This window comes from Wenzhouxiangella sp. YN9, assembly GCF_056324165.1.
In genome coordinates this window covers 111,508-166,790 of record NZ_JBJNIP010000100.1, presented here as the reverse complement: position 1 = coordinate 166,790, position 55,283 = coordinate 111,508, and the positions used below count along the sequence as shown (strand labels likewise).

The window sequence follows — 55,283 nt, the reverse complement described above, 5'->3', positions numbered from 1 at the left end:
CAGGGTCAGCGGCATCCCGGGCTCGTGCACCAGGTTGCTGGGGCCGGGGTTGGTGATGGTCAGCTCGTAGCTGGTGGATTCGCCGGCGGTAACGGAGACGCTGCCGGCGACCTTGGCAAGATTCAGGTCGGCCTCGGGAATCAGGTCGATGCGGTCGTCGTCTTCGTTGTTGCCGCCCGGGTCATCTGCGTCCGGGTCATCAAAGCGCTCCGGCGGGCTGATCCGGGCAGTGTTGACCAACTGGCCGGAAGCGCTGGCCGCAACCGTGCCGCGGGCGCGGTACTGCAGCGTGCCGCCGACGCCGATGTCCACCCGGTCGTCGATATCGCCGCCGCCGCCGGCGGTACAGGACGAGCCCGTGCCGCGCAGAAAGGAAGCCAGTGCGTGGCTACCGAACCCGGCAGCGTAGACGTTGCGCGAGTCGTTGCTGACGGCCAGGGCACGCACCTGCCCGATGCCGGCCACCCCGTCGACCTGGTTGCGCCGTACCTCGACGGCCGTCAGGCGGCCGAAACCGGGGCTGGTTGCATTGAGGTCGCGATCGAGCACCAGCAGTGATCCGGAACCTTCAGACGCGACATAAACCCGCTTGCCGTCGGGGCTGACTTCCAGCGCGCGCGGGCTGGAAAGAAACGCCACCCCGGCGTCACCGTTGTTCAGGATCTCCAGCGGTTGAACCTGGCCGAAAGCCGAGCTGGAAGGGTCAGTTACGCGCCGCAGTACGGCAATCGTGTTGCTGTTCTGCCCGGCCACGTAGACATGCTCGCCGCTACCTTCAGCGCTGGCTCCGGGAATGGCCAGCGCCATTGGCTGTGTTCCGATGCCTGATTGCTGACGCTGCAGGAAGGTCAGTGCGCCGGCCGTTTCGCTGGCAGCCTGATTGTCGCGGTTGAACACTACCAGGGAGTTGTCGGTTGTGCTCACGCCCAGAAGCTGGCTGCCGTCGGGGCTGAGCGCCAGATCGCGAATGCCGTTGAGCCCGCGGACGCCATCGACGCCGTTGAGCAGGTGCTGGCGCCAGGTCAGCTCGAGCGTGGTCGGGTCGCGATCGAAAACCGCTATGGCGGCAGCAAAGGCACCCGCGACATAGAGGTGCCGGCCGCTGCTGTCGAGCGCCATGCCCTGGGCGCCGGCCAGGCCATTCACGCCAGCGTTGCCGTCGCGATGGACGGCCTGGAAGCTCAGCCGGCCGTAGTTCGGGCTGGCGTCGTCGTTATTGCGCTGGAATACCGCCAGCGAGTCATGATCCCCGCTGGTCACGAACACGCTGCGACCGTCGCGGCTGAGTAGAATGCGGCGCGGTTCGATCAGACCGTCGATGCCGTTCTCACCCTGGCTGTAGGAGGCTAAGTGCTGCAGGTGAGCGCCCAGCGTATCGTCGGTCATGCCGCCGCGCGGGTCGCGGTTGAAGACATGAATCGAGTCATCCGCGAAGCTCAGGGCATAGACATGATCACCGTCGACGCTGACGGCGACATCGTGCACTCCGCGCATGCCGGTAAGGCCCGCCTGGCCATCGCGATCCTGTTCGATGAATGCAAACAGGGGATCAGGTGCCAGCCGTGAATAGCGAGCCAGGCTGCCGGCCGGCGAGCCGTCGAGCACGACCAGTACATGGCGGCCATCGGGCGTGACCAGCAGGTTTGATGCATAAGCCAGCACGGCGTGGCCCGCATCAGCGCTGCTGAGGGACTCCTCCAGGCTGAGGCCGCCAGAGGCCGGATCGCGACGCAGACGGGTCAGAGCACCAGCGCTGTGATTGCTCAGCAGCAGGTGTTCGCCGTCGCCGGTGATATCAATTCGGGCGCTGGCATCGAGCAAGCCGCTGCCGCCTAGGTCGGTGTTGGTGTAGCTGAAGTCCAGGCGCAGGCCAGTGGCGTCAAGATCGCTGTAGTCGATCATTACAAGGCGCTGAGATTGTGCCGCCACGGCATATAGCTGGGGGGCATCCGGTGCGAGCTTCAGGTCAACCAGACCCGTGCTATCGGACGTGTTCAAGGTGTTGATGGGTATCAGCTGCCCGGCAGGGAAGGCGCCACCGGCCGTTGCGATGGTATAGGCCGTGATGCCTTGCCCGCTGCTTGAGCCTGCGAACAGATACGGGCCGGCCGGATCGATCACCATTGGGCCTGGCGCGGGCGGCAGATCAACGCTGAAATCGCTGTTGTGGGCCGGCAGCCCGGTGGCGGGATCGCGAGCGAATATCGCGATCTGCTCGTCGCCGCTCAAGTAGAGGTGGTCGTCGGTCATGGTCATGCGCCGCGGTGTCGAGGGCACGCCTTCGGTGACCTGATCGACGAAAGTCAAGCGGCCGAAGCTGGCCTGGTCGGCGCGGTTGTTATTGCGCTGAAAGGTGGCGATCGCGGCCGGGTCTTCGCCGGCCGCTGCCGACAGCACATAGACGTGGTGACCGTCGGGCGAGAGCAGCACATCGATGGGGGCTGCCATGCCGCTGACGGCGCTGCCGGTATCGCTGGAATCGTTTTTGCCCTGCATTTCGGTCTCCAGCAGGGCAATGCGGCCGAACGTCAGACCGGGTGTCGCGTCGCGGTCGAAGACGAAAAGCGCTCCGCTGCCGGCGGCCAGATAGATGTGGCGGCCGTCGGCGCTGCTGACCGCGGCTCGACCGGCTGTCTCGGCCGTGCCAAGGGTTCGCTGCAGGCTCAGATCGCCGGGAATGGGTGTGGTGGCCTGGCAGGTCCACGAGACATCGGTGATCTGCGGCGGGAAGGTGTCGCTGACGGCGGCGCCGAATACATTGTCCGGGCCGTCGTTACCTACCGTGATCAGATACTCGATTTCTGTTCCGGGCGCGATGGCGCTGCGGTTGGAGGTCTTGTTCAGCCACAGGTCGGCCTGGCCGCGCAGGCCGGAGCTGATTGCAGTCGAGTCACTGCCCGCACCGGAGGTAACATCCGCCTGATTGTTGATCTGGCCCTCGGCGATATCGGTGGTGGCGACTTCGACCATCAGTCGAACTGAGCCACCGGGGCCGAGAATGACGTTTTCGGTAACTGAGGAGACGTCTCGTATCGGCGCTGCGGGGCTGGTGTCGAGACATTCGCTGCCGCCCGATGGATCGGTGACCTCGCAGTACCAGCTCGCCGTGCCGTTTTCAAACCCGGGGTCGTCGAGCAGATCCTGAATCAGCCCGTCGTCGACGTGGCTGGGGCCGGCATTGCTGACATCGATCTGATAGGTCATCTGGAACGGTGGGCCGTCGTCACTTTCATTGACCGGCTCCAGGCTGACCAGCTTCTTCGTGATGGCCAGGCCGGCGACCGGAACCAGCTCGGTGTCGTCGTCGGTCGAGGAGTCATTGGCCGGGTTCGGATCCTCGAATCCGGCCGGCGCCGTGATCGAGGCGGTGTTGCTGAGTGTGCCCTCAGCCTTGGGATCAAGTGTGCCGCTGATGGTGTAGACCACGCTGGAGCCGCCCGGCAGGTCGACGTACTCGTCGAGGCTGTCGGCAAATAGCGGGAGCGTCGGCTGGCCTGCGCCGCACTGGCTGGAGTTGTGCTGACAGCAGGCGCCGTCGAATGCCTGGCACTGGAATGAAACGCTTCCCGGCTCGAAGCCGGCGCTGGTGCCGGCCCCGAATATCGGCAGGTGGTCCGTTACCCGGACTTTGTTGGCACCGATGAGCCCCTGATTCTCGACCACTACCGTATAGCTGTGCTCCTCGCCGGGTACGGCCGTTGTCGTGCCGTCGTCGGTGGCTACGGACAGGTCGCCGCCAATGATGACCTCGACGGTTGCGGAGTCCTCGTTGTCGCCGCTCGGGCCTTCTTCGGTTACCGGGCCGGGCGAGGCAAGCGCGACGCTGGCGGTGTTGTTGATAGAGCTTGAGGCGGTGCCTGCGGTGGCAACGTAGATGACAACGGTGCTGGAATTACCGGCAGCAATGGACAGCGGCACGTTATCGAGACTGCCCTGGCCGGTGACAACTTCGCTCGGACAGTTGTCCGGGTCGATCGGTGTGCTTGCGCCGTTATCGCTTCGGCAGTATTTCCAGCAGGGCTGGCTGCCGTCATTTTCCGGGCAGACGCTGGCTTGACCCTTGAGGCTGGTCGAGAGGAGGTCGGTGACCAGTGCGCCGTCATTGCTGCTCTGGTCGTGTCCGAGATCGCCGGGGCCGTCGTTGTGGACGATCAGCGTATATGTGAACTCGCTGTTGGGGCTGGTTTGTGCAACCGATGCGGTCTTTTCGATGCGGATGCCGGCGCGCCGGTCAATGTCGAGCGGCAGCTCGGAGTCATTGTTGTCTGTGTCGGTATCGGTTTCATCCGCCGCGGCCGTGATGGTGGCGCCCAGCACCAGCTCGTCGCTGAGCGCACGGCTGTCGTGGTCGATTTCCAGCGCGACATTCACGCTGTCGGAGCTGGCGATATCGACAGAAAAGTCGAAGCTCAAAGTGAAACTGCCATCGCCATTCTGTGCGGCGCTGAAATCGGTCAGCACTGCCGTTGACGGGGTGCAGTTGGCCGTCGGGTCGCAGCTCAGATCGAGGCTTTCGATCCGGTCCGGATCGGTCAGCGTCAAGCGGATGCTGGCGTCCGCGGCGCGGGCGTCACTCGGGCCGGCGTTGGCCAGCATCAGGTGATGCGTGGCTGTGGTGCCGGGGGTATAGGTGCTGGCCGGAGATTGGAAGCCGGCGCTCAGATCAACCCGGGCATCACGGTCCTGGCTGCTGCTGTCAGACTCGCTGTGGTCGCCGGCATTGGGGTCGTTGTCGTCCGGATCGTTCAACCGGTCGGGCACGGTCAGTACGGCCTCGTTGACCAGTGGGTCGGTGAGCGCATCGGCCGGATAGCTGGCATCGAGGGTCCAAGTGAAGGTCTCGCCGGCCGGAATCGTGAACGTCTCGCTGATGTCTCCGCTGCCCGATCCATTGGGGCAGGGGGTTCCCCCGGAGTCTTCGCATCCCCAGGCGCCGATGACCATGTCGGCCGGCGCGGTATCCTCCAGCAATACGCCGTCTGCATCGGACGGGCCGGCATTGGTGACCGCAATCGTGTAGGCGCCGGTGACGCTTGTTCCCGGCACGTAGCTGGCGGCTGCTGCGGTCTTGGTGGTCGACAGATCGGCTACCAGGTGCAGGTCGCTTGCAACCTCCAACGCCGGTGTGACCGGGGTGCTGTTGCTATCGATCACGTTGGCGGCGACCGTCAGTGGGTCAGCAATCAGGTTCGAGCCGAAATCGACCTCGAAGCTGAAGGTGAGCTCGCCACCGCCGGCAGCAATCGTGCTTGTGCTGTCGTTGAGGTTGCCGCTGCCGCTGCCGGCGCTGCAGGTCGAGCCTCCGCTGGCAGCGCAGTTCCATGTCACATTTGCGTCAGCGGGGAAGCCGGTGCTCAGTGCAGGTGCGGTGTCATCCGTGTCGCCGCTGTTTGTGACTACCAGCTGGTAGCTGATATTCGAGCTGCCGGGCGTGTACTCGTCTGGACCGCTGAAACTGGCGGTGAGGTTGATTTGGGCGCTGGCCTGCCCGGCCAGCAGAACGGTGAATAATCCGGCCAGCCACAGCCCGCTTCTGGTCGGCCGGCTCCCTCTGCTCTGCGTTGTCTGCACGGTTGCTCCCTGCTTGTTTCATGACGCCACGGACCCACCGCGGCTCCGTGGTGCGAGTCAAGTTCAATCGACGGAAGCGGCAATAGACATTCGGCAACGAGTGGTGGTGCAGGCGGGCAATCATCCGCTGTTCCCGGCACCCGTTATCGAGCGCGGCGGGGCAGCAAATTCTGCTGCGTTGCCTGCATGAGCCGCTCGCCTGGAGAGGACGGCAATTCTGAAACGTGCTTTTCCCCACCTTGTCTCGACCCTCACCGAGATTGCTGATCCGGACTGGTTTTATGCTGCGTAACCCTCATCACATTGTGATGCGGTTCACACTATACAGCAGCAATGTGAATCATGTCAATCCCCGGATCTTGGGCTGGGATGTGCGTGCAGGGGTTAGTTTCTCTCGGGCAAGCCGGGTCGGTAGTCAACCCGTAACTGCGAGGGTTTTCGCATAGTCAGGCGTTCGAGCAGGTGGCAGAGGCAGTCCTGGCGGATGACGCGCTCATCGGTGGTGAGCATGGCTGGCATCAGCGGTCGGTTGGTCCGGATTTCGCCTTGGTCGAGGCTGAACCAGGCAGCCGCGGCGTCGGCGTTGTCGTGGGCTTTCACCAGCAGCGCGCGATCCAGGGCCGCGTTCACCCGGCCCAGCCGGGTACCTGGGGGAAGCTCGCGAAAATTGAGCTGCTCCAGGTCGGAGCGCAGTTCGATATCCGAGCCGTCGGGGGAAAAGCTGAAGGAGTGCGCCGGCGGCAGATGCACGGTGGCCACCATCCGGAACAGCTCGATATCTTCCGGAGCGGGCGGACGAGTGTCGGCGCGTTCAGCGTTGAGAATAGTCGCCAGATAAGACAGCGCGTGATCCGCCCCGTCGGGTTTCCATGGCGGGCCGCATTCCAGCGTGACAGCAGGACAGAATTCACCGAAAGCCATGGACTGTACGCCGGCTGGCTGGGTGAAGTGAAGCACGGTGTGTGAAAACAGCGAGGCCAGACGCAGATGTGCCGGCTCGGTGCGGTTGATGGCGGCGTAATGCGGATTTTCGCCGCTGTTGTTGTGAATATCGATGCTGGCCAGCGGCTTTTGTGCGCGCACATAGCGGGTAATGCGCGCGAACAGCTCATGCAGCGGCCCGCGTGCTGTATCGCTGCCTGGCCAGCAGCGGTTGAAATCGGGCTGGTCGGCCAGGTGGCGGCGGTTGCGGGCGGCGGCGCGCACGTTGGCGATCATCAGAATCAGACTGCGCGGCAGCGGGTCGCGGGCGTAGCGGCCCTTGAGCAGGCGCCGCACAGCGTCCCAGCCGGAAATTTCGTTGCCGTGCTGGAGCACGCACACAAACAGCGGCTGTGGACGGCGTCCGGGCAGGTGGATGAGGGTCGGGCCGTCGAGCACTTCGTGCAGTTGTTCGGCCGGGCGCTCGAGCAGGTTCGGGGGCAGGTGATCGATAATGACGGGTTCCATGACACCCGATAAACTAACCGTTTGGTGCCGCGCTGGAAAGACCTGTTACCGTATTCGGCGTCATCACGATTTTCACTGACCAAGCGCGCGATGCTGGACTCGGGCCGCGCCAACGACCCGGTTCGAGCGCTCTCGGCGACCTTGAAAACCTGCGCATCTGCCCCTACTCCGGACAGCGCTGGAGCTTGATAATCAACCACGAGAGAATGGACGAATGCTTGCAGCCAGGAACCTGACCCGCCGATTCGGTCATCTTGTCGCCGTCGATAATCTCAGCTTCGAGGTGGCGCCCGGAACCGTGCTTGGTTTTCTCGGCCCCAACGGGGCGGGCAAATCCACCACAATGAAGATGCTCACCGGCTTCCTTTTGCCGTCTTCGGGCACGGCCGAAATTTTTGGCCACGATACTCGTACCGATTCGGTTGCGGCGCGTCGCAGGCTGGGCTATTTGCCGGAAGGAGCACCGCTTTATGGCGAGCTGACCGTCGCCCAACTGCTTCGTTTCATTGCCGATGCGCGCGGTTATTCCGGCAGCGAACGCGATCGGCGCATTGCCGATGCGGCCGCCCGACTGGAGCTTGGTGGCGTGATGCGTCAAAGTATTGAAACGCTTTCCAAGGGCTTCAAGCGGCGGGTGGGCCTGGCGCAGGCCATCCTCCACGATCCGCCGGTGCTCATTCTCGACGAGCCGACCGACGGCCTCGATCCCAATCAGAAGCAGCAAGTGCGCCAGCTGATCCGTGATATGGCGCCGGACAAGATCATCATCATTTCCACGCATTTGCTCGAGGAAGTCGACGCGTTGTGCTCGCGGGCCATGATTATTGCCCGCGGCAAGCTGCTGGCCGACGACACGCCGGCCGGCTTGCTCGAGCGTTCGCGTTATCACAATGCTGTGACCCTGCATGTCGACGATCCCGAACGGGCCGCTTCGCGCCTGAGCGAGCTCGATGAGGCGCGCAAGGTCGAGGTCCGCCATGCCCGAGTGACCGTGTTTCCTTCCGATCAGGGCAATCTCTTGCAGGCCGTCACCCGGGTCATTGAACAGGAACATTGGCCGGTGCAGCAGCTGCAGTATGAGCCCGGTCGGCTCGATGAAGTCTTTCGAACCATTACGCGCGAGGAGGCAGCATGAGTCCGGCCAGTATCCGAACCGTCATGCGCCGTGAGCTGAGCGGTTATTTCTCCACCCCGGTTGCTTACGTGTTCATTGTCATCTTTCTGGTGATGTCGGCCGCGTTCACCTTTTATCTGGGCGGTTTCTATGAACGTGAGATTGCTGATCTGGAGCCTTTTTTCCGCTTTCATCCCTGGCTGTATCTGTTTCTGGTGCCGGCGGTGGGCATGCGCCTGTGGGCCGAGGAGCGCAAGTCCGGTACCGTCGAACTGCTGCTGACCCTGCCGATCACCATCGGTGAGGCAGTGGTGGGCAAATTCATTGCCGCCTGGCTCTTTGTCGGCCTGGCTCTGGCGCTGACCTTTCCAATCTGGATTACGGTCAATTTGCTGGGCAGCCCCGACAACGGCGTCATCCTGGCCGCCTACATCGGCAGCTGGTTGATGGCCGGGGGCATGTTGGCCATCAGCGAGGCTCTCTCGGCGGTGACGCGCAATCAGGTGGTGGCCTTCATTATCTCGGTCGTAGTCTGTTTCGGCTTTCTGCTTTCGGGTCTGCCGATGGTGCTGGATCTGTTTCGCGGCTGGCTGCCGCAGGTGTTGATCGACGGCGTGGCCAACCTGAGTTTTCTGGTGCACTTCAATTCGATTTCACGCGGCGTGATTGACTTGCGCGATCTCGTCTACTTTGCTCTGGTCATTGGCTTCTGGCTGCTGGCCAACTGCATTGTGCTTGAACTGAAGAAGGCGGACTGAGCCCATGAAAAATGTCTACAGCGCAACCAGCCTGGTGTTGTTCGCCATTCTGTTTCTGGCCCTGACCATCCTCAGCGGCGCGGCCTTGCGCGGCATGCGCGTTGATCTGACCGAGCAGGGGCTGTACACGCTCAGCTCGGGCACGGTGAGCATTCTTCAAGATCTGCAGGAGCCGATCACGCTGGAGTTCTACTTCAGCGAGGAGGCGAGCGCCGAGCTGCCGATGGTGCGCAACTTTGCCCGCCGGATTCAGGAACTACTCGACGAAATGGAAGAGCGGGCCGATGGCAGGCTCAAGGTCCGGCGGATCAATCCGGAGCCGTTCAGCGAGGCTGAAGATCAGGCCGCCAGCTACGGCCTGCAGGCGGTGCCCGTGGGCCGTGCCGGCGACAGTCTGTATCTCGGCGTTGTCGGCACCAATACCATCGATGGCCTGGAAGTGCTGCCGTTTGTCTCGCCGTCGCGCGAGGAGTTCATGGAATACGAGCTGGCGCGCATGGTGTATCTGCTGAGCCGGCCGGACAAACCGCGCGTCGCGCTGCTCAGCGGCATTGACATGAGCGGTGGCATGGACATGCAGACCGGTCAGCAACGCGAGCCCTGGGCGATACAGGAGCAGATCAACGAGATGTTTTCGGTCGAGACGGTTGCAGCCGACGATGAATCGCTGCCGCAGGACGTCGACGTGCTCGTCGTGATTCATCCCCGAGACCTTGCCGATCCGCTGCTGGCCGACATCGAGCGTTTCCTGGCCGCAGGCGGGCGTCTGCTGGCTTTCGTCGACCCACACGCCGAGTCGGCCAAGCCACCTGATCCGAATGATCCGATGGCAGCCATGAGCATGGATCGCACCTCGAACCTGGCGGCATTGTTCGACGCCTGGGGCCTTGATTTCAGCGCCGAGCGTTTCGTGGCCGATGTCGGCCTGGCCCTGCAGGTCAACGTCGCGCAGGGACAGCGGCCGGTGCGTCACGTCGGCATTCTGGGCGTTCCAGCCGACAACATGAATCCCGATGACGTCATTACCGGCGAGCTTGATGCGGTCAACCTGGCCAGCGTTGGCAGCCTGGCCGTGGCCGACGACAGCCCGCTTGGCTTTGAGCCACTGATGCACTCCAGCGAGCAGGCCGGCCTGCTTGACGTTCAGCGCCTGCAGATGCTGGCCGACCCGTCGAGTTTGATTGACCAGATGGGCGCCACCGGCGAGCGTTATACCCTGGCGGCCCGGCTCAGCGGTGAGGTGCCGCGCACTCTGCAGGCGAATGCTGCTGGCGATACTGGTGACGAGAATAGTACCTATCTACTCAACGCGATTGTAGTCGCCGATGTCGACATGCTGGCCGACCGTTACTGGGTCCAGCGCCAGCGTTTTTTCGGCACCACCATGCTCGAGCCCTTTGCCGACAATGGTGACTTCGTGGTCAATGCCATCGACAACCTCATGGGCAATGCTGATCTGATCAGCGTGCGCTCACGGGCAACCTCGAGCCGGCCCTTCACCCTGGTCGAGTCGCTGCGGCGCGAGGCTGAACAGAACCTGCGCGCCACCGAACAGCGCCTCGAGGCGGAACTGGCCGAGGCCGAGCAGCGCCTGACCGAGCTGCAGCAGGCGCGCGGCGACAGCAACCTCGAAATCCTTACCGACGAGCAGCAGGCCGAGCTCGATCGTTTCATGGAACAGCGCCTTGAGATTCGTCGCCAGCTGCGGCGGGTGCGGCGCCAGCTTGACGAAGACATCGAAGCGCTGGGTGCGCGCATCAAGGTGATCAATATTGCGCTGATGCCGGCTCTGGTCACGCTGTTTGCCCTGCTGCTGGCCTGGCGGCGGCGGCGCTGGCGTGCCGGCGGGGAGGCGATGTCACCATGAACCGAACGGCCTTTATCTTTCTGATCGCGGCAGTCATTGTTGCCGTGGGTCTGGCGCTGACGCTTGTCGATCGCCCCGATGAGCCCACATCGGGTGCGGGCAGCGCCGCCTTGTTGTTGCCGGCGCTTTCCGATCGGGTCAATGCCGTCGCCGCGCTGGAGATCGTCGGGCCGGAGGGCGAAACGGTCGCCAGCCTGCAGCGCTCGCGCGAGCGCTGGCGGCTGCGTCAGAAGCACGACTACGAAGCCGATTTCGCGCGCATTCATCAGCTGCTGCGCGATCTGGCCCAGGCCTTCCGGCTGGAGAAGAAGACCGGCAACCCCGACTGGTACGGGCGTCTGGGGGTGGTCTCGCCGGGCAAGGCCGGTGCCGATGGTGTACTGGTGAAGTTCCCCGACCTCGATCTGCCGGCTGTCATCATCGGTCACCAGGATCCCGCCGGCCTGGGGCGCTATGTACGCCTTGAGGGAGAAACCCACGCCTGGCTGATCGACCGCGATATCGACCTGCCGCTCGAGCGCATGGAATGGCTCGAGCGCGCCATCATGGACATTCCTGCGGCCGATATCCGATCGGTGACCATCCGGTCTGCCGATGGCGATGAGGTCGAACTGCGCTCCGGCAATGAGCCGGGCAGTGACTGGGTAATGCTCGATGTGCCCGCAGGCCGCGAGGTCAAGCCGAGCTGGGAGTTGGCACAGACGGCAAGTGTACTGGCGCGTTTGAACATGAAAGACGTGCGGCCGGCCGACTCGGTGCCGGTGCCCGAGGATGCAGTGACCACGATTTTTCGCACGCGCGACGGCCTGCAGTTCGTCGCCCGCAGTTTCAGCGACGATCGGGGCCACTGGGTGCACTTCAGCGTCGGTGAGGCCGATGCCGGCGACAACGACACGCAAACCGACGGGCCGGATCTCGACATCGTTGCCGTCGATGGTCGCTTGTCGCCCTGGCAGTTTGCGATCACCGAGGAGCGCTTCGAGCGGCTGCGCCCGACTGGCGGAGATCTGCTGCTGCCCCCCGACGAGGAATCGACGGCGTCGGAGTAGCGCCGTTCACTGCGCTGCCGGCGGTGCCAGCAGCTCGGGATCGATAGCGGCAAAGATATCGGCCAGCTCCTGCAGAAAACCGGCCAGGGCAGAAGACCTGCGCCACGCCATCGCAATGGTTCGTTTCGGAGCGGGTTCGAGAAAAGGGCGGGTGACCAGGTTTGGCGTGCCGGCCAGCGGCGGATTGACCGACAGCGCGGGCATCAGCGTGATGCCGGTGTTGGCGGCCACCATGTGGCGCAGGGTTTCCATGCTGGTGGCGTTGAAATCGAGCTTTTCGGCCGCCCCGGCGAGGTGACAGACCTCCAGCGCCTGGTCGCGCAGGCAGTGTCCCTCCTCGAGCAGCAGCAGCTCCTGGCCGGCCAGATCGGCCATGCACACCTGCCGTTTGCTGGCCAGCGGGTGCTGTTCGGGCATGGCGAGCACGAAGGGTTCCTCGAACAAGGTGTGGCTGACCAGCCAGTCTTCGTTCAAGGGCAGGGCCAACAGTCCGGCATCGAGCTTGCCCTCGGCGAGCATGCGAATCACGTCCTCGGTCTTTTCTTCGTACAGGCGCAGCGAGAGACGGGGAAAGGCCCGGCGAATTTCGGGAATCACGTGCGGCAGAAAGTAGGGCGCCAGGGTTGGAAAGATACCGATGCGCACCATGCCGCTGTGCGGATCGCGCGAGCGGCGCGCGATCGCGCGAATGGCATCCAGCTCGCCGAGCACGCTGCGTGCGCGGCTGATGATCTCTTCGCCCACCGGCGTGAGCATCACCTGGCGGGGGTGGCGTTCGACCAGCTGAACTTCGAGCTTGTCCTCGAGCTTGCGGATCTGGGTGCTCAGCGTGGGCTGGCTGACGTGGCAGCGTTCGGCCGCGCGTGAAAAGTGGCGGACATCGGCCAGGGCGACGAGATATCGAAGAGAGCGGAGGTTCATTGCGCCACTATATCAATTGCCTATCAATATGATTGAAACAATCAATTTGAAAAGAATCGCGCCAGCCCCGATCCTATTAATCGGCGGCGCGGAGTTGCCCGCCGTGAACCATTCAAAGCCCTGAACCCAAAGGAGTTTCAATCACATGCTGACAATTGGTGACAAGTTTCCCAACTATAACCTGAAGGCCACCGTGGACACCGAGCTCGAGTCCGCCTTCACCGACATTGACAACAACACCTATGCCGGCAAGTGGCAGCTGGTGTTCTTCTATCCGAAGGACTTCACCTTTGTCTGCCCGACCGAGATCAAGGCCTTCAGCGATCTGTCCGGCGAATTTGCCGATCGCGATTGCCAGGTCCTGGCTGCCAGCACCGACACCGAGTTCGTGCATCTGGCCTGGCGTCAGAGCCATGAAGATCTCAAGGATCTCAAGATTCCGATGCTGGCCGATGTCAAGCGTGAGCTGAGCTCGGCGCTGGGTATCCTGCACAAGGAAGAAGGCGTGGCCAACCGCGCGACCTTCCTGGTCGACCCGCAGGGCATCATCCGCCACGTTTCGGTCACTGACATGAGCGTGGGCCGCAACCCGAAGGAAACGCTGCGCATTCTCGATGCGCTGCAGACCGACGAGCTGTGCCCCTGCAACTGGCAGCCCGGCGACGACGTGCTGGAAGCCGCCTGAGCCGACGCAGCCGCGTTGATCAGGCCGGCCCGGACGGCGGCCACCCCGGCTGCTCTTTCCGGCGCCTGTAGTGAAAACGGACACCCGCGCGCTGCGCGGGTGGTCCGCAACTATCCCAACACCATTCAATCCACAAAGCGGGTGAATCCATGAGCATCGATCGCATCAAACAGCAGATTCCCGACTATGCGAAGGATCTGCGTATCAATATCGGCAACGTTCTCGACCCCGAGCGGGCCGCCGACGGCATGTCGGCCGAGCAGGTTTACGGCACTGCGCTGGCCACGGCCATCGCCAGCCGCAATCTCGAGCTGATGAACGCCATCGAGCAAGAGGTTGCCCCGAAGCTCGGTGAAGAGTGGCTGAATGCATCCAGAGCGGCGGCCGCCATCATGGGCATGAACAACATCTACTATCGTTTCGTGCATCTCGCCTCGAACAAGGATTACGGCAGCATGCCGGCGGGGCTGCGCATGAGCGTGATCGGTCGCCCCGGGATCGACAAGGTGGATTTCGAGCTGATGTCGCTGGCGGTCTCTGCCGTCAACGGCTGCGGGCTGTGCATCGACAGCCACGAGAAAGTGCTCAAGCAGGCCGGTGTGAGCAATGACGTTGTGCAGCACGCCGTTCGGATTGCTTCGGTGGTGCATGCGGTGGCAACCGTGTTCGACGCCGAGGGGCTCGACGGGCGCTCCCAAGCGGCTGCATGACATGAGTTGTTGACGGTGCGCCCGCGGTTTGCGCCGCCGGCGCCGGTGATGGCCTCGCGACACCGCGAGGCCCTTGCGACCGAGGCCGTAACTCCACGTATACTGGCGCCATGGAACAGCATTCACATCGCGTCGCGCGGTCGAGAACGCGCATCACCCGCCAGGTGTTTCCGCACGACACCAATCCCATCGGTACGCTCTACGGCGGCACCGCGCTGCAGTGGATGGACGAGGTTGCCTTTCTGGCTGCCACGCGCTTTGCCCGCTGCCAGGTGGTGACCGTTTCCATGGATCGCGTGGATTTCAAGGTGGCCATTCCCCAGGGCGCCATTGTCGAGCTTGTCGGCGAGGTCGTGCGCGTTGGTAACACCTCGATGGGCGTGCGCGTCCAGATTCTGGTCGAGGAAGTCGAGTCCGGGGCACAGAAACTCGCCATCGAGGGGGATCTGGCCATGGTCGCTGTCGACCAGCAGATGAAGCCGATGCCCGTCATTCGTGAATGAGCCTGCGCGCAGGCCCGGGTGCCGCTGAGTGAGTCGTGGTCCACTGCCGGAGCTCAGGCGGTAAAATACCCCCCTTGATCGCCATCTTCAGGGAAAATCTGTTCGGATGAAACACAAGACACGGGTATTGACCGGCATCACCACGACCGGTACGCCGCATCTGGGCAACTACGTCGGCGCCATCAAGCCGGCGATTGCCGCCAGCCGCGACACCGCGATCGACGCCTTCTATTTTCTGGCCGATTATCACGCTCTGGTCAAGTGCGAAGAGCCCGAGCGCGTGCAGCAGTCGACGCTGGAAATCGCGGCCACCTGGCTGGCGCTGGGCCTGGATACTTCACGTTCGCTTTTCTACCGCCAGTCCGACATTACCGAGATTCCCGAGCTGACCTGGCTTCTCACCTGCGTGACCGCCAAGGGGCTGATGAACCGTGCGCACGCCTACAAGGCAGCCGTTGATGAAAACACGGAAGCCGGAGAGGACCCGGACTGGGGCATCACCATGGGTCTGTTCTCCTATCCGGTGCTGATGGCCGCCGACATCCTGATGTTCAACGCTCATCGTGTGCCGGTCGGTCGCGACCAGATGCAGCACCTGGAGATGGCGCGCGACATTGCCGGTCGCTTCAATCACCGCCATGGCGAGCATTTCACGCTGCCCGAGGCCGTGATCGACGAGCATGTCGCCACGCTGCCGGGCACTGACGGACGCAAGATGTCGAAGAGCTACGACAACACCATCCCGCTGTGGCTGCCGGAAAAACAGCTCAGGAAAGCGATCATGCGGATCAAGACCAACTCCCAGGAGCCGGGTGAACCCAAGGATCCCGACAGCGCTGCGGTCTACTCGGTTTATGCCGCCTTTGCCAGCGAGTCACAGCGCGCCGAGATGCGCCAGGCGTTTGCCGACGGCATTGCCTGGGGTGAGGTCAAGCAGCAGCTGTTCGAGTTGATCAACGCCGAGCTCGAAGGCCCGCGCGAGCGCTATCTTGCGCTGATCAGCGACCCGGCCAGGGTCGACAAGGAGCTTCAGCACGGCGCCGAGCGGGCGCGCGAGCTCAGCCGGCCGTTCATTGCCGAGCTGCGCGACGCCGTGGGCATCAGAGCGCTGGGATGAACAAGCCGGCGGTAACGTGGCAGCCGCCGCTGCTGCCGATCAGTGACGGGCGGCATTTTCCGGTACGGCAGGTCTGGTGCGTGGGGCGCAACTATGCCGAACATGCGCGTGAAATGGGCGTTGACCCGGATCACTCCTCGCCGGTGTTCTTCTCCAAGCCGGCGCAGGCACTGGTGCATGCCGGAAGTGTTGCCTGGCCATCGCACACCACCAAGCTGCATCATGAAGTCGAACTGGTTGTTTTCCTTGCCTCTGGCGGCCGGAATCTCTCTTTGGCACAGGCTGAATCCGCAGTTTTCGGTCACGCTGTTGGCGTCGATCTGACGCGTCGCGACGTCCAGGCCCGTGCCAAGAAGGCGGGGCAGCCCTGGGGAATGAGCAAAGGGTTCGACCAGGCGGGTCCGGTCGGTCTGATTGTGCCGGTGCACGCCTGGCAAGCAGAGCCCGAAACGGCAATCAAGCTTTGGGTTGACGACGAGGTTCGCCAATCAGCGCAGCTTGAGACGATGATTTTCACGGTGGCGGAGCTGCTCGCAGAACTATCACAGACCGTGACGCTTGCCGCCGGTGATGTCGTGTTTACCGGCACGCCAGCGGGGGTCTCTGCGCTCAAACCCGGTGAGCGAGTGCACGCGCATATCGAGGGCTTGCCGGCGCTTGACTTCGGAATTTCCACCGCCTGATGGCCTTTTGGCAGGCCGGCAGTCGGCCCTGTCGCGTTTGAATGAATGACTGGAGAACACGATGTTGATCGATGCCCTGATCCTTTTGCCCGTGACCGTGTTTCTGCTTTGGCTGTATGTCTATTCGGGGCCGCGGGGGCTCAGCGGACGGCGCTGGTGGGCCGACCGTCTGCCGGCGTTTGTGTCTTTCGCAGGATCCGCCGTAGTGCTGGTCTGGTTGCATCTGACGCTGGAATACGAAGACCTCAACCGCAACATCATGGCAGTGGTGGGCGCTTATCTGGTGCTGTTGACCGGCCTGGGCTGCGGCTGGCTGCTGCGCTGGCGGCGCTCGCGCGCTTGACCGACCGCCTCGCCATTCAACCTCGGCCGCGGGTCTGGGTTTTGTTGTGGCGAGCGTTTTTTTCCATAAAGCGGATGATCAGGCCAGCCACGTCCTTGCCGGTGGCTTTCTCGATGCCTTCCAGTCCGGGCGAGGAGTTGACCTCCATCACCAGCGGGCCATGATCGGACCGCAGCAGATCGACGCCCGCCACGTTGAGACCCATGATCTTGGCCGCACGCACTGCCGTTGAGCGTTCCTCCGGGGTGATCTTGATCAGGCTGGCTGAGCCGCCGCGGTGCAGATTGGAGCGGAATTCACCGGGCTGTGCCTGGCGCTTGATGGCGGCCACGACGCGGTTGCCGACGACGAAACAGCGGATGTCGGCGCCGCCGGCCTCCTTGATGTACTCCTGCACCATGATCGAGACGTTCAGGCCCATGAACGCTTCCAGCACCGACTCGGCGGCCTTGCGGGTTTCGCACAGCACCACGCCGATGCCCTGGGTACCTTCGAGCATCTTGACCACCAGCGGCGCACCACCGACCATGCGGATGAGATCGTCAATATCCTTGGTGGCGTAGGCAAAGCCGGTGACTGGCAGGCCGATCCCCTTGCGCGCCAGCAGCTGCAGCGAGCGCAGCTTGTCGCGGGAACGCGTTACCGCCACCGATTCGTTGAGCGGGAAGGTGCCCATCATCTCGAACTGGCGCAGTACGGCCGTGCCATAGAACGTGATTGACGAGCCGATTCGCGGGATGACGGCGTCGAAGGGTTCGATCTGCTCGCCACGATAGTGGATGGTCGGGCGATGCGAGGCGATGTTCATATAGCAGCGCAGCGTGTCCACGACCTCGATCTCGTGACCGTTGGCCTGGGCCGCTTCGACGAGGCGCCGGGTGGAATAGATCGTGCGGCTGCGAGAGAGGATGGCGATGCGCATGGCGGGCGAATCCCTCGATATGCAAAGTGAAACCTACAGGCGCGGCTTGCCCTGCAGGAACGTGCGGGCCGGGTAGACCAGCGCATGGTTTTCCATCGCGGTTCGCCCGAGCAGCATGCGATATTTCATTCTCTCACGGTTGGTCAGCGTGATGTCGACATCCCATCGCGAGTGACCAACAACCAAAGGAGTGCGGATGGTATAGCGCTTTTCGAACTCGCCGGAGGTGTTGCGAACCCGCCGCTGTGCCAGCAGCGGAACGTCACAATGCTGCCAGCGCCTCGGTCGAGGGTGCCCGATGGGCACCCTGAACGCCACTCGTTTCTGGCCGTCAACCTCGAACGGCTCGATATCGCAGGCGTGCAGGGCGCAGGATTTCGCGCCGGTGTCGACGCGCGCCCGGAGCTGGCGTATGCCCAGCTCGGGCAGGGCGACCCACTCACAGGCCCCGATGATCATGTTGGGAGCGGCGTGGCCTTTCATCATCTCTTGCGCCCTACACAAGACATGGAACCACGGAAGACACGGAATTCACGGAAGTTGAAAACGATCGAGTCAAGACATTCCGTGTATTCAGTGATTTCCGTGGTTGCATGCTTTTTTGGTTTCTACTCCGCCTTCGACAGGTCGGCGATCATGGCCTTGAGGAAGCGGGCCGCTTCGCCGCCGGTGCAGGCGCGGTGGTCGAAGGTCAGCGACAGCGGGATCATGCGGTGCACTTCCACCCCGCCGAGTACCGGCACCACCTCATGGCGCAGCACGCCGGCGGCGACGATGGCCACGCAGGGCGGATTGATGATCGGCGTGGCGTAGCGCCCGGCGAAGACCCCGAAGTTGGACAGCATGATGGTGTAGTCCTTGAGATCCTCGGGCGGAATGCTGCGGTTGTTGACGTTGTCTTTCAGGCGATTGATCTCGCCGCGGATGTCCTCGCGAGAGCCATTGTGCACGCCCTTGACCCGCGCCACGAACAGGCCGTCGGCGGTGTCCACCGCCATGCCCACGTCCATGCCCTTGTGCAGCATGCGCATGTTCTGCTCATCGTCGTACCAGGCATTCAGGCCCGGCTCGGCTTTCGCTCCGGCCGCCAGCGCGCGCAACAGGCGGAAGGTGACGTCTTCGCCGGCGTGCCAGGCGTGGATGTCGGCGTCGTCCATCAGCGTGGTCGGCACTACGCGTTTGGCCGACTCGCTCATGGTGCGCGCCATCGTGCGGCGGGTGCCGCGCAGCGGTTCCCACTCGCCGCTGGCGACGGCCGCCGGCCGGCTGGCCGTTGCGCTCGCCGGGCTCGATGAGGCGGCCGGCTGCCCGCTTTCCGGGCGGGTAGGGAACGCCGGTCCCGAATCTGCGGCCGGCTGCGCCTGACGCGGCTGTGCCTGAGCGGTCCCTTCTTCGGCCGCCTTGCGCACGTCGGCGGCGGTAACCACGCCGTCGGCACCGCTGGGGCTGACCTGCGACAGGTCGACCTTGAGCTTGCGCGCCAGCGCGCGCACGGCCGGTGTGACCTTGACGCCGCCGATGGTGGAAGTGCGCTCGCGCAGCACTTCACCGCCGGCCTGCATCTTGCCGACGACCGTGCCGGAATCTTCGCGCTCCTCGTCTGCATCCGCCTCGTCGGCGGGTGCAGCAGGGGTCGCCTCGTCAGGGCTGGCCTGATCGGCGGCCGCTTCGGTGGCGGGCGGCTGGTCCGGGGTGGCTGCTTCTTCAGTGCCGGCCTGTCCCTCGACCTCGAATTCAGCCAGCGCCGCGCCGGTCTTGATGACATCGCCTGCCTGGCCGTAGAACTTGGTTACCCGGCCGTCGAACGGGCTGGGCACTTCGACCACGGCCTTGGCGGTTTCCATCGAGACCATCGGCTGATCAACCTCGACTTCATCGCCTTCGGAAACCAGCCATTCGACGATTTCGGCGTCGGGCAGGCCTTCGCCCAGATCGGGTAGGTGGAAAACGCTCATGAGACCTCCAGGATTTCTTGGGCCGCGTCGACAATGCGCCGCACGCTGGGCATGTATTTCATTTCACTTCGGTACAGTGGCATGACCACGTCGTAGCCGCAAACGCGCTTGACCGGTGCCAGCAGGTGCCAGATGCCGGCATCGGCCAGGCCGGCGGCGATTTCGCTCGCCACGCCGCACTGCCTGGGCGCTTCCTGCACGATCACGCAGCGACCGGTACGCTCGACCGACTCGATGATGGTGTCCATGTCCAGCGGGCTGACGGTGGCCACGTCGATGACCTCGACGCTGACGCCCTGTTCCTCGAGCTGGTCGGCGGCCTCCATGGTCTCCTTGATCATTGCGCCCCAGGTCACCAGGGTGATGTCGTTGCCGTCGCGCAGCGTATAGCACACGTCCATCGGCAGCTCTTCGCCGTCGTCGATCACCTCTTCCTTCTGCCAGCGGTAGATGCGCTTGGGCTCCATGAAGATCACCGGATCGGGATCGCGGATGGCGGCCAGCATCAGGCCGTAGGCGCGTGAAGGCGATGACGGGATGACCACGCGTACGCCCGGCATGTGGGCAAACAGCGCCTCCGGGCTTTCGGAATGGTGTTCGGGTGCGTGAATGCCGCCGCCGGAAGGAAAGCGCAGCACCATCGGCGAGCTCATGCGCCCGCGCGTGCGATTGCGCAGGCGCGAGGCGTGGCACATGATGTGGTCGATCATGGGCATGGTGAAGCCGCAGAACTGAGCTTCGGCGACCGGTTTGATGCCCTGGGTCGACATGCCCACGCTCATGCCCGCGATCATGACCTCGGCCAGCGGCGTGTCAATCACGCGATCGTCGCCAAACTTGTCGTGCAGGCCGGCGGTGGCCCGGAAAACGCCGCCGTTGACGCCGACGTCCTCGCCGAACATCACCACGCTCGGGTCTTCTTCCATGGCCCGGGCGAGCGCCATGGTGACGCCTTCAATCAGGGTAATCTCTGCCATCAGTGCTGCCCTCCGTCTTCGGCGTAATTCTGGGCGTAGCTGCGCTGCTCGACCAGATCGTGTGGCAGCTCGGCGAACATGTAATCGAACATCGCGGTCACGGGCTGCGGGTCGTTCTCGATCGTGTCGAGATATTCATCGGCGGCCTGCTGAACCCACTGCTTGCACTCTTCGAGCAGCTCGTTTTCCTTTTCTTCATTCCAGACGTTCTGGTCGGTCAGGTAGGCGTTGAGCCGCTTGATGGGCTCGCGATCCCAGGCCTCTTCCACTTCGTCTCCGGGGCGATAACGGCGAGCGTCATCGGCTGTGGTGTGATCGCTGAGGCGGTAGGTCACCATCTCGATCACGAACGAGCCCTTGCCCTGCCGGGCCGCGTTGGCCGCCTTTTCCATGGCCCACAGGCAGGCAATCAGATCATTGCCGTCCACCTGGATGCTGGGCAGGCCACCGGCGATGCCTTTCTGGGCCAGCGTCGCGGCGGTGTTCTGTTTCTCGCGTGGCACTGAAATTGCCCACTGATTGTTGACGATAACCAGTACCAGCGGCAGCTTCCAGGCGCTGCCGGCATTGATGGCCTCGAGGAAGTCGCCCTTGGAAGAGCCACCGTCGCCGACGACGGTGACGGCCACGCGCTCTTCCTTCTTGAGCCGGAAGGCCATGGCTGCACCGGCGGCATGCAGGCACTGGGTGGCAATCGGCACGCACCAGGCAAAGTCGTGCTTCGGTCCGCTGAAGTTGTTGCCGCGTTCGTCACCGCCCCAGTAGAGCAGTACCTCCGACATCTTCACGCCGCGGTAGAACTGGGCGCCATACTCGCGGTACATCGGCGCAAAGCAGTCCTCTTCCTTCATGGCGGCGCCAATGGCGACGTGCGCGGCCTCATGGCCGAGGCTGGAAGCATAGGTGCCGAGCTTGCCGGTACGCTGCAGCGCCACGGCCTTCTTGTCGAAGGTGCGCGTGAGCACCATCAGTTTGTACAATTCTGTCAGTCGGTCAAAGTCCCTGGCCAGCGCTGGCACCTGCTGGTCTTCGACCAGTTTGCCGTCGGGCTTGAGGAACTGGAAATAGTCCACCTTGAAGGCGGCGGCAGTATGCGCCATGTCGACTCCTCATCATTGTGATAGTCCGGGATTCGGACGGTCGATCGGTCGACCGACTCCGAAGCGGTGGCCATTATAAGCGTTTGCAGCGGCGGGGAGGAAACGGGCCGCTGACGCTTTCCAGACGCCACCGGCGGCTCGCGAGGGGCGGGGAATGTCGCGCAGATGCGCTCGCGGCGGGCGTTTTGCCGCCTGTGCCATAATCACGGGGCAGACAACATCAATTAGGGGCACACCACAATGAAGAAATCGATCCTGCTTTTCGCCGGCCTGCTGCTGGCTGGCAGCCTGTACGCACAAACAGCGCCGATGCCGGCCCTGTCGGCACCGGTCACGGTGCACACCGATGCCAACGGCATTCCCACGATCGTTGGTAACACCGAGCACGACGTCAATTACGTGCGCGGCTTCCTGCACGCCAAAGACCGCCTGTTTCACATGGACTATCTTCGCCGCGTGGCGTCGGGCACGCTCGCCGAGTTGCTTGGCGAAGGCGCGCTGAGCAGCGATATCGAGTTGCGCACCCTCGGGTTGCGCCGCGGTGCCCTGGCAACCTGGCGCCACATGAGCGCCGACGAGAAAGCCTGGGTCAAGGCCTACAGCGACGGCGTCAACGCCTTTCTTGCCGCTGCCGAGGAGCTGCCGCCGGAGTACGGCGCGCTGGAGCTCAGCCGGGTCGAGCGCTGGTCGCCGGTCGATTCGCTGATCATCGGCAAGCTGCTTGCGTTCCAGCTGTCTTTCGACTCCGGCGCTGTCGATCGCAGCATTCGCCTGGCCAAGTATCAGGCCGTGGGTGAAGCCGTCGGCTTCGACGGTCGGGCGTTGTACTCCCAAGACATTGCCCGCAGCGCACCGATGGACGACCGCATCAGTATTCCCGATTTTCTCGAAACCGCGGGCATCATTCCGGCGCCGGAGTCGTCTTCGGGATCGCGTCTGCAAGCGGTTCACGGCGAGTCCGACGCTGCCGGTTGGCAGAACCTGCCCGGCATCGACGGTGCTGTGGTCGACAGCCTGGGTCGATACATGGAGCGGGTGCGCAGCATTCCCCTGCTGGGGCCAACCATCGGCCGGGCGGAAGATCGTGCCGGCTCCAACTGGTGGGTGGTCTCCGGCGAGCACACCGACAGCGGTTATCCGATCATGGCCAACGACCCCCATCTTGCGCTCGACATGCCGGCGCTGATGATCAATGAAAACATCGTCATTCGCGATGAGCAGCGCGTGGTCAGCGGCGTCACGCCGCCGGGCACACCGCTGACCCTGCTGGGCTGCAACCTCAACATCTGCTGGGGCCTGACCAACCACAACATCGATGTCACCGATTACTTTCAGGAAGAGCTCCTGACCAACAGCTACGGCCTGCCCACGCATACCGTTCACGACTCCGGACCAGAGCCGGTGCTCTATGCCTTCCAGAGCTATTTCGTCAACAGCCTCGGCGACGGCGAGATGGACAACGTCAGCCCGGCCAACGTTGGCTACGACTCCGGTGGCGTCACCTTTCTGGTGCCACGCCGCAACAACGGGCCGATTGTCGACCAGCCCAGCGCCACGACCGCCATCTCCATCCAGTATGCGGGTTGGGGTCCGACCTACGAGCTGGCGGCCGTTCGCGGCTTCGAGCGGGCCGACAACATGGAGGAGTTTCGCGCGGTCATCGATAACTGGACCTTCGGCTCGCAGAACATCGCCTACGCCGACGTTGAAGGCAACATCGCCTACTTCACCACCGGCGCAGTGCCGCTGCGGCAAGACCTGCAAAACAACACCGTCGGCGGCGGCGTGCCGCCGTTTCTGATTCGAGATGGTTCTGGCGCGCTCGGTCACGATTGGCTGCCGGCCAACGAAGACGCCACCCGTGCGGCACCTTTCGCCTCGCTGCCCAAATCCGAGATGCCGCACGTCATCAACCCGGCGCGGGGCTACATTGCCAACGCCAACAACGACCCGGTGGGCACGACGCTGGATAACAATCCGCTCAACCAGCTGCGCCCGGGCGGCAACGGCATCTACTATCTCAATCCGTCCTACTCGGAGCTGCGCATGGCGCGCATCGACCGCGAGCTGCAGGACATGATTGCCGCCGGCCCGATCAGTGTCGCCGACATGAAGGCGCTTCAGGCCGACAACCGGCTGTTCGACGCCGAGCTGATCGTGCCCCATATCCTGCAGGCTTTCGAGAACGCGGCCGCTGAGGACGCCTGGCCCGGCCTGGGGCAGTTTGCGCTCGATCCCGGCATCCAGGAAGCCGTCGGCCGCCTGGCCGACTGGGACTTCTCGACGCCCACCGGGCTGGCTGCAGGCTACGATCCAGGCAGCCCGGCCGGCGCTGGCGCACCCTCGCAGGCGCAGGTTGACAACAGCGTGGCGGCCACCCTTTACTCGGTCTGGCGCGGTCAGGTCATCGGCAACACCATCGACGCGACCCTCGAGGGGCTGCAGCTTGGTGATGCGCTGCCCGGCTCGAGCGACGCGCTGCGGGCCTTCCACCACCAGTTGGCTAGCTTCGAGCAAAACAACGGCGTTGGCGCGTCGGGCATTCCGTTCTTCAACGTCGAAGAAGCACCCGACATGGCCAGCGCGCGCGATACCGTGCTGCTGGCCAGCCTGGCGCAGACTCTGGAGCTGCTGGCCAGCGACGAGTTCGCGCCGGCCTTCGGCAACTCGACCGATCAGAGCGACTACCGCTGGGGCAAGCTGCATCGCATCGTCTTCAGTCACCCGCTCGGCAGCGACCCGTTCAATGTACCCAACGGCGGTGGGCTGAGTGATCTCGGGCCCGGTCTGCCGGGCGTGGCGCGCGCCGGTGGCTACCAGACGGTGGATGCCTCGTCGCACAGTGCCCGTGCCAGCAAGCTCGATGACTTCATGTTCAGCGCCGGCGCGGCCCGCCGCACGGTCGCCGAGATGACGCCGGGTACACCCAACGTTGCCGAGGTGCTGCCGGGTGGGCGCAGTGGCGTGTTCGTCAGCCCCTTCTATACCAACCAGCTCAGGCTGTGGCTGGTCAACGACTACTTGCCGCTGAGCTTTGGCGAAAGCGGTGGGCAGGCCACGGCCGATCACACCATCACGTTCACGCCCTGAGGCGCTGGGCTGCAGCCATGCTCAAAGCGCCCGCCGTCGAGCGGGCGCTTTCATGTCGGCTTGAAACTGTCTTTGGTGGCGGCCATCTGTCTGTATTCAGACGCCCGTCGGGGATATTGATGATCAACCTGCTAGAACGTTTCGCGCTGGCTCACACCCAGGTGACCCGGCTCAATGCCGATCTGAGCGAGATCGTGCCTCGCGATCAAGCTTTCAGTGCCAAGGTGGAGCTCAAGCTCACGCCACTGGAAATGCACTATGAAGGTGAGCTGCCGCAGTATCAGGTCACCGCGCGCATGGTCTGCCGCGGCGCGCGCGAGGACAACCCGGAACAGCCCCTGTTTACCGTCGAGTTGGTGCTGCAGGCGGTCTATAGCCAGTTCCAGGGCGATCCGGTGGGTTTCGAGACCTTCAAGGACAATCACAGCAGCCTGACCCGTCAGCTCTATCCGTTGATTCATCATCAGCTCCAGCCGGTGTTCAAGCAGTTCGGCCTCGACCAGGTCAAGCTGCCTTATGACCTCGCCGGAAACGCTCCGGATCAGGGCGTGGCCGGGCAGCGTCAGGTGCATTGAAGCGCCGGCTCGATCACGCGACCAAATAGTGTGCACGCTCTAGAAATCGGCTTTATCGTATGGGGTGTATTCACCCTTGAGTAAACGCACAGGGACTCGAGCCGAAATGAGCAGGAAGGCAGCCACGAAAAAGGTCAGCAAGAAAGCGACCACCCGCAAGACCGCCGCGAGCAAGAAGACCGCGAGCAAGAAGGCCGCAAGCAAGAAGGCCGCAAGCAAGAAGGCAACCCACAAGCCCGCCGCATCCCGGGCGCAGGACTATGCCGGCGAAATCTGGCTGGCAGGGCTGGGGGCGTTCTCGCTGGCGCGCAAAGAAGGCGGCAGGCTGTACGCACAGGGCCGCAGAACCGTTGGCGAAACTTCCGAGAAGGTGCTCGGGGAGGGCAATGAGTGGTTCGAGCGCCTGGTCAAGGAGGGCAGCAAGCTCGAAGACAAGGGCCGCAAGGCGGTGGACGATACCGTTGACGGCGTGCGCGAACAAGTCGACAGTCGCGTCGACAAGGTGCGCGAGTCGGCCCAGAGCGGCTGGAACCGGCTCGAGCGGGTGTTTGAACAGCGCGTCGCCCGTGCCTTGTCGCGGCTGGGCGTGCCGACATCCGATGAGGTGCGGCAGCTGAGTGAACGCGTGGCCGAGCTCAGCAATGAGGTGCGCGCGCTTTCCGATCAGCAGAAGACCGGCGGAACCGGCCAGGAAAGTCGTGCCGGGAAAGCGGCCGCCAGGCCGGCCGGGAGCAAGGGTGACAGCGAAGCCTGACCGCTTTCACTTTTCGGGGCCGGGGTAATAGGCCTGCGCCAGCTGGCTGAGCTCCGTGCGCGCCGTTCCCGGCAGGTGCGGGCGGATCAGGCTCATGACCTGCCATGCCGCGCGGTCGGGGCGGGGGTCGGCGTCTCGTTCGGCCACCAGGTCGAAGTTCAGCCAGAAGGTCGACACCAGCACAATGTTGCGCACCAGAGCCTCGAGTTCGTCAGGAGCGGCCTCGAGCTGACCCTGGTCTGCCAGCCCTTCGCACAGGTGACGCATGGTCTGCATCGACAGGTTGATGATCCCCTGAAAACGCCGGTGCAGCTCGCTGAAACGCTCGCACAGGTCGGTCAGGTCGCGATAGATAAAACGATACTCGCCGCTGGCCTCGAATATCAGGTGGAGGTGCAGCCAGACGTCCTCGATATGGGTGCTGCCCGGCTGTGGCGCGGCCAGAAGATCGAGCATGCGTTGCTCGAACGCGCTGAAAAGGGCTTCGACCAGGTCGCGCTTGGTGCGGAAATGATAATGCAGGTTGCCCGGGCTGATTCCCAGCTTATCGGCGATGCGGCCGGTGGGGGTGTGTGGCTCGCCATCCCGATTGAACAGCAGCAAGGCGGTTTCGAGGATGCGCTTGCGGGTGTTGGTGGCCATTGAAGTGCCCGCAGCCGGGCTTCACCTGAGCAAGGATTCGACCAGCTTGACATACCTTTGTCTGGCTTCGCCCGGATCCATGCCCTGGAGCTTTTCCCAGGCCTCGTACTTGGCGACCCCGATGAAGTCATGAAAGGCAGGCTTTTCACCGGCAACGTCGCCTTTCAGCCCCTGTTTGTAAAGCGCGTAAAGCTTCAGCAAGGTGCGGTTGTCCGGACGCGTGTCGAGCTCATGAACTTCCGCGGCCGCCTTTTCGAAGCGTGTATCCAGGTCGCTCATGACCGGTTGATCCCTTGTTTTGAATGCGTCGTCAACATCTTTCTAGCATGCGGCTCGAATGGGGTCAACGAGCGGCCATGATCGTTGGCGCAAAGCGCTGGAGTTCGAGTCTGCAAGCCGGTATCTTTGTGGCCGGGAACGCCCCGGACCCGGAGTGTCGGCAGGCTGTCATTCCGTGTCGATCCGGTCAGGGCAGGGACGCATGGCCCCGGCGTTCGCCCGGCCGCGATACCCAATGGCAGACACACGCAGCAGGAATACAGGCATGCAGATCAAGGATTATTTTCGCGCGGTCGAAGTCAGCGCGGGTGACTTCATGGCCGGGGAGATCTTTCGGCGCAAGCTCGGGCACGAGCTGCCGGACCTCGGCCGGCACCTGATCGGTCTCTACCGCGCTGGCCCGTTCCACTTCGTGCCTCTGGGCTACCTGCAGATCGGTCGGCACGAGAGCGTGGCGCTGGTTGGCGGCGGCTGCACCGATGGCCGCGGCTTTGCCGACGTTGATACGGATCACGCCGCCGCGATTCGTGCCGCCGGCGGCGTGCTGTATTTACTGCTGCGCCACGCCTTCACGCAGATGGCCGACGACTATGAAGCCTTTTTTGGCTACTGCGGTGACAAGCGCGCCGAAGAAGTGGATCTGCAGGCCGGCTTCGAGTACACCCGTTACCAGTACCTTCTGGCGCATTTCCACCGCCCGGCAAGTGAGGCTCGCAAAGCGGCGCTGATAGATCAGGTCCATGCGCTCGGACCGTTCTGAGCGGTCCTTGTGGCGAGCTGTCAATCGCGAGCTGCATCCTCGAGCAGGCGGCGCAGTTCCTCGGGGCTGTGCCAGTCACTGGCGCATACATACCGCGGCAGGCGCCAGCGATCGCTGTTGGCGGTGACCGGCTCGGGGCGGCAGCTCAGGGCGGCTTCAAGCCCCAGGCGCTGGCCGTGCTCGGGCAGATACTGGCCGGCGAGATATTCACTGAAGTTGCCGTAAGGGTAGGCCAGAAACCGTGGTCGTCTGCCCGCCCGCTGTTCGATGTAGTCGCTGGCCCGGTCGATCTCGGCACGACACTCTCCGGCCGTGTCGATCAGGCGAAAATCGCCGCGGCGGTTGTCGCGCTGTGCCGTCTTTTCCAGGGAATCATGATTGTGGTCCCAGCTGTGGTTTTCGATTGACATCAGGCCGCTGCGGTTGGCTTGCTGCCACCAGTCGTCAGGCCACACGTCAAGGTTCATGGTCACCTTCTCGTCGAGTTCGGCCCGCGCCTGGGGGGAGGCAATGACAAAGCTGCTGGCGTGTACCCGATGGCGCCGGGAGGTGGTCGGGTCCCGGGCAAAGCGGCGCAGGCGATTGAAGATGCTGACCTGGCGGCCGCAGCTGGGGTGGTCGAAATCATGAAAATCCATGATCGAGCCGTCGTCGAGGGTCAGGACAACGCATTTTTCGGGCAAGCGGCCCGACTGCAGGCCCGCCAGGGCTTCTGCCAGCGGCCGGATGGTCCAGCCCAGACGCTCGATCAGGGCGAGGTCTTCGCTGAAGGCGATCAGGTCGTTGCCCTGATAGCTTTGATCGAGTACCCGGATGGAATGCCAGGTGAGAATGACGAATTGCGCGCTCATGGGCGAAGGGTGGGCATTGGCGAGCGGCTGTGATCAGCCGCGCCAGCGCTTGAGCAGGTCGCCGTAGGCGTCGATGCGCCGGTCTCTCAAAAAGGGCCAGATGCGGCGGACCTGTTCACTTCGAGCCCGATCGATGCGGGCAAACAGCACTTCGGCTTCGCTGCCCGCTTCGGCCAGGATTTCGCCCTGCGGACCGGCGACCAGGCTATGGCCCCAGAACTCGGCTTCGAGCGTGCCGCCGGAGCGGTCGGGTTCGAAGCCGACGCGATTGGCGGCCATCACGGGAATGCCGTTGGCAACGGCGTGCCCGCGCTGGACGGTGCGCCAGGCATCGAGCTGGCGCTGCTGCTCGTCTTCGTCGTCGAGCGGATCAAACCCGATGGCAGTGGGGTAGAGCAAGACTTCGGCGCCGGCCAGGGCCATCAGCCGGGCCGCCTCGGGGTACCACTGATCCCAGCAGATCAGCAGCCCCAGCCGACCAACCGAGGTGTCAATGGGCTCGAAGCCTTCATCGCCAGGGGTGAAATAGAACTTCTCGTTGTAACCGGGATCGTCGGGAATATGCATTTTCCGGTAGAGCCCGGCGAGGCTGCCGTCGCGTTCAAAGACCAGCGCGGTGTTGTGGGCCAGCCCGGGCGCACGATGTTCGAAGATCGAGCCGACGACCACGGTGTCATTTTCAGCCGCGGCCCGGGCCAGCATGCGCGCCGTGGGGCCGTCCAGCGGCTCGGCCAGGTCAAACAGCCCGGGGTCCTGGTACTTGCAGAAGTACTCGCTGGCGTGGAGCTCGGGAAGCAGTACCAGCTCGGCGCCCAGGCCGGCCGCCTGGGCAATGCCCTCGGCACCGGCCCGGCGGTTTTCTTCGCTATCGGGGCCCATGGCATGTTGCACCAGGGCAATATCGAGACAGCGCGCGCTCATCCCAGCGTTGCCGGAATCTGCATGCCGGCGCAGTGCGGCCCGCCTGCCTGGGTGATCATGGCGGCGGCCGGCACAGAAACAACCTGCCGTTCGGGCAGCAGCCGGGTCAGGATCGACCGGGCGCGGTCGTCGTGCCGGCTGCCGAAGGCGGGCACCAGGCAGCCGCCGTTGACGAACAGGAAGTTGGCATAGCTGCGGGGGTGTTCTCCGGCAAGGTCGTCGGGTCGGGGCAGGGCGATCAGGCGGTAGGGCTGCTCCTCGCGGGTGCGCAGGCGCTCGAGTTGCTGGCGCAGCTGGCGGGTGGCCGCGTCACTCGCCTGCGTCTGAAAGACGATGGTGTCGTGATCGACAAAGCGCGCCAGGGTATCGATATGGCCATCGGTGTCGTCGCCGGGCATGGGTTCGAAGTCGATGCCCAGGACCTTGTCGACGTTGAGCAGCTGATGCAGCTCGAAATCGAGCTCGCGCGCGCTCAGCTGCGGATGGCGCGCGCGCAGACAGTGCCAGTTGACCAGCAGACGGCCGCGACCGTCGCTGTCGATGGCGCCGCCCTCGAGCGTCAGCAGGTGCTGCCGGAACTCGAGGTTCTCGAACAGATCAAGGCGTGCAAGCCGGGTGTTGACGCGGTTGTCGAGGGCGGCGGGGTGTTTTCCGCCCCAGCCGTCAAAATGAAAATCCAGCGCCAGGCGATAGCCGGAAAAGACCAGGGTGACGGGGCCATAATCCCGACACCAGGTGTCGTTGTAGCGCATGGGAACGCGGTTCAGATCTTCACGTTCCGGCCACTGCGTCGGCGGCGCCTCGTCTTCGGGCACCAGCAGCACGACCGGCTGGAACGCCAGAATGGCGTCGATCAGCTGGTGATATTCATCGCGAATGGCATCGAGCTGATCGTGCCAGTCGGAGTGGGCGGCCGGCCAGGCGAGCAGGGTGGCGCTCTGGCGTTCCCACTCGGCCGGCAGGCGGTAATCGGTGTGCGACATGAAGTGGCTGCTTCAGGGCTCCTGTTGCCCTTCGACCTCGCGCATCACTGCTTCATGGTGGAGCACGCTCTCGATCACCAGCTGATGCTCGAAGTAGACGTTGAAGTCGTCGTAGAGCCAGCGCGTGATCGGTGGCTCGCCCACCGGCCCCTGCTTGTCATTGGGCACACCGTAGCGCGATTCGACCTGCGCCTGGGTGATGCCGTTGCGGGGCAGGTCACGAAGCATGCTCTCTTCGACTTTCTCGATCAGCAGGATGTCGCCCGCCAGGGCGATGTTGGTCAGTATCAAGCTCAAAGCCGTCCCCCAAACCAGCTTGGCCAGTGTTTGGTGCATCATGGCAATTCCTCTGGTGTGCCCTCGGCTCGCTTCGACCCCGGGCTGGAAAACAGCCGACGTGAATCAAAGCATCCAATAAAAATAGTAGCATAAGCGACAGACCCAAAGAGGATTCGAGACATCATGAAAACTGCCGTCATTACCGGGGCCAACCGGGGTATCGGGCTGGAGCTGGTGCGCCAGCTGGGTAAGCGCAGCTACCGCATCATTGCCGTGTGCCGCAAGGCCTCGCCGGAACTCAAGGCCTTGAACGTGCAGGTCGAGGAAGGTGTCGATGTCACCGATCGCGCCAGCCTGGAGAACCTGGCCGACGAGCTGCGCGGTCGGCGCATCGATCTGCTGGTCAATAATGCCGGTGTGCTGATCCCCTCAGATCTGGCAACCATCGAAGACGAGCTCGACGACTGGCGCGCCCAGTACGAGATCAATTCGCTCGCGCCGCTACGGGTCACCAATGCCTTGCGCAACCACCTGATCAACGGCGGCAAGGTGGTCATCATCACCTCCCGGGTCGGCTCGATTGGCGACAACAGCTCCGGTGGGGCGTATGCCTATCGCATGTCGAAGGCGGCGGTGAACATGGCCGGCATGTCGCTGGCCCACGAGCTGAAGGACCGCGACATCGCCGTAGGTCTGCTGCACCCGGGCTTTGTGCGTACCGGCATGACAGGCGGCAAGGGAGAGGTCAGCCCGGAGGAGGCTGCGGCCGGCCTGGTCGAGCGGATTGACGAGCTGAGCATTGAAACGACCGGCAGCTTCCGCCACGCCAACGGCGAGGAGCTGCCCTGGTAGACCTGCGCCGGGGCAGCGGTTATCGCAGCCGGTCAGCGGTCCAGCGCGCTGCCCCCGGGCCGCTCAACATCAGCGAAAACGCGCCTGTTCTGCCAGCAGGCGCAGCCAGGCCTGGTGACGGAAAGCGGGTAGATTGCCGGATGCAACGGCCCGGGTAACGCCGCAGCCGGGTTCACTGTGGTGCAGGCAGTCACGGAACCGGCAGCTGACCGCGTAGTCGTTGAACTCGGGAAAGCCGCGCTGGAGCGTGTTGGTGTCCATCTGCCACAGGCCGTATTCCCAGACGCCGGGCGTGTCGACCAGCCAGGCGGTCTGGCCGTGACGATGGGCGGTGGCAGTGGTGGTGGTGTGCGTGCCCTTGCCCGTTACTCGTGAAAGGGCTCCGGTCTGCGTCTGCAGGTCGGGAATCAGCGCATTGAGCAGGGACGACTTGCCAACGCCGGACTGGCCGGCAAACAGGGTAACGCCGGCGTCTACCCGGGTGGCCAGCGTGGCCACATCGGGCTTGGGGCCGCAGCATGTCTCGACAATTTCGAATCCCAGCTCCGCGAGTGCTTCCAGGTCGGTGAAGGGTTGTTGTCGGGGCCGGGGCAGGTCGGTCTTGTTGACCACGATCAGCGGCTCCACGGCGCAAATCAGACAGGCGCTGAGATAGCGGTGGAGCAGGTCACGGCTGGGCGCGGGCTCGGCGGCAATCACGATGGCAGCGCGATCCAGGTTGGCCGCGATCGGCCTGAATCGACCGCGATCATCGCCGCGGCCGAACAGCGTGCCGCGCGGGAGAATGCCGGTCAGCGTGCCGGCCGAGTCGATGTGGATCCGGTCGCCGGGCAAGGGGCGTTCGATGCGGCGCGGAAAATGGATGCGGCGCGCTGCGCCGTCGACTTCGGCGACGCCGTGATTGCCGTGGGCCTGCAGCAGGCGAACGGGAGCGGCGGTCATTGCCGGATGGTGGGCTGGTATAGTGCGGGGCTGACTTTGCGACCCTTCACTGAGGCATGAACGAGAATCATCTGATCTGGATTGATCTGGAAATGACCGGGCTTGACCCGACCACCGACAGCATCATAGAAATTGCCACTCTGGTGACCGATGCCGACCTCGCCGAGGTGGCCGTAGGCCCGGAGCTGGCGATCGCCACCTCCCGCGAGGTGCTCGACGGCATGGATGAGTGGAATACCCGCACCCATACCGAATCGGGTCTGGTGCGACGCTGCCTCGAATCCCGGATCGACCTGGCCGAGGCCGAAAGGCAGACCATCGCCTTTCTGGAGCGACACGTGCCGGCCGGCAGCTCGCCGATGTGCGGCAACTCCATCTGCCAGGATCGCCGCTTCATGGCTCGCTTGATGCCGAAGCTCGAAGCGTATTTCCACTATCGCAATCTGGATGTCTCCACTCTCAAGGAACTGGCCCGCCGCTGGGCACCCCGTGTGGCCGAAGGCTTCACCAAGGAATCCAGCCACCAGGCGCTCGAGGATATCAGGGATTCGATCGACGAGCTTCGCTACTATCGGCGTTTCATGGGGCGACTTGCGGGTCAATGAGTTGGCAGGTTGGCTGTTTAGCTAGTTGGCTGGTTCGGCATTTGGAAGGATTGGTGGGCGGCTTTGTCGCGAGAGGTTCGATGGTGGATCGACACGCTGTTCCCACCCTTCGTTTCCCGGCGTAGCCGCTCCGCAAACCCATCGGCGCCGAACCAGCTATCCAGCTATTGCTTGTGTTCGGCCAGCTTCCGCCAGGTATCGACCACGGTATCCGGATTAAGCGACATGCTCTCGATGCCCTGATCCATTAGCCACTGCGCCAGGTCCGGATAATCCGACGGGCCCTGGCCGCAGATGCCGATGTATTTGCCGGCCGCACGGCAGCGCTCGATGGCCATCGCCAACATGGCCTTGACTGCTGGGTCACGCTCGTCGAAGCGGTGGGCGATCAGGCCGGAGTCGCGGTCGAGCCCGAGGGTGAGCTGGGTCATGTCGTTCGATCCGATCGAGAATCCGTCGAAGTGCTCCAGGAAGGCATCGGCACTTACAGCGTTTGAAGGAAGCTCGCACATCATGATGATCTTCAAGCCGTTTTCGCCGCGCTTGAGGCCGAACTTTTCCATTACCGCAACCACGTCGCGCCCCTCGTCGACGGTACGCACGAAGGGCACCATGGCCCAGATGTGGTCGAGCCCCATCTCCTCGCGGACCTTTTTCAGCGCGCGGCATTCGAGCTCGAAGGCGGGCTGGAAGTTTTCGTCGACATAGCGCGACGCGCCGCGCCAGCCGATCATCGGGTTTTCCTCGTCGGGCTCGTAGCGCTCGCCGCCGATCAGGTTGGCGTATTCGTTGGACTTGAAGTCCGACATGCGCACGATCACGGAGTTGGGGGCAAACGGCGCGGCAATGGTGGCGATGCCTTCGGCCAGCTTGTCGACGTAGAAGCTGACCGGGTCGTCGTAGCCGGCGCTGCGCCGGTCGATTTCGTCTCTGACCTCCCGGCTCTGACCTTCGTAGTCGAGCAGGGCCAGCGGATGGATGCCGATCATGCGGTTGATGATGAACTCGAGCCGGGCCAGGCCGATGCCGTGGTTGGGAATCATGGCAAAATCGAAGGCGCGGTCGGGGTTGGCCACGTTCATCATGACCTTCAGCGGCGCTTCGGGCATGTCGTCGAGCGAATCCTCGCTGATGCTGAACTCCAGCAGGCCCTGATAGATCCGCCCGGTGTCGCCCTCGCTGCAGACAACGGTCACGTCGGCTTCGTGGGCGATACGGTCAGTGGCGTCGCCGCAGCCGACCACCGCCGGAATGCCGAGTTCGCGGGCGATGATTGCCGCGTGGCAGGTACGCCCCCCGCGATTGGTGACGATGGCGGCTGCCCGCTTCATCACCGGCTCCCAGTCGGGGTCGGTCATGTCGGTAATGAGAACGTCGCCGGCTTCCACTTCGTGAATCTGGTCGAGTGAGCGGATCACCCGCGCCTTGCCCTGGCCGATGCGCTGGCCGATGGCGCGGCCCTCGGCCATGACGCTGCCGGTGGATTCGAGCCGGAAACGCTCCATGGTTTGCTCGCTGCGGCTTTTGACCGTCTCTGGCCGGGCCTGGAGAATGAACAGCTCACCGGTTTCTCCGTCCTTGCCCCACTCGACGTCCATCGGGCGATCGTAATGGTCTTCGATGGTCAGCGCCATGTTGGCCAGCGCGGTCGCTTCGGCGTCGCTGATGGAAAAGCGCTGGCGTTCGGCCTCCGGCGTGTCCTCGGTTCGTACGCCGCCGCCTTCGCGGTTGTCGTAGACCATGCGGCTTGCCTTGGTGCCCAGGGTGCGACGCAGCACCGCCGGTTTGCCGGCGCGCAGGTTGGGCTTGAACAGGTAGAACTCGTCGGGGTTGACGGCGCCCTGAACCACCGACTCGCCCAGGCCGTAGCTGGAGGTGACGAACACCGCGTCGCGATAGCCGGATTCGGTATCGAGCGTGAACAGCACGCCGGCTGCGCCCGACCCGGCGCGCACCATCAGCTGGATGCCGGCGGACAGGGCGACATCGGCATGGGCAAAGCCCTGGTGCACGCGATAGGCAATCGCGCGGTCGTTGTACAGGCTGGCGAATACCGCGTGTACCTTTTCCAGCACCGCGTCAATGCCGCACACGTTGAGGAAGCTCTCCTGCTGGCCGGCAAAGGAGGCTTCCGGCAGGTCTTCGGCGGTGGCCGAGGAGCGCACCGCAACCGCCAGCTCGCGGCCGTAGCGCTCCTGCATCTTCGTATAAGCGTCGCGAATGGCCTGCTCGAGCTCGTCGGGCAGCGGCGTGTCCATGATCCATTGCCGGATCGTGCTGCCGGTTTTCGCCAGGGCGCGGGTATCATCGGCGTCGAGCTCGTCGAGCGCGGTGCCGATGCGCTTCGCCAGGCCCGAGCGTTCGAGAAAATCGACAAAAGCCTCGGCGGTGGTCGCAAAGCCCCCGGGCACATTGACCCCGAGATCCTTGAGGTGGGTGATCATTTCACCCAGCGAGGCGTTCTTGCCACCGACCTTTTCCAAGTCGCCCATACCAAGCTCGTCGAGCCAAAGGATATACTCGGACACGTTAGTTTCCACAACAGCGGTTTGAGTCAGGCCGCCATTGTAACCGGCACGAGACCATGCATCGAACCATCTTTTTTGTTTCCGACGGCACCGCGATCACCGCAGAAACCTTCGGGCATACGCTGACCACGCAGTTTGCCAACGTCGATTTCAGGCAAGTGCGCCTGCCCTTCGTCGACACGCCGAGCAAGGCGCGCGACACCGTTTCGTTGATCGATCGGGCCACCGAGGCAAATGGGGGGGAGCAGCCGCTGGTGTTTTCCACCATTGTCGATTCCGATATCCGCGCGATCCTGGAAGAAGCGAACTGCCAGCTGTTCGACCTGTTCGGCACCTTCGTGCCGCAAATCGAGCAGGCCCTGGGGGTGCCGCGGTCACCGCGAGTGGGTCAGGCGCACGGCATGGGCGACAGCCAGGGCTATGAAGACCGCATGGAGGCGACCAACTACGCGCTCAATCACGACGACGGTATTTCTACGCGGCTCGATGCCGCCGAAGTCATCCTCGTGGGCGTGTCGCGCTCGGGCAAGACACCGACCTGTCTCTACATGGCCCTGCATTTCGGGGTCAAGGCGGCCAACTACCCCCTGACAGAAGAAGATCTCGAACAGCCGCGCCTGCCCGAATTTCTGCGCAAGCACAAGCAAAGGCGCAAGCTCTACGGTCTGAGTATCGATCCCGAGCGACTGTCGCAGATCCGCGAGGCCCGGCGCCCGGGCAGCCGCTACGCGTCACTCAGGCAGTGCCGTTACGAAGTGGAAGCCGCAGAGGCACTGCTGCGCGCCGAGGGCGTGCCGATGCTTTCGTCCACGCAGACATCGGTGGAGGAGCTGGCCAGCCGCATTCTTCTCGAGCTCGGCCTCAACAGGGAAATACGCTGATCGATCAAGGGTCTGCGGCAGGCTTCCGGCCCTGGGGGCTGGCAGAAGGGTGCCAGTATGATACCCTTGCCCGCTATGCTGACCACCTCCCTTCAAGTTCAGCCGTCGAGCCGAATCCTGGCGCGACGGCTCCCAGAGCTGCACAGTGCCATTTATCGGGCGCTGAATGTGCTGCTGCCCGATGCGCTCGCCGAGACGGACCATCTGGTGTCCCAGCTGGGGGATGGGCCCGAGCTCTATCTGGAGATCATCGATCGTCACCCCTATACCACGTTTGTGCGCCTGTCCTACATCATCGGCGCCGAGCGCTCGCTCAACCCCAATGCGCATGTGCGTATCTACCACGATGCCGCCATGGCCGAAGCCACCGCGTTCAGCCCGCAGCAGGGCATACAGCGCTTTGCCGGCCCCGAGCTGGCAATCAACAGCCTGGTTGCGCGCAGCTGGCGTCTCAACCGGGCGCTGATCAAGTGGCTCGACTATCTCATCGATCAGGGCCACGGTGCCGATACCATGAAGCCGGTAGCGGCGTCGGCGGCGAGTTCGCTGCCGCACAGCGCGGCGGCATCCGACGCCTGATGAGCCGAAAACAATAGAACGAAACCCGCGATTGGTTTAGAATACCGGGCCGGAAGTCGGGCCCGTCGCCCGATGCTCGTACAAGCGGGCCATGCCGTGCGCGGCTCGGCCCGCTTTGTGTACCCGGAGGGTTCATTAATGCAGGCAATTCTGGCGCTGGAGGACGGCACGACGTTTTCCGGGCAAGGTATCGGTGCGCCGGGCGTGCGCCTCGGTGAAGTGGTGTTCAACACCGCGATGAGCGGCTATCAGGAGATTCTCACGGATCCGAGCCATGCCGGTCAGCTGATCACGCTGACGATGCCTCATGTCGGCAATACCGGAGTCAATCCGCAGGATGTCGAGTCCGACCGCATTCATGCCGCTGGCCTGATCGTTCGCCACTACCCGCGGCGCTACAGCAGCTGGCGCGCGACGCAGTCCCTGGGCGACTGGCTGGCCGAACACGGTGCCTCGGGCATTGCCGGCGTCGACACCCGCAGCCTGACCCGTCTGCTGCGTACCCGGGGCGCCCAGAACGCCTGCCTGTCGGTGGGCGAGACGGTCGACAGCGATGAAGCCATCGAGCGTGCGCGTGGGTGTTTACCGATGAGCGGTCAGGACCTGGCCAGCAAGGTCACGGTTGCCGCCAGCCGGGTCTGGAACGAGGGCAGCTGGGATCTCGAAGCCGGTGAGTTCCGTCGCGGCGAGGCGCGGCTTCACGTCGTTTGTTACGACTACGGCGTCAAACACAACATTTTGCGTATGCTGGTCGATGTCGGCTGCCGGGTCACGGTGGTGCCGGCCCGCGCGCCGCTGGCCGAGGTGCTGGCCATGCAGCCCGATGGCGTGGTGCTTTCCAACGGCCCCGGCGATCCCGAGCCCTGTGACTATGCCATCGAGACCATTCGTGGCCTGCTGGAAAAGAGCGTGCCTCTGTTCGGTATCTGCATGGGTCACCAGCTGTTGGGGCTGGCCGTGGGCGCGAAAACCGTCAAGATGAAGCTTGGCCACCACGGTGCCAACCACCCGGTCAAGGATCTTGACAGCGGGCGGGTGCTGATCACCAGTCAGAACCACGGCTTTGCCGTCGATGAGGACAGCCTGCCGGCACACGCCGTCGCTACCTATCGCTCGCTGTTTGACGGTAGCCTGCAGGGCATTCGCATTACCGACAAGCCAGCCATGAGCTTTCAGGGCCACCCCGAGGGCGGCCCCGGGCCACACGACCTGCGGCCGCTGTTCAAACGCTTTGTCGACATGATCGAGGCCGCGCGCTGATGCCGCCGCGAAGATCCATGACGCTACGGATTGATATCCCGATGGGCTCGAAGAAGAGCACGAAACCCCTGAAGCATTCAGCAGCCGAGCCTGCTTCCTGCCCTTCGTGGAGTCTTCGTGCTCCCCGTGTTTCAACATCGTTTTTCCGCGCCACTGCCCAGAGAACGTTTCATGCCCAAGCGAACTGACATTCAATCCATTCTCATCATCGGCGCCGGGCCGATCGTGATCGGGCAGGCCTGCGAGTTCGACTACTCGGGCGTGCAGGCGGTCAAGGCGCTGCGCGAGCTGGGTTACCGGGTCACTCTGGTCAACTCCAACCCCGCAACCATCATGACCGACCCGGATATTGCCGACGCGGTCTATATCGAGCCGATTCGCTGGGATGTGGTGCGCGACATCATTGAAAAGGAGCGGCCGGATGCCCTGCTGCCGACGATGGGTGGTCAGACGGCGCTCAACTGCGCGCTCGATCTGGCGCGCGAAGGCGTGCTCGATGAGTTCGGTGTGGAGATGATCGGGGCGTCGAAAGAAGCGATCGACATGGCCGAAGACCGCGACGCGTTCAAGGAAGCGATGCGCTCGATTGGCCTGGGCGTACCCGAGGCCTGGGTAGCACACAGCATGGAACAGGCCGACGAAATTCAAAAGCGCATCGGTTTTCCGACCATCATCCGGCCCTCGTTCACGCTCGGCGGTTCCGGCGGCGGCATTGCCTACAACCGCGAGGAGTTCAAACGCATTGTCGAGCACGGCCTGGACCTGTCGCCGACCAACGAGGTGCTGCTGGAGGAGTCGGTGCTTGGCTGGAAGGAATTCGAGCTCGAGGTGGTGCGCGACAAGGCCGATAACTGCATCATCATCTGCTCGATCGAGAACATCGACCCGATGGGTGTGCACACCGGCGATTCCATCACCGTGGCGCCGGCGATGACGCTGACCGACAAGGAATATCAGGAGTTGCGCGACGCGGCCCTGGCCGTTTTGCGCAAGATCGGCGTCGATACCGGCGGCTCGAACGTGCAGTTTGCCGTTCATCCGGAAACCGGGCGTATCCACGTCATCGAGATGAACCCGCGCGTGTCGCGCTCATCAGCGCTGGCGTCGAAGGCTACCGGTTTTCCAATCGCCAAGGTGGCAGCCAAGCTTGCCGTGGGCCTCACGCTCGACGAGCTCGACAACGAGATCACCGGCGGCGCAACGCCGGCCGCCTTCGAGCCGAGCATCGACTACATCGTGACCAAGGTGCCGCGCTTTGCCTTCGAGAAGTTTCCGGCCGCCGATGATCGTTTGACCACGCAGATGAAATCGGTGGGCGAGGCGATGGCCATCGGGCGCACGTTTCAGGAATCACTGCAAAAGGCACTGCGCAGCCTGGAGACCGACCTGAACGGTCTCGAGCCGGTTGACTTCGAGAACCGCGAAGTCGATGAAGAAACCCTGATCCGGCGCGAGCTGCGCGAGGCCGGGCCGCAGCGCCTGCTGTATGTGGCCGAAGCTTTCCGCCGTGGTTTCGATTTCGACGAGATTCATCGGCTGACCCGCATCGATCCGTGGTTTCTCGATCAGATTGGCGAGCTTGTCGAGATCGAGCAGCAGCTGCTCGACGGGGGCGTGGCCGCGCTCGATGCCGAGCGCTTGCTCGATATCAAGCGCTACGGCTTTTCCGATGCCCGCATCGCAGCGCTGACCGGCGTCAGCGAGCGCTCATTGCGCGAGCTTCGCAAGCGTCTGGACGTGATGCCGGCCTACCGTCGCGTCGATACCTGCGCGGCCGAATTTGCCACCACCACGGCCTACATGTACTCGACCTGGGGCGAGCACAACGAGGCCGAGCCGACCGGCGGTCGCAAGATCATGGTGCTCGGCGGCGGGCCCAATCGCATCGGGCAGGGCATCGAGTTCGACTACTGCTGCGTGCATGCCGCCCTGGCCATGCGCGCGATGGGTCATCAGACCATCATGGTCAACTGCAACCCGGAGACCGTCTCGACCGACTACGACACCTCCGACCGGCTTTATTTCGAGCCGCTCACGCTCGAGGACGTGCTCTCGATCGTCGACCTGGAAAAGCCCGACGGCATCATCGTCCAGTTCGGCGGCCAGACGCCGTTGAAGCTGGCGCGCGAGCTCGAGGCGGCGGGAGCGCCGATCATCGGCACCACGCCGGACTGTATCGATCTGGCCGAAGATCGCCAGCGCTTTCAGAGCCTGCTCAACCGTCTGGGGCTCAAGCAGCCGCCCAACCGCACCGCCCGCGACCCCGACGAGGCCCTGGTGCTGGCGCGCGAGGTCGGCTACCCGCTGGTGGTGCGCCCCTCCTACGTGCTCGGCGGTCGCGCCATGGACATCGTTCACGGCGAGGACGAACTCAAGCGCTACATGAACGAGGCGGTCAAGGTATCCAATGATTCGCCGGTGCTGCTCGATCACTTTCTCGACCACGCCATCGAAATCGACGTCGATGCGGTCTGTGACGGCGAAAACGTCATCATCGGCGGGGTCATGGAGCATATCGAACAGGCCGGCGTGCACTCGGGGGATTCGTCCTGCAGCCTGCCGCCGTTCTCGCTGTCGGAGGAGATGACCGAAGAGATTCGTCGCCAGACCCGACAAATGGCGCTCGGCCTGCAGGTCGTGGGGCTGATGAATGTCCAGTTCGCGGTGCGCGGCGACGAGATTTTCGTGCTCGAAGTCAATCCGCGCGCCTCGCGTACCGTGCCCTTCGTTTCCAAGGCCACGGGCGTGGCGCTGGCTCAGGTGGCTGCCCGCTGCATGGCCGGGCAAAGTCTTGCTGATCAGGGAATTACAGAAGATCTTTCAAGCCCGTTCTACTCGATCAAGGAGCCCGTGTTTCCCTTCATCAAGTTCCAGGGCGTTGATCCCATTCTCAGCCCGGAAATGCGCTCGACCGGCGAGGCGATGGGCGTGGGCCGCTCCTTTGGCTCAGCGGTGGCGCGTGCCCAGCAGGGCGTGGGAATCGACATCAAGATGAACGGGCGTGTGTTCCTGAGCGTGCGCGACGCCGACAAGGAGCGTTTGCTGCCGGTGGCCCGCGAGCTGATCGAGCGCGGCTTTTCGCTGATCGCAACCCAGGGTACATGGAAGCACCTGGTTGAAAACGGCATCGACTGTGACTATGTCAACAAGGTGATTCAGGGCCGACCGCATATCGTCGACCTGATCAAGAACGACGAAATCGACTACATCGTCAACACCACCGAAGGGCGCCAGGCCATTGCCGACTCGTTCTCGATTCGGCGCGAGGCCCTGCAGCGCAAGGTGAATTATTCGACCACCGTTGCCGGTGCCGGCGCCACGCTGCGCGCCATGGATCACTGGCACGAGCGTGGGGTGCGCAGCTTGTCCGAGCTGCATCAAACAGACTCCTGAGGAGATAACATGAGTCAGACGCCGCTGACCAAGGCAGGCGCCGAACGCCTGCGCGCCGAGCTGGATCGGCTCAAGAAAGAGGAGCGCCCGGCGGTCATCGAAGCCATTGCCGAAGCGCGAGCCCATGGCGATCTCAAGGAAAACGCGGAATACCACGCCGCGCGTGAGCATCAGGGCTTCATCGAGGCGCGTATTCGCGACCTCGAAAACGCCCTGGGCAACGCGCGCGTCATCGACGTGGCCGCGCTCAACGTCGGCGGCAAAGTGGTGTTCGGTGCCACCGTTGTGCTGGTAGAAGACCAGCCCGGCGCGGAAGAAACCACCTGGCAGATCGTCGGTGATCTCGAGGCCGACTCTCGTGCCGGTCGCCTGGCCATTTCGGCACCGCTGGCGCGGGCGCTGATCGGCCGTGAAGAAGGCGAGGTGATCGAATTCGAGGCCCCCAATGGCAAACGGACCTATGAAATTGTCGAGGTTCGCTACGCAAGCTGACCGACGCCTGATCCTGTTCGTTCCGCAGCTGGATGCCCTGCTGCGCGAGGCGGCACGAGTTCCGCCGCTGATCGATTCACTCATCAAACGAGTACCGGCGCAGGCTCTGGATCAGGAGTCTCCGCAGACCGAGCTTGCGCTTGGTCAGGCGGTGGGTGTCGCGGCGCTGACGCGTCGTCTCGATCGGCCCGGGGATGCCGGAGGCTGCTGGCTGCGGGCCGATCCCGTCGGCCTGACTCCGGACCTGGCCGCCGTCTGGCTTGACGCCGAGAGCACTTTCGAGCCGGGTGATTGGCGCGCTGAGCTGGTCGCGCTGTTGAGACACGAGGGCCTGCCGCTGGACCTGACACCTTCGGGCCGCGGTTATCTGCGGCTCGAACAGCCCCCTGACGCTTGCTTCGTGCCGCCCTGGGCTCTGGCCGGGCTCAGCCTCGAGCGCTGCCTGCCTGCCGGCAACGACGCCCGTCGGTGGCGGCGGCTGCTCAATGAAACGCAGGTGGCCCTGCAGCAGTACCGGCAGTCGGCCGGACCGGGCGAGCGGGTGCCCGGTAGCCTGTGGTTCTGGGGTGGCGGACAGCTTCCGGATCGCGACCACGTGGCCCCGCGAATCGAGCGCATCGTCGCGCGTGACCCGGTGCTGGTGGCGCTGGCCGACTGGCTGGAGCTGCCCCACGATCTGCCCGCGGACGAATCGGCGCCTTGCGGCGGCTGCCTGCTGGAGTTCGTCGCGCGTCACGAGGAGACCGCCGACGACAACCTGGGGCGCTTGCAGCGCCTGTTGCGCCGCGCCTGGCGTCGTCTGCGGCTGGGCCGGATTGGCGCGCTCGAACTGGCCGGCATGACCAGCCGGCGCCGCTTCACGCCCGTTGACGCCTGGCGGCTGTGGCGGTGATTCGCCAGGTTCAGATACGCCGGCGGGCGGGTCTGGAAACGGCCGTCGCAGGCATTCACCCGGTTGCCGGCCGGGTTCTGGCCGCCCGCGGCGCGCGTGCGCTGCCCGACTATTCGCTGGCGCAACTCCTGCCGCCCACGCTGGGCGGGCTGGATGCCGCCTGCCGCATACTGGCCGCGGCGATCGAGGCCGACCGGCGCGTGGTCGTGGTGGGTGATTTCGATGCCGACGGCGCAACCGGAACCGCGCTCGCTGTCCACGGGCTCAGGGCGCTGGGTGTGCGCGATGTGCGCTGGCGCGTGCCGGACCGTTTTCTTCACGGCTATGGTCTGGGCGTGGAGCTGGTCGGCGAGCTCGAAGCGTTGCGGCCCGATGTCCTGGTCACCGTTGATCAGGGCGTCAGTTCTCATGCCGGCATCGCGCGGGCCAGAGCGGCCGGCATGCAGGTGATCGTGACCGATCACCATCTGCCGGGCGAGTCCTTGCCCGCGGCCGATGCCATCGTCAATCCCAATCTGCCCGGCGAAACCTTCGGCTCCGGCGCGCTGGCCGGCGTCGGCGTCATGTTCTACCTGCTCATGGCCCTGCGTTCCTGGCTGCGCCAGCACGGACACTTCAAGCCCGGCCACGAACCGCGGCTGGATCGCTGGCTCGATCTGGTTGCGCTGGGCACCGTGGCGGATCTGGTGCCGCTGGATGAAAACAATCGCCGCCTGGTACAGCAGGGCCTTGTGCGCATCCGCGCCGGGCGCTGCCTGCCGGGCGTGCGCGCCTTGATGGAGGTGGCCGGCCGCAATCTGCGCCACGCCAGCGCGGCGGACTTCGGTTTTGCCGTCGGCCCGCGCCTCAACGCTGCCGGGCGACTTGAAGACATGAGCATCGGCGTGCGTTGCCTGCTGGCCGAGCATGAGTCCGAGGCGGTGGCGCTGGCCGAACAGCTCGATGCACTCAATCGTGAACGCCGCTCGCTGCAGGCCGACATGCAGGAAGCCGCTGAAGCGCAGGCACGCGAGCTGGCCGAGTCCGTGAATCGCGAGCTGCACGGCCTGTGCGTTCACGACCCCGATTGGCACCAGGGCGTGGTTGGCCTGGTGGCCGGGCGGCTGGTCGAGCGTCTGCAGCGCCCGGTGATCGCGTTTGCCCCAGCCGAGGCCGGCAGCAGCGAACTCAAGGGCTCGGGCCGCAGCCCGGCGGGCGTACACATGCGCGACTTGCTGGTGGCCATTGATGCTGCCAACCCCGGTCTGATCGACCGTTTCGGTGGCCATGCCCGCGCCGCCGGCCTGTCGCTGAGCGTCGACCGTTTCGAGGCCTTCCGCGCGGCGTTCGATGAGCAGCTGGCCGACCATGAATTCGAGCCGGATGTGGTTTATACCGACGGCAGTCTGCAGGGCGATGAATTGTCTCTGGAAACGGCGACCGCGCTCGCCGATGCCGGCCCCTGGGGGCAGGCCTGGCCCGAGCCCCTGTTCGACGGGCACTTCAGGGTGCGCGAGCGGCGCGTGGTCGGCGGCAGCCACCTCAAGCTGCGGCTACAGCCTGTCGGGGGCGGGCCGGTGCTCGATGCCATTGCCTTTGGCGCCGGCAGACTCTGTCACAACGAGCTGCCGGACCCGCTGGGCGTGGTCTACAGCCTGGACATCAACCGCTGGCAGGGGCGGGTGACGCCGCAGCTGCGCGTTCGCCATCTGATCGCCTCAGGCCAGGGCTGAGTCTGCCGCCTGCGCAATCTGTTCGCTTTCGGCCTGCGTCAGATCGACCGTGTCGGTCGCGGCCACCCGGCTGGCGGTGCCGTGGTCGAGCTGCTGGCGGATCTCGCCCAGAAAGCTCGGGTCGGCCAGCACGACCAGGTGCTCGAACCGGCCTTGCTGACGCGCGTGATCGAGCCGTTGCGCCAGTTCGCGCGCAAATACCGCAGCCTCCAGGGTCTTGGGGTCGGTTCGTTCTCCCGCCGGACTTTCACCGGGAGTTTGTGATTCCTGTACCCGGCCCGGACGGTCGGCGGCAAGATCCTGCCGGCGCAGCCGCGACTCCGGATGAACCAGTGATTCGATTTCCATCGGCGGGCTGAGTTTCTTCGCGCGCGAAAAGATCCGCGCCCGACCGGCGTTGGCAACCACAATCCAGTATTCGCTCATGCTCCGCTCCTCGGTTTGGAAAGCCATGCTGTTGAGTATGAACCTTGGGACGAGCCGCGCAGGAATTCAACCTGCCTGTGCGCTTGTTCGCGCCTTGAGTTCAGTTGAGCAGAGCTGGCCAGGTGCGTCAAATTCCTAAAGTTTCTCTTCAACCTGCCGCTGAATGGCACAAGGTGGTGTCGGCCGAGTGCGTCTGCCTTGACGACCAGACCTGCCGCAATCAATGGATGTTTCACAAGGTAAGGAGAAAGGGTGTGACCAGGTACGTAATAGCTGCGCTGTTCCTCGTGCTTTCAACGGTTGTATATGCCGAGTGCTCGCTGAGCGATTTCACCGTCATTGATTTCAACGTCGCGGTCAATGACTGCCGCGGCCCACGCTGCCCCAAACTGGAGCTGGCCGGCAAGCTGGTCAACAACTGCTCCCAGCCGGCGGCGGCCCAGGTTGAAATCGAGGCCCGGACCGACTACGGCAGCGTGGTCGATACCGTCGACGGCTGGCCGGCCATGACCGCCAACCTGGCGCCCGGCGAGGCCAGGCCGTTCGATTTCGGCCCGCTGATGAAGTACAACCGCAAGATGGTGGACTTCTCGGTCGCGATTACCGACGTCAAGACCTGGTAAGGCGACAACTCGCCCGGTGGTCGATCGACCACCGGGCAGTTCTGGCAGAAAGGGGGCGGCAGGCAGTCTTCGTGGCGGGTTTGCCGCCATCGCGTCGGGCTACGCGGTTGCCGAGTCGGAGCGCAGCGCCCGAAACTGGTTGTGGGCCCATTCGACCGCCGCGATATAGCCACGCGTCAGCTGTTCGTTGCTGAACAGCTCGTGGTGAATGTTCTTCCAGTCGCCGCGTTCGCAGGCAATCACCGTCGACAGCAGCCGGCCATAGGGTCCTTCGCGCTCGCTCAGGGCCAGTGAAAGGTCGTCTTCGAGCGGCAGCATGCCGATGATTTCGTCCATCGGCATGTCGAGCAGCGCATCGAGCATGGAAAACAGACCGGTGGTGAACGCTGCATCACGCGTATCCCGTGGTTTGTCCTCGGTGAGCAGCTCGCACATGCGCGCGCGAATCAGCGCCAGGCGCACCAGCTCATTGGGCTGATCCTCAAGCCCGGCGAGCAACAACAGGTTGGCCCAGTTGCGCACCGTGGGCATGCCCAGGTAGACGATGGCGTGTGCAACGGAGCGAATTCTGACGGCCAGTCCGTAGTAAGCGGAATTGACGCTTCTGAGCAGGCGATAGTTGAGGGCGACATCGTTCTTGATGATGCCCTCCACCTCGTCGGGCGTGACGTCGGGCGCCTGCAGCTTGGCAATCAGTCGCAGCGTGTTGAGCCGGTTTTCCGGCAGGCGGCGGGCCGCCACCGTTTTCGGACGACAAAGAAAGAAGCCCTGAAAGTAATCGAAGCCCAGCTGTTGACAGAACTCGTACTGTTCCCGGGTTTCGACTTTTTCGGCCAGCAGCCGCACGTTCCAGGGCCGCAGCTCGTCGACCATGTCGACAATCTCCTGCTCGCTACGGCTGAGCAGATCGATCTTGACCATGCTGGCCAAAGGCAGCAGTCGCTCGATGCCCGGGCGCCACTCGAAGTCGTCGAGTGCAATGGTGAAGCCCAGCATCGACAGCTGCTCGACCGCGTCGACGGTATCGTCGTCGATGGGAACCGATTCGAGTACTTCGATGCCGACGTTGGTGGTGCTGAAGGGCAGGTTGGCACCGGCCATCAGAAACTGGCGCGTCAGGTTGAAAAACGCCATCCGGCCGTCCACCAGGCGCTCGAGATCCAGCTCCATGATGGTGTTGAGGAGAACCTTTGAGGTCGCCTCGTCGGCGGCCTGCTCGTCGGCAGCGATGTTGGCGACATCGACCATGGCGTCGCGAAACAGCAACTCGTAGCCGTAGACGTGCAGGTTGCGGTCGAAAATCGGCTGACGGGCGACGAAGATGTCGAGTGAGGTGTTCTGTTCGCTGTCTTTTCCGGGCGTGGTCTGCGGCGTTTCCCGAGTGCTCATCTTTTCGCGAAGTCCCTTGCAGTCTGATGGTTTCTAGCGGGTCGGGTCGGAGCGGATTGCCTGGCGCTCGAGCTGGGCGACGATGCGCTCCAGGCTCCGCTTCTCGCGTCGACCCAGCCCAACGAAGTGCGCTCCGACATGGCAGTAACCACGGGCCGAGGGGGCGCTCTTGCGGCGAATGTCGGCCTCGACCGTCAAGCGCCATTCGTTGAACTCAAGCTTGCAGTCTAGCACCTCGCCTTCGCGTATGAACGCTGCGTCTTCGACCACGGCGCCGAACCCGCCCGGGGACAGATCGATCAGCTGCCCCTCGACCGAGCGTTCGGTTTCGTCGCGGAGTTCAAGCCCAGCCGACGCGCCCGAGATGCGCACGCGATAGGCGCTGCGGCGCTCAAGGTACTTGAGTTCGTCGGGCAGGCTGACCTGCAGCGCCGATTCGTCTTGATGCCTGACCCAGCCAAGGAACCGGCAGCGAAAGCGCAGATCGATGCCCTGCAGGTTGGCGGTGATACGAAGCGTGCTGTCGGATTCGAGCTCGAGCTGCTCGTGATCCACGGGCGCATCGAGAATCAGGGCCTGGGCGCTGCGGTCGATGGCCAGCAGCATCGACAGCGAGGGTGGTGCGTTTCCCGGTCGGGCATGCAGCAGGATGAGGCTGCGTTGATCACGCAGGCGCGCCAGCAGCGCGTATCGCCGCTGGCTGGAGCGGATGACGGTGTGGGCCATCCCCTGGTTACCCGATCAGCCTTCGGCCAGCAGGCGCGACTGTCCGCTTGATTCGGTTTGTCCGTCCGGGCCGTAAGTCTGCGTCTCGGTGTGCGCGCTGCGCAGGATTTCGAGCGTGCGCCGCAGATAGCCGAGCCGTTGGCGAACCATCACTCCATTGCGCTGGTTGTCGCGCTTGCACTCGATAACGCGCTGCATCGTCAGTGCGTGCAGCTGCCTGAGCCTGCCGTCGGTGTCGCACCACTCCAGCGCGCGGTCAAGCGCATCGGCCGCGTCTTCGGAGAAGGCCAGTTCGCCGAGCAGCTGACGTTGTTCGGATTCAAGGGCTTGCAGGCGCCCAATCAGATCGGACTTGTCGGCGGCGAATTGCTCGAGCGGTTCTGCATCGCCGCGGCGCAGGGACTCGCGCTCGGATTCCAGCAGCGCCAGCAGCTGCTCGGCGGCCTGACGCTGATCGTCAAAAAGCCGACTCAGTTTTTTTGCGCACTGGCCCGGTCCCATGAGCATGGAGTCAGTCCTCGAACAGGCGATTGAAGGCCAGCATCTTGCCGGCGAGCCTTTCGGCATCGACCTGATAGCTGCCGTCCTCGATTGCCTGACGTACAGCATCAACGCGGCCGGTATCGACTGCCTCGCCGGCGGCGACCTGTTCGGCCAGGCCGCTGAGTCGGCGGGCCGAATCGGTCAGCTCGACCGAATCACCCTGGCTTTGCGTCTGTCGGCTCTGCTGCGAGGCCGCACGCTGACTCTCTTCGGCTGGTTTCTGGCGCGACGGGCTCTGGGGAATGGAGCCGGTTACGCCATTGATCTTGTCAGCCATTTTTGACTCTCCTGTGACACGCTATACATTTCAGCGGCTCATTCCGGGCAAACTTTAGGGCCGGTTTCATTGCCCCAGAGCCTCGACGCGACCCCGGCTTACCACCACTGCTTCAATCACCTTTCCCGACGACAGGTTGCGCACCCGCAGCCGCTCTCCGCGGCGGCCAGCGCCCAGAGCTTCGGCCGGGGCGCTGACGGCTACCGCGCTGCTGCCCGAGGCCAGGGTAACGCGATCGCCGCGTTCGATCAGCGGCGGGCGATGCACCAGCACCGGCGTGAGCACCGTGCCGGCCGCCGCCGAGCGTTTGACCCGATGGCCGACCAGCTCTTCTGCCTGTGTAAAAAATCCGCTGCTGAGGCCCGCCACGTCACGCGTGACCATGTCCAGATGCTCCGGCGTCAGCAGGGTGTCACGCTGCACAGTTCGTGCCAGCACCACGACCCGGGCCCGGCGCGAAACCTTCACTGGCACGTAGATGGTCCAGTTTCGCGAACCTTCACAGTGAACGCCGACGCTCTGGTTGCCGCCCGCAGCTGCCGCGGTGGCGGCAAAAGTACTCAGTGGCCGGTCGCAGCTGGGCAGGCGCAGGCGTGGGTCCAGCCGACCGGCCCGGGCGGATACGTTCGCATCATCATGCGGCGCCACGACGAATGCCTCGGCGGCCGCGCGGATGCTCTCGACCGACTGAATGTCGTTATCGACCGCCGCCGTTGCTGTCGACAGCGTGATCAGCGTGATGATCATCAGGCTTGCAGGTTTCATCATGGCATCGGGCGATCGCGTTCGACATGAGTTCGCTCCATCCCGAGCAAAACGCGTGCCAGGGGCGAGGTCTTGCCGCCACCCGGCAACGCCTTGCCGCAGTAATGCCGCCTTGGCGTCTGGCGTTGACCTGTCAATCGGCCGCAAAGGCAGTGTAAGGGCGTGACCGGGCCCTGGCACGAGCTTTGCATCATCGAAGGGCAAATCAACTCGATACGAGTGTAGCGGCACATGCGATTCGATCTTGATAACTATTTTGGCGTGCACGCCCGGTCCCTGAAGATCACCGGACGGCGCACCGAAGTGCTGGCAGCCAACCTGGCCAATGCCGATACGCCGGGTTACAAGGCGCGCGATCTGGATTTTCAGTCCGCGCTCAAGCAGGCCGGTGGTGGCCGCACGCTGAAAACCACGCAGCCCGGTCATATCGGCACCGGCGGCGGCAGCACGGCGGCGGGCAACCAGCTGCTCTATCGGGTGCCGATGCAGCCCAGCCAGGACGGCAACACCGTCGACACGCAGCGCGAGCAGGCCGCGTTTTCGCAAAACGCAATTCGCTATCAGGCCAGCCTGGAGTTTCTCGGCGGCCGCATCAACTCGCTGGTCAACGCCATCAAGGGAGGTAGTGGCCGATGAATCTGTTCAAGGTTTTCGATATTGCCGGTTCCGGCATGAGCGCGCAATCGGTGCGGCTCAACACCACGGCATCCAATCTGGCCAACTCCGACACGGTGGCCGGCAGCGCGGAGCAGGCCTATCGCTCGCGCCAGCCGGTGTTCCAGACCCTGCTCGAGCAGGGCGCAACCGGCAATGCCGGCGCCAGCCAGGGCGTGCGCATTCTCGACATTGTCGAGTCCGGGCGTGCGCCTATGCCCGAATACGACCCCGGACACCCGCAGGCCAATGAACAAGGCTACATCTTCAGAAGCAACGTCAACGTGGCCGAAGAGATGACCAACATGATTTCCGCCTCGCGTTCGTTCCAGAACAACGTCGAGGTGCTCAATACATCCAAGCAGCTGCTGTTGCGCACGCTGCAGCTGGGCAAGTAAGGAGACAGCGGGCATGAGTGCAATGGACGTGATCGGCGGGCTGCAGGGGCAGGGCTCCGCGAACGCACCAGGCAAAAAGCAGATGGGCCAGGAGGATTTTCTCCGGCTGATGATTACCCAGCTGCAGAATCAGGATCCGATGAAGCCGATGGAGAACGGCGACTTTCTCGGTCAGATGGCGCAGTTTTCTACCGTCAGCGGCATCGAGAATCTCAATAACACCATGTCGTCGGTCACCGGCGCGCTCTCTGCCAATCAGGCCTTGCAGGCGGCGTCGCTGGTCGAACGCTCGGCCCTGGTGGCGGCAGATTCAATCGAGGTGTCTGCTGGTGAAGGCATCTCCGGCGTGATCGAGCTTCCCGAGGATGTTGATTACGGCGTCGTGACCATTCGCGATGACGCCGGCCAGGAGGTGGCCCGCATCGCCGTGGAGAACGACGGCACCGGCCTGGCACGCTTCGAGTGGGGCCAAGCAGCGGCAGCCGACGATGAGCCCGGGCCGGCGGGGCGCTATGAGGTGTCCGCCGAATACCAGTCCGGCGGCAGCAAGGAGTCTGTCGCCACCTATCTTTGGGGCGAGATCGAGAGCGTCTCGCTGTTTGGCGGCACAGACGGCATGCGCATGACCCTCAAGGGGCTTGGCACTTTGTCGCTGGCCGATGCGCGAGAGATTTCCTGAAACACGCGAACTGCAACCTTTGCCATTACATAGTCATCCACCAAGGAGTCGAGACCATGTCATTCCAGATTTCACTGTCCGGCCTGAAAGCCGCCTCTTCCGATCTCAACGTCACCGCCAACAACGTGGCCAACGTCAATACCGCCGGCTTCAAGCGCTCGCGCGGCAACTTCATGGAGTTGTTCGCCAGCGGTTTGCAGTCGCTTTCTTCCACCGCCACCGGGCTGGGCGTGCGCATGTCCTCGGTTCAGCAGGAATTTTCCCAGGGCAATCTCAGCTTCACCGGCAACAATCTGGATATGGCCATCAGCGGCGACGGTTTTTTCACCCTCAGCAATGACGGTGCGCTGAGCTATTCCCGGGCAGGCGCATTCACGGTCGATCGCGAGGGTTTCGTGGTCAACGACTCCGGGTCGAGATTGCAGGCCTATCCGCCCCAGGCCGACGGCGGCTTCAATACCGGCCAGCTGGCTGATCTGCAGCTCAACACCACCGAAAGCGCTCCGAATGCGAGCAGCAGCGTGACCCTGGGCCTCAACCTGCCGGCCGACGCTACCCAGCCGACGGTCACGCCTTTCGATCCGGATGATCCCGACAGCTACAATCATTCGCGCTCGCTGACGGTCTACGACTCGCTCGGCACCTCGCACACCGCGAACTACTACTTTTCCAAGACCGCCAACCCCAACGAGTGGGAAGCGCATCTGGAAATCGGTGGCGTCAGCGCCGGTGGCCCCCAGACGGTGGCATTCGACTCAACGGGCACGCTGATCACCCCGGCCGGTGGCGAGCTGACCTTTCCGCCGGTCACGGTCAACCCCGACGCCGACGATATCGCACTGACCACCGATATCACCGACACCACCCAGTACGGCGAGCGCTTTGCGGTCAACAACATGTCGCAGGACGGCTATGCCAGCGGACGGTTGATGGGCATCGATGTCAGCGACGAGGGCGTGGTGCTGGCGCGCTTCACCAACGGCCAGTCCGACGCACTGGGCAAGCTGGCGCTGGCCAATTTCTCCAATCCTCACGGGCTGGAAAAGCTGGGCGATACCGCCTGGGCGGAAACCTTCAGCTCCGGTGACGCGGTTCGCGGTGAGGCCGGCACCTCATCGTTGGGCATGATCGAAGCCGGAGCGCTGGAAGATGCCAACGTGGATCTGACCGAAGAGCTTGTGAACATGATCACGGCGCAGCGAAACTTTCAGGCCAACTCGCAGATGATCTCGACCGCGGATCAGATCACCCAGACCATCATCAACATCCGCTGACCGAGCGCCAGCGGAAACTGAAAGGAGGCAGGGCATGGATCGGCTCCTGTACGTGAGCATGACCGGCACCGGCAAGGTGATGGACGCCCAGGCGGCCAACGCCAACAACATCGCCAATATCGCCACGCCTGGTTACAAGGCGATAGAACAGGCCGCGCTGAGCAGTCCGGTCGAAGGGGCGGGGCTGCCCACTCGCATCAACAGCATGGCCGGGATCGCCGGAGCGGACTTCGCTCCCGGCAACCTGATGACCACCGGCCGCGATCTGGATGTCGCCATTCAGGGCAGCGGCTGGCTGGTGGTGCAATCGCCCGACGGCGGCGATGCGCTCACCCGCCGCGGTGATCTGCAGCTTGACGCCAACGGCCTGATGACCACCGGCGATGGCCATCCGGTGATGGGTGACGGCGGCCCGATTGCGGTGCCGCCGCACGCCAAGTTGACCATCGGTGGCGACGGCACGGTCTCGGTCGTGCCGCTGGGGCAGGGGCCCGAGGTGCAGGCGGTGGTCGGTCGTATTCGCCTGGTCGACGCTGCCGATGTGGCGCTGGAGCGCGGCGAGGACGGGCTGTTTCGCAACGCCGAAGGCGGCGTGCCGCCGGACGATGCCGGTGTGCGCCTGACCACCGGCCACCTGGAAGGCAGCAACGTCAACATGGCCGAGTCCATGGTCGACATGATCGAGCTCTCGCGCCAGTTCGAAATGCAGATCCGCATGATGCGAACCGCCGAGGAAAACGACGGCAAGGCGGCCGAGCTGCTGCGCATGAGCTGATTGCGGGACTCGGCGCGGCGACCATGGTCGCCGCCTTTCGTTTCAGTCTCCTGGCATCGCTTTTGCACGGAACTGGGTCAGGCAATGACGGCGCTGACGCCGAACAGACAATTCTTGAGGTAGCACCATGAAGGCACTATGGATCTCGAAGACCGGCCTGGATGCGCAGCAGACGCGCATGTCGGTCGTGTCCAACAATCTGGCCAACGTCAATACCAGCGGCTTCAAGCGCGGACGCGCAGTGTTCGAAGACCTCGTCTATCAGAACGTCCGCCAGGCGGGCGGACAGCAGTCGCAGGATACTGAAATGCCCTCGGGCCTGTACCTGGGCACCGGTTCGCGCGTGGTGGCCACCGAAAAGATGTTTACCCAGGGCAACCTGCAGCAAACGGGCAATGCTTTCGACCTGGCCATCAAGGGTCGCGGCTTTTTCCAGATCCAGATGCCCGACGGCAACCTGGCCTATACCCGCGACGGTTCCTTTCAGGTCAACTCCGAGGGCCAGCTGGTGACCGCCAGCGGCTATCAGGTGCAGCCCGGCATCAATGTGCCCGCCGACGCCCAGAGCGTGACCATCGGCGGTGACGGCACCATCAGCGTCAAGCTGCCCGGGCAGGCCGCCCCGGTGCAGATCGGGCTGCTGCAGACGACCGACTTCATCAACCCCTCCGGCCTCGAGCCGCGCGGCGAAAACCTGTTTGTCGAAACCGGTGCCAGCGGGCCGGCACTGCCCGGCAATCCCGGCCTCAATGGGCTCGGTCAGCTGGCCCAGGGCATGCTCGAGGGCTCCAACGTCAACGTGGTCGAAGAGCTGGTCAACATGATCGAGACCCAGCGTGCCTACGAGATGAATTCCAAGGCGATTTCGACCTCCGACGAGATGCTGCGCTATGTCAACAACAACCTGTAGTCTCCGTCGCCGGGGCCGCGGCTTGGTCATGCTGGCGGGTCTTGGCCTGCTGGCCGCCTGCGCCAGCCCCGAACCCATTGACGACTGGTCGGCGACGTTGCCGCCCGCATCGCCCGCGCCCGATCCGGTGCAGGCCAACGGCGCCATCTATCAGACCGGCAACAACATTGCCCTGTTCGAGGACGTCAAGGCGCGCCGGGTGGGTGACACCATTACCGTGCAGCTGGTCGAGCGCACCAACGCCACCACCAGCTCCAGCACCAGCACACAGAAAGACACCACCGCCGACATCAGCAACCCCACGGTCTTCGGCAAGGAGATCACCAACGATGGTGTGCCGCTGTTCCAGGGCCAGATCGGCTCGACGCAGGAGTTCGAAGGCGCGGGCAGCAGCAACCAGAGCAATCGCCTTGACGGCAACATCACCGTGACCGTGCATCAGCGCCTGCCCAACGGCAATCTGTACGTACGCGGCCAGAAGTGGGTGACCATCAACCAGGGGCGTGAATACATTCGTGTGGCCGGCGTGGTGCGCCCGGCCGATATCGCCCCCGACAACAGCGTGCCGTCGTGGAAGCTGGCCGACGCCCAGATCGAATACTCGGGCACCGGCGCTCTGGCCGATGCCAACCGGCCGGGCATCCTGGCGCGGTTTTTCATGCTGCCCTTCACCCTGTTCTGATCGGGAGAATCTCATGAAACGCTCTGCTCGACTCGTTTTTCTGTTCATCCTGGCGCTTCTGATCTGCCCGGCGGCAAGTGCCGAGCGCCTCAAGGATCTGGCTTCGGTGGCCGGCGTGCGCTCCAACCAGCTGGTCGGCTACGGCCTGGTGGTCGGCCTGGACGGCAC

54 protein-coding genes (2 of these 54 only partly in view) are annotated in these 55,283 nt (G+C 63.9%); 32 read left to right on the top strand and 22 right to left on the bottom strand.

Annotation, left to right across the window (positions count from 1 at the left end):
- Both ACEWQ0_RS09295 and ACEWQ0_RS09290 read right to left on the bottom strand, forming a co-directional pair.
- Nucleotides 1–5,571 carry the 5' end (the start) of a beta-propeller fold lactonase family protein gene (locus tag ACEWQ0_RS09295; RefSeq protein WP_476485177.1) on the bottom strand. Its footprint begins 7,524 nt before the window's first position, so only the first 5,571 of its 13,095 coding nucleotides appear in the window; its start codon is at nt 5,569–5,571; the stop codon falls past the left edge of the window.
- A 384-nt stretch (nt 5,572–5,955) separates the two neighbouring features.
- Nucleotides 5,956–7,020 (bottom strand): M14 family metallopeptidase, encoded by a 1,065-nt coding sequence (locus ACEWQ0_RS09290; RefSeq protein WP_476485176.1) that lies wholly within the window; start codon nt 7,018–7,020, stop codon nt 5,956–5,958.
- Between the two features lie 214 nt (nt 7,021–7,234).
- Between ACEWQ0_RS09290 and ACEWQ0_RS09285 the strand changes: the two genes are divergently transcribed.
- Genes ACEWQ0_RS09285 through ACEWQ0_RS09270 form a run of 4 tightly spaced genes read left to right on the top strand, consistent with a single transcriptional unit; the run spans nt 7,235 to nt 11,808 of the window.
- Complete coding sequence (locus ACEWQ0_RS09285; protein WP_476485175.1) at nt 7,235–8,155, top strand: ABC transporter ATP-binding protein; 921 nt, start codon at nt 7,235–7,237, stop codon at nt 8,153–8,155.
- Complete coding sequence (locus ACEWQ0_RS09280) at nt 8,152–8,892, top strand: ABC transporter permease subunit (protein WP_476485174.1); 741 nt, start codon at nt 8,152–8,154, stop codon at nt 8,890–8,892. The genes ACEWQ0_RS09285 and ACEWQ0_RS09280 overlap by 4 nt, the downstream gene beginning before the upstream one ends.
- Nucleotides 8,893–8,896: 4 nt before the next feature.
- Complete coding sequence (locus tag ACEWQ0_RS09275; protein ID WP_476485173.1) at nt 8,897–10,759, top strand: GldG family protein; 1,863 nt, start codon at nt 8,897–8,899, stop codon at nt 10,757–10,759.
- Nucleotides 10,756–11,808 (top strand): DUF4340 domain-containing protein, encoded by a 1,053-nt coding sequence (locus tag ACEWQ0_RS09270; RefSeq protein ID WP_476483411.1) that lies wholly within the window; start codon nt 10,756–10,758, stop codon nt 11,806–11,808. The genes ACEWQ0_RS09275 and ACEWQ0_RS09270 overlap by 4 nt, the downstream gene beginning before the upstream one ends.
- A 6-nt stretch (nt 11,809–11,814) precedes the next feature.
- Here ACEWQ0_RS09270 and ACEWQ0_RS09265 read toward each other — a convergent pair whose 3' ends face one another.
- A complete protein-coding gene (locus ACEWQ0_RS09265) occupies nt 11,815–12,729 on the bottom strand; it encodes a LysR substrate-binding domain-containing protein (RefSeq protein WP_476485172.1) in 915 nt (304 codons plus the stop codon).
- A gap of 145 nt (nt 12,730–12,874) precedes the next feature.
- On the opposite strand from ACEWQ0_RS09265, the gene ACEWQ0_RS09260 reads away from it, so the two are divergent.
- From ACEWQ0_RS09260 to ACEWQ0_RS09235, 6 genes are all read left to right on the top strand, one after another.
- Nucleotides 12,875–13,414 carry a peroxiredoxin gene (locus tag ACEWQ0_RS09260; protein WP_476483409.1) on the top strand — a complete coding sequence of 180 codons (540 nt, stop codon included), beginning with the start codon at nt 12,875–12,877 and terminating at the stop codon, nt 13,412–13,414.
- Between the two features lie 149 nt (nt 13,415–13,563).
- On the top strand, nt 13,564–14,124 hold the full coding sequence (gene ahpD / locus ACEWQ0_RS09255; protein WP_476485171.1) for an alkylhydroperoxidase, AhpD family: 561 nt from the start codon (nt 13,564–13,566) through the stop codon (nt 14,122–14,124).
- A gap of 110 nt (nt 14,125–14,234) precedes the next feature.
- Nucleotides 14,235–14,627, top strand: coding sequence for an acyl-CoA thioesterase (locus ACEWQ0_RS09250; protein WP_476483407.1), 393 nt, complete (start codon nt 14,235–14,237; stop codon nt 14,625–14,627).
- Between the two features lie 106 nt (nt 14,628–14,733).
- Nucleotides 14,734–15,744 carry a tryptophan--tRNA ligase gene (locus ACEWQ0_RS09245; protein ID WP_476485170.1) on the top strand — a complete coding sequence of 337 codons (1,011 nt, stop codon included), beginning with the start codon at nt 14,734–14,736 and terminating at the stop codon, nt 15,742–15,744.
- Nucleotides 15,741–16,427 (top strand): fumarylacetoacetate hydrolase family protein, encoded by a 687-nt coding sequence (locus ACEWQ0_RS09240; RefSeq protein WP_476485169.1) that lies wholly within the window; start codon nt 15,741–15,743, stop codon nt 16,425–16,427. Before ACEWQ0_RS09245 ends, ACEWQ0_RS09240 begins: the two co-directional genes overlap by 4 nt.
- 61 nt (nt 16,428–16,488) lie before the next feature.
- The gene (locus ACEWQ0_RS09235) at nt 16,489–16,770 is read left to right on the top strand and encodes a hypothetical protein (RefSeq protein WP_476485168.1); all 282 of its coding nucleotides are present in this window, start codon (nt 16,489–16,491) and stop codon (nt 16,768–16,770) included.
- 16 nt (nt 16,771–16,786) lie between these two features.
- Here ACEWQ0_RS09235 and rimK read toward each other — a convergent pair whose 3' ends face one another.
- The 5 genes from rimK to pdhA form a co-directional block, all read right to left on the bottom strand.
- Entirely contained in the window at nt 16,787–17,692 is a 906-nt protein-coding gene (gene rimK, locus ACEWQ0_RS09230; protein ID WP_476485167.1) for a 30S ribosomal protein S6--L-glutamate ligase, read from the bottom strand.
- Between the two features lie 33 nt (nt 17,693–17,725).
- Nucleotides 17,726–18,178, bottom strand: coding sequence for an ATP-dependent zinc protease family protein (locus ACEWQ0_RS09225; protein WP_476485166.1), 453 nt, complete (start codon nt 18,176–18,178; stop codon nt 17,726–17,728).
- A gap of 122 nt (nt 18,179–18,300) precedes the next feature.
- Complete coding sequence (locus tag ACEWQ0_RS09220) at nt 18,301–19,647, bottom strand: dihydrolipoamide acetyltransferase family protein (RefSeq protein ID WP_476485165.1); 1,347 nt, start codon at nt 19,645–19,647, stop codon at nt 18,301–18,303.
- Complete coding sequence (locus ACEWQ0_RS09215) at nt 19,644–20,624, bottom strand: alpha-ketoacid dehydrogenase subunit beta (RefSeq protein ID WP_476483400.1); 981 nt, start codon at nt 20,622–20,624, stop codon at nt 19,644–19,646. Before ACEWQ0_RS09215 ends, ACEWQ0_RS09220 begins: the two co-directional genes overlap by 4 nt.
- Nucleotides 20,624–21,724, bottom strand: coding sequence for a pyruvate dehydrogenase (acetyl-transferring) E1 component subunit alpha (gene pdhA, locus ACEWQ0_RS09210; protein ID WP_476483399.1), 1,101 nt, complete (start codon nt 21,722–21,724; stop codon nt 20,624–20,626). Before pdhA ends, ACEWQ0_RS09215 begins: the two co-directional genes overlap by 1 nt.
- Nucleotides 21,725–21,964: 240 nt before the next feature.
- On the opposite strand from pdhA, the gene ACEWQ0_RS09205 reads away from it, so the two are divergent.
- From ACEWQ0_RS09205 to ACEWQ0_RS09195, 3 genes are all read left to right on the top strand, one after another.
- Nucleotides 21,965–24,814: a penicillin acylase family protein gene (locus ACEWQ0_RS09205; protein ID WP_476485164.1), complete on the top strand. Its 2,850-nt coding sequence runs from the start codon at nt 21,965–21,967 to the stop codon at nt 24,812–24,814.
- A gap of 119 nt (nt 24,815–24,933) precedes the next feature.
- Nucleotides 24,934–25,389 carry a hypothetical protein gene (locus tag ACEWQ0_RS09200; protein ID WP_476483397.1) on the top strand — a complete coding sequence of 152 codons (456 nt, stop codon included), beginning with the start codon at nt 24,934–24,936 and terminating at the stop codon, nt 25,387–25,389.
- A 106-nt stretch (nt 25,390–25,495) separates the two neighbouring features.
- The gene (locus tag ACEWQ0_RS09195; RefSeq protein WP_476485163.1) at nt 25,496–26,143 is read left to right on the top strand and encodes a phasin family protein; all 648 of its coding nucleotides are present in this window, start codon (nt 25,496–25,498) and stop codon (nt 26,141–26,143) included.
- A gap of 6 nt (nt 26,144–26,149) precedes the next feature.
- Here ACEWQ0_RS09195 and ACEWQ0_RS09190 read toward each other — a convergent pair whose 3' ends face one another.
- The gene (locus tag ACEWQ0_RS09190) at nt 26,150–26,785 is read right to left on the bottom strand and encodes a TetR/AcrR family transcriptional regulator (protein WP_476483395.1); all 636 of its coding nucleotides are present in this window, start codon (nt 26,783–26,785) and stop codon (nt 26,150–26,152) included.
- A gap of 21 nt (nt 26,786–26,806) precedes the next feature.
- The gene (locus ACEWQ0_RS09185; protein WP_476483394.1) at nt 26,807–27,064 is read right to left on the bottom strand and encodes an acyl-CoA-binding protein; all 258 of its coding nucleotides are present in this window, start codon (nt 27,062–27,064) and stop codon (nt 26,807–26,809) included.
- Nucleotides 27,065–27,329: 265 nt separating this feature from the next.
- On the opposite strand from ACEWQ0_RS09185, the gene ACEWQ0_RS09180 reads away from it, so the two are divergent.
- Nucleotides 27,330–27,824, top strand: coding sequence for a hypothetical protein (locus ACEWQ0_RS09180; protein WP_476483393.1), 495 nt, complete (start codon nt 27,330–27,332; stop codon nt 27,822–27,824).
- A gap of 20 nt (nt 27,825–27,844) precedes the next feature.
- Here ACEWQ0_RS09180 and ACEWQ0_RS09175 read toward each other — a convergent pair whose 3' ends face one another.
- The 4 genes from ACEWQ0_RS09175 to ACEWQ0_RS09160 are packed head-to-tail and all read right to left on the bottom strand — an operon-like array spanning nt 27,845 to nt 30,918.
- Entirely contained in the window at nt 27,845–28,675 is an 831-nt protein-coding gene (locus ACEWQ0_RS09175) for a polysaccharide deacetylase family protein (RefSeq protein WP_476483392.1), read from the bottom strand.
- A 33-nt stretch (nt 28,676–28,708) separates the two neighbouring features.
- Entirely contained in the window at nt 28,709–29,596 is an 888-nt protein-coding gene (locus ACEWQ0_RS09170; protein WP_476483391.1) for a carbon-nitrogen hydrolase, read from the bottom strand.
- Nucleotides 29,593–30,579, bottom strand: coding sequence for an agmatine deiminase family protein (locus ACEWQ0_RS09165; protein WP_476483390.1), 987 nt, complete (start codon nt 30,577–30,579; stop codon nt 29,593–29,595). Before ACEWQ0_RS09165 ends, ACEWQ0_RS09170 begins: the two co-directional genes overlap by 4 nt.
- Nucleotides 30,580–30,591: 12 nt before the next feature.
- On the bottom strand, nt 30,592–30,918 hold the full coding sequence (locus ACEWQ0_RS09160) for a hypothetical protein (RefSeq protein ID WP_476483389.1): 327 nt from the start codon (nt 30,916–30,918) through the stop codon (nt 30,592–30,594).
- 123 nt (nt 30,919–31,041) lie between these two features.
- Here ACEWQ0_RS09160 and ACEWQ0_RS09155 point away from each other — a divergent pair, with 123 nt between their 5' ends.
- Nucleotides 31,042–31,710, top strand: coding sequence for an SDR family oxidoreductase (locus ACEWQ0_RS09155; RefSeq protein WP_476483388.1), 669 nt, complete (start codon nt 31,042–31,044; stop codon nt 31,708–31,710).
- Nucleotides 31,711–31,779: 69 nt separating this feature from the next.
- Here ACEWQ0_RS09155 and rsgA read toward each other — a convergent pair whose 3' ends face one another.
- Nucleotides 31,780–32,652 carry a ribosome small subunit-dependent GTPase A gene (gene rsgA / locus ACEWQ0_RS09150; protein ID WP_476485162.1) on the bottom strand — a complete coding sequence of 291 codons (873 nt, stop codon included), beginning with the start codon at nt 32,650–32,652 and terminating at the stop codon, nt 31,780–31,782.
- 56 nt (nt 32,653–32,708) lie between these two features.
- Here rsgA and orn point away from each other — a divergent pair, with 56 nt between their 5' ends.
- Nucleotides 32,709–33,257, top strand: a complete 549-nt coding sequence (orn, locus tag ACEWQ0_RS09145; protein WP_476485161.1) for an oligoribonuclease — start codon at nt 32,709–32,711, stop codon at nt 33,255–33,257.
- Between the two features lie 164 nt (nt 33,258–33,421).
- On the opposite strand, the gene ppsA is transcribed toward orn, so the two are convergent.
- Complete coding sequence (gene ppsA / locus ACEWQ0_RS09140; RefSeq protein WP_476485160.1) at nt 33,422–35,785, bottom strand: phosphoenolpyruvate synthase; 2,364 nt, start codon at nt 35,783–35,785, stop codon at nt 33,422–33,424.
- 56 nt (nt 35,786–35,841) lie between these two features.
- Between ppsA and ppsR the strand changes: the two genes are divergently transcribed.
- The 7 genes from ppsR (at nt 35,842) to recJ (ending at nt 44,994) form a co-directional block, all read left to right on the top strand.
- Nucleotides 35,842–36,666, top strand: coding sequence for a posphoenolpyruvate synthetase regulatory kinase/phosphorylase PpsR (ppsR, locus tag ACEWQ0_RS09135; RefSeq protein ID WP_476483384.1), 825 nt, complete (start codon nt 35,842–35,844; stop codon nt 36,664–36,666).
- Between the two features lie 75 nt (nt 36,667–36,741).
- Nucleotides 36,742–37,245 carry a DUF1249 domain-containing protein gene (locus ACEWQ0_RS09130; protein ID WP_476483383.1) on the top strand — a complete coding sequence of 168 codons (504 nt, stop codon included), beginning with the start codon at nt 36,742–36,744 and terminating at the stop codon, nt 37,243–37,245.
- Between the two features lie 138 nt (nt 37,246–37,383).
- Nucleotides 37,384–38,505, top strand: coding sequence for a glutamine-hydrolyzing carbamoyl-phosphate synthase small subunit (carA, locus tag ACEWQ0_RS09125; RefSeq protein ID WP_476485159.1), 1,122 nt, complete (start codon nt 37,384–37,386; stop codon nt 38,503–38,505).
- A 171-nt stretch (nt 38,506–38,676) separates the two neighbouring features.
- Nucleotides 38,677–41,898 (top strand): carbamoyl-phosphate synthase large subunit, encoded by a 3,222-nt coding sequence (gene carB, locus ACEWQ0_RS09120; protein WP_476485158.1) that lies wholly within the window; start codon nt 38,677–38,679, stop codon nt 41,896–41,898.
- 9 nt (nt 41,899–41,907) lie between these two features.
- On the top strand, nt 41,908–42,390 hold the full coding sequence (greA, locus tag ACEWQ0_RS09115) for a transcription elongation factor GreA (RefSeq protein WP_476483380.1): 483 nt from the start codon (nt 41,908–41,910) through the stop codon (nt 42,388–42,390).
- Nucleotides 42,359–43,282, top strand: a complete 924-nt coding sequence (locus ACEWQ0_RS09110) for a hypothetical protein (RefSeq protein ID WP_476485157.1) — start codon at nt 42,359–42,361, stop codon at nt 43,280–43,282. Before greA ends, ACEWQ0_RS09110 begins: the two co-directional genes overlap by 32 nt.
- On the top strand, nt 43,279–44,994 hold the full coding sequence (recJ, locus tag ACEWQ0_RS09105) for a single-stranded-DNA-specific exonuclease RecJ (RefSeq protein WP_476485156.1): 1,716 nt from the start codon (nt 43,279–43,281) through the stop codon (nt 44,992–44,994). The genes ACEWQ0_RS09110 and recJ overlap by 4 nt, the downstream gene beginning before the upstream one ends.
- On the opposite strand, the gene ACEWQ0_RS09100 is transcribed toward recJ, so the two are convergent.
- Nucleotides 44,980–45,420 carry a host attachment protein gene (locus ACEWQ0_RS09100; RefSeq protein ID WP_476485155.1) on the bottom strand — a complete coding sequence of 147 codons (441 nt, stop codon included), beginning with the start codon at nt 45,418–45,420 and terminating at the stop codon, nt 44,980–44,982. The genes recJ and ACEWQ0_RS09100 overlap by 15 nt on opposite strands.
- 254 nt (nt 45,421–45,674) lie before the next feature.
- Between ACEWQ0_RS09100 and ACEWQ0_RS09095 the strand changes: the two genes are divergently transcribed.
- The gene (locus ACEWQ0_RS09095) at nt 45,675–46,043 is read left to right on the top strand and encodes a hypothetical protein (RefSeq protein WP_476485154.1); all 369 of its coding nucleotides are present in this window, start codon (nt 45,675–45,677) and stop codon (nt 46,041–46,043) included.
- 99 nt (nt 46,044–46,142) lie between these two features.
- On the opposite strand, the gene ACEWQ0_RS09090 is transcribed toward ACEWQ0_RS09095, so the two are convergent.
- From ACEWQ0_RS09090 to flgA, 5 genes are all read right to left on the bottom strand, one after another.
- Complete coding sequence (locus tag ACEWQ0_RS09090; RefSeq protein WP_476483375.1) at nt 46,143–47,432, bottom strand: EAL and HDOD domain-containing protein; 1,290 nt, start codon at nt 47,430–47,432, stop codon at nt 46,143–46,145.
- Nucleotides 47,433–47,465: 33 nt separating this feature from the next.
- Nucleotides 47,466–48,158: a flagellar brake protein gene (locus ACEWQ0_RS09085; RefSeq protein WP_476483374.1), complete on the bottom strand. Its 693-nt coding sequence runs from the start codon at nt 48,156–48,158 to the stop codon at nt 47,466–47,468.
- Nucleotides 48,159–48,173: 15 nt separating this feature from the next.
- Nucleotides 48,174–48,665 (bottom strand): flagella synthesis protein FlgN, encoded by a 492-nt coding sequence (locus ACEWQ0_RS09080; protein ID WP_476485153.1) that lies wholly within the window; start codon nt 48,663–48,665, stop codon nt 48,174–48,176.
- Between the two features lie 4 nt (nt 48,666–48,669).
- Nucleotides 48,670–48,978: a flagellar biosynthesis anti-sigma factor FlgM gene (flgM, locus tag ACEWQ0_RS09075; protein ID WP_476483372.1), complete on the bottom strand. Its 309-nt coding sequence runs from the start codon at nt 48,976–48,978 to the stop codon at nt 48,670–48,672.
- 66 nt (nt 48,979–49,044) lie between these two features.
- Nucleotides 49,045–49,746 carry a flagellar basal body P-ring formation chaperone FlgA gene (gene flgA / locus ACEWQ0_RS09070; protein WP_476485152.1) on the bottom strand — a complete coding sequence of 234 codons (702 nt, stop codon included), beginning with the start codon at nt 49,744–49,746 and terminating at the stop codon, nt 49,045–49,047.
- Between the two features lie 228 nt (nt 49,747–49,974).
- Here flgA and flgB point away from each other — a divergent pair, with 228 nt between their 5' ends.
- The 8 genes from flgB to ACEWQ0_RS09030 form a co-directional block, all read left to right on the top strand.
- Nucleotides 49,975–50,379 (top strand): flagellar basal body rod protein FlgB, encoded by a 405-nt coding sequence (gene flgB / locus ACEWQ0_RS09065; protein ID WP_476483370.1) that lies wholly within the window; start codon nt 49,975–49,977, stop codon nt 50,377–50,379.
- Complete coding sequence (gene flgC / locus ACEWQ0_RS09060; protein ID WP_476483369.1) at nt 50,376–50,795, top strand: flagellar basal body rod protein FlgC; 420 nt, start codon at nt 50,376–50,378, stop codon at nt 50,793–50,795. The genes flgB and flgC overlap by 4 nt, the downstream gene beginning before the upstream one ends.
- Nucleotides 50,796–50,808: 13 nt before the next feature.
- Nucleotides 50,809–51,474 carry a flagellar hook assembly protein FlgD gene (locus ACEWQ0_RS09055; RefSeq protein WP_476483368.1) on the top strand — a complete coding sequence of 222 codons (666 nt, stop codon included), beginning with the start codon at nt 50,809–50,811 and terminating at the stop codon, nt 51,472–51,474.
- Nucleotides 51,475–51,530: 56 nt separating this feature from the next.
- Nucleotides 51,531–52,748, top strand: a complete 1,218-nt coding sequence (gene flgE, locus ACEWQ0_RS09050; protein WP_476485151.1) for a flagellar hook protein FlgE — start codon at nt 51,531–51,533, stop codon at nt 52,746–52,748.
- A 34-nt stretch (nt 52,749–52,782) separates the two neighbouring features.
- Nucleotides 52,783–53,523: a flagellar basal body rod protein FlgF gene (locus ACEWQ0_RS09045; RefSeq protein ID WP_476483366.1), complete on the top strand. Its 741-nt coding sequence runs from the start codon at nt 52,783–52,785 to the stop codon at nt 53,521–53,523.
- Between the two features lie 127 nt (nt 53,524–53,650).
- Nucleotides 53,651–54,433, top strand: coding sequence for a flagellar basal-body rod protein FlgG (gene flgG, locus ACEWQ0_RS09040; protein WP_476485150.1), 783 nt, complete (start codon nt 53,651–53,653; stop codon nt 54,431–54,433).
- Between the two features lie 28 nt (nt 54,434–54,461).
- Nucleotides 54,462–55,115 carry a flagellar basal body L-ring protein FlgH gene (flgH, locus tag ACEWQ0_RS09035; protein WP_476483364.1) on the top strand — a complete coding sequence of 218 codons (654 nt, stop codon included), beginning with the start codon at nt 54,462–54,464 and terminating at the stop codon, nt 55,113–55,115.
- A gap of 13 nt (nt 55,116–55,128) precedes the next feature.
- Nucleotides 55,129–55,283, top strand: partial view of a flagellar basal body P-ring protein FlgI gene (locus ACEWQ0_RS09030; RefSeq protein ID WP_476485149.1) — the beginning only. Its footprint extends 955 nt past the window's final position; the window shows 155 of its 1,110 coding nt (coding positions 1–155); its start codon is at nt 55,129–55,131; its stop codon lies off the right edge, out of view.

What these genes read in the sequence shown, in the direction of transcription:
- ACEWQ0_RS09290 (WP_476485176.1), bottom strand. Translation starts at nt 7,020, where the DNA reads ATGGAACCCGTCATTATCGATCACCTGCCCCCGAACCTGCTCGAGCGC.
- ACEWQ0_RS09285 (WP_476485175.1), top strand. Translation starts at nt 7,235, where the DNA reads ATGCTTGCAGCCAGGAACCTGACCCGCCGATTCGGTCATCTTGTCGCC.
- ACEWQ0_RS09280 (WP_476485174.1), top strand. Translation starts at nt 8,152, where the DNA reads ATGAGTCCGGCCAGTATCCGAACCGTCATGCGCCGTGAGCTGAGCGGT.
- ACEWQ0_RS09275 (WP_476485173.1), top strand. Translation starts at nt 8,897, where the DNA reads ATGAAAAATGTCTACAGCGCAACCAGCCTGGTGTTGTTCGCCATTCTG.
- ACEWQ0_RS09270 (WP_476483411.1), top strand. Translation starts at nt 10,756, where the DNA reads ATGAACCGAACGGCCTTTATCTTTCTGATCGCGGCAGTCATTGTTGCC.
- ACEWQ0_RS09265 (WP_476485172.1), bottom strand. Translation starts at nt 12,729, where the DNA reads ATGAACCTCCGCTCTCTTCGATATCTCGTCGCCCTGGCCGATGTCCGC.
- ACEWQ0_RS09260 (WP_476483409.1), top strand. Translation starts at nt 12,875, where the DNA reads ATGCTGACAATTGGTGACAAGTTTCCCAACTATAACCTGAAGGCCACC.
- ahpD (WP_476485171.1), top strand. Translation starts at nt 13,564, where the DNA reads ATGAGCATCGATCGCATCAAACAGCAGATTCCCGACTATGCGAAGGAT.
- ACEWQ0_RS09250 (WP_476483407.1), top strand. Translation starts at nt 14,235, where the DNA reads ATGGAACAGCATTCACATCGCGTCGCGCGGTCGAGAACGCGCATCACC.
- ACEWQ0_RS09245 (WP_476485170.1), top strand. Translation starts at nt 14,734, where the DNA reads ATGAAACACAAGACACGGGTATTGACCGGCATCACCACGACCGGTACG.
- ACEWQ0_RS09240 (WP_476485169.1), top strand. Translation starts at nt 15,741, where the DNA reads ATGAACAAGCCGGCGGTAACGTGGCAGCCGCCGCTGCTGCCGATCAGT.
- ACEWQ0_RS09235 (WP_476485168.1), top strand. Translation starts at nt 16,489, where the DNA reads ATGTTGATCGATGCCCTGATCCTTTTGCCCGTGACCGTGTTTCTGCTT.
- rimK (WP_476485167.1), bottom strand. Translation starts at nt 17,692, where the DNA reads ATGCGCATCGCCATCCTCTCTCGCAGCCGCACGATCTATTCCACCCGG.
- ACEWQ0_RS09225 (WP_476485166.1), bottom strand. Translation starts at nt 18,178, where the DNA reads ATGATGAAAGGCCACGCCGCTCCCAACATGATCATCGGGGCCTGTGAG.
- ACEWQ0_RS09220 (WP_476485165.1), bottom strand. Translation starts at nt 19,647, where the DNA reads ATGAGCGTTTTCCACCTACCCGATCTGGGCGAAGGCCTGCCCGACGCC.
- ACEWQ0_RS09215 (WP_476483400.1), bottom strand. Translation starts at nt 20,624, where the DNA reads ATGGCAGAGATTACCCTGATTGAAGGCGTCACCATGGCGCTCGCCCGG.
- pdhA (WP_476483399.1), bottom strand. Translation starts at nt 21,724, where the DNA reads ATGGCGCATACTGCCGCCGCCTTCAAGGTGGACTATTTCCAGTTCCTC.
- ACEWQ0_RS09205 (WP_476485164.1), top strand. Translation starts at nt 21,965, where the DNA reads ATGAAGAAATCGATCCTGCTTTTCGCCGGCCTGCTGCTGGCTGGCAGC.
- ACEWQ0_RS09200 (WP_476483397.1), top strand. Translation starts at nt 24,934, where the DNA reads ATGATCAACCTGCTAGAACGTTTCGCGCTGGCTCACACCCAGGTGACC.
- ACEWQ0_RS09195 (WP_476485163.1), top strand. Translation starts at nt 25,496, where the DNA reads ATGAGCAGGAAGGCAGCCACGAAAAAGGTCAGCAAGAAAGCGACCACC.
- ACEWQ0_RS09190 (WP_476483395.1), bottom strand. Translation starts at nt 26,785, where the DNA reads ATGGCCACCAACACCCGCAAGCGCATCCTCGAAACCGCCTTGCTGCTG.
- ACEWQ0_RS09185 (WP_476483394.1), bottom strand. Translation starts at nt 27,064, where the DNA reads ATGAGCGACCTGGATACACGCTTCGAAAAGGCGGCCGCGGAAGTTCAT.
- ACEWQ0_RS09180 (WP_476483393.1), top strand. Translation starts at nt 27,330, where the DNA reads ATGCAGATCAAGGATTATTTTCGCGCGGTCGAAGTCAGCGCGGGTGAC.
- ACEWQ0_RS09175 (WP_476483392.1), bottom strand. Translation starts at nt 28,675, where the DNA reads ATGAGCGCGCAATTCGTCATTCTCACCTGGCATTCCATCCGGGTACTC.
- ACEWQ0_RS09170 (WP_476483391.1), bottom strand. Translation starts at nt 29,596, where the DNA reads ATGAGCGCGCGCTGTCTCGATATTGCCCTGGTGCAACATGCCATGGGC.
- ACEWQ0_RS09165 (WP_476483390.1), bottom strand. Translation starts at nt 30,579, where the DNA reads ATGTCGCACACCGATTACCGCCTGCCGGCCGAGTGGGAACGCCAGAGC.
- ACEWQ0_RS09160 (WP_476483389.1), bottom strand. Translation starts at nt 30,918, where the DNA reads ATGATGCACCAAACACTGGCCAAGCTGGTTTGGGGGACGGCTTTGAGC.
- ACEWQ0_RS09155 (WP_476483388.1), top strand. Translation starts at nt 31,042, where the DNA reads ATGAAAACTGCCGTCATTACCGGGGCCAACCGGGGTATCGGGCTGGAG.
- rsgA (WP_476485162.1), bottom strand. Translation starts at nt 32,652, where the DNA reads ATGACCGCCGCTCCCGTTCGCCTGCTGCAGGCCCACGGCAATCACGGC.
- orn (WP_476485161.1), top strand. Translation starts at nt 32,709, where the DNA reads ATGAACGAGAATCATCTGATCTGGATTGATCTGGAAATGACCGGGCTT.
- ppsR (WP_476483384.1), top strand. Translation starts at nt 35,842, where the DNA reads ATGCATCGAACCATCTTTTTTGTTTCCGACGGCACCGCGATCACCGCA.
- ACEWQ0_RS09130 (WP_476483383.1), top strand. Translation starts at nt 36,742, where the DNA reads ATGCTGACCACCTCCCTTCAAGTTCAGCCGTCGAGCCGAATCCTGGCG.
- carA (WP_476485159.1), top strand. Translation starts at nt 37,384, where the DNA reads ATGCAGGCAATTCTGGCGCTGGAGGACGGCACGACGTTTTCCGGGCAA.
- carB (WP_476485158.1), top strand. Translation starts at nt 38,677, where the DNA reads ATGCCCAAGCGAACTGACATTCAATCCATTCTCATCATCGGCGCCGGG.
- greA (WP_476483380.1), top strand. Translation starts at nt 41,908, where the DNA reads ATGAGTCAGACGCCGCTGACCAAGGCAGGCGCCGAACGCCTGCGCGCC.
- ACEWQ0_RS09110 (WP_476485157.1), top strand. Translation starts at nt 42,359, where the DNA reads ATGAAATTGTCGAGGTTCGCTACGCAAGCTGACCGACGCCTGATCCTG.
- ACEWQ0_RS09100 (WP_476485155.1), bottom strand. Translation starts at nt 45,420, where the DNA reads ATGAGCGAATACTGGATTGTGGTTGCCAACGCCGGTCGGGCGCGGATC.
- ACEWQ0_RS09090 (WP_476483375.1), bottom strand. Translation starts at nt 47,432, where the DNA reads ATGAGCACTCGGGAAACGCCGCAGACCACGCCCGGAAAAGACAGCGAA.
- ACEWQ0_RS09085 (WP_476483374.1), bottom strand. Translation starts at nt 48,158, where the DNA reads ATGGCCCACACCGTCATCCGCTCCAGCCAGCGGCGATACGCGCTGCTG.
- ACEWQ0_RS09080 (WP_476485153.1), bottom strand. Translation starts at nt 48,665, where the DNA reads ATGCTCATGGGACCGGGCCAGTGCGCAAAAAAACTGAGTCGGCTTTTT.
- flgM (WP_476483372.1), bottom strand. Translation starts at nt 48,978, where the DNA reads ATGGCTGACAAGATCAATGGCGTAACCGGCTCCATTCCCCAGAGCCCG.
- flgA (WP_476485152.1), bottom strand. Translation starts at nt 49,746, where the DNA reads ATGATGAAACCTGCAAGCCTGATGATCATCACGCTGATCACGCTGTCG.
- flgB (WP_476483370.1), top strand. Translation starts at nt 49,975, where the DNA reads ATGCGATTCGATCTTGATAACTATTTTGGCGTGCACGCCCGGTCCCTG.
- flgC (WP_476483369.1), top strand. Translation starts at nt 50,376, where the DNA reads ATGAATCTGTTCAAGGTTTTCGATATTGCCGGTTCCGGCATGAGCGCG.
- ACEWQ0_RS09055 (WP_476483368.1), top strand. Translation starts at nt 50,809, where the DNA reads ATGAGTGCAATGGACGTGATCGGCGGGCTGCAGGGGCAGGGCTCCGCG.
- flgE (WP_476485151.1), top strand. Translation starts at nt 51,531, where the DNA reads ATGTCATTCCAGATTTCACTGTCCGGCCTGAAAGCCGCCTCTTCCGAT.
- ACEWQ0_RS09045 (WP_476483366.1), top strand. Translation starts at nt 52,783, where the DNA reads ATGGATCGGCTCCTGTACGTGAGCATGACCGGCACCGGCAAGGTGATG.
- flgG (WP_476485150.1), top strand. Translation starts at nt 53,651, where the DNA reads ATGAAGGCACTATGGATCTCGAAGACCGGCCTGGATGCGCAGCAGACG.
- flgH (WP_476483364.1), top strand. Translation starts at nt 54,462, where the DNA reads ATGCTGGCGGGTCTTGGCCTGCTGGCCGCCTGCGCCAGCCCCGAACCC.